Annotated in this window: 50 protein-coding genes and 1 pseudogene (1 of these 51 cut by a window edge); 34 read left to right on the top strand and 17 right to left on the bottom strand. The window is 71.3% G+C overall.

From position 1 onward, the window contains the following. Positions 1-408: the 3' portion of an imidazolonepropionase gene (gene hutI / locus ACIP89_RS15345; RefSeq protein ID WP_402115257.1), read on the top strand. The gene continues 780 nt to the left of window position 1, outside the view; the window shows 408 of its 1,188 coding nt (coding positions 781-1,188); the start codon falls outside the window, past its left edge; its stop codon occupies positions 406-408. A 133-nt stretch (positions 409-541) separates the two neighbouring features. Here hutI and ACIP89_RS15340 read toward each other — a convergent pair whose 3' ends face one another. Continuing rightward, positions 542-1,504, bottom strand: coding sequence for an RNA polymerase sigma factor SigF (locus ACIP89_RS15340; RefSeq protein ID WP_401927264.1), 963 nt, complete (start codon positions 1,502-1,504; stop codon positions 542-544). 283 nt (positions 1,505-1,787) lie between these two features. Here ACIP89_RS15340 and ACIP89_RS15335 point away from each other — a divergent pair, with 283 nt between their 5' ends. The 6 genes from ACIP89_RS15335 to ACIP89_RS15310 all read left to right on the top strand — a co-directional run bounded on the left by ACIP89_RS15335 (position 1,788) and on the right by ACIP89_RS15310 (position 7,499). Then, entirely contained in the window at positions 1,788-2,156 is a 369-nt protein-coding gene (locus ACIP89_RS15335; protein WP_401926607.1) for an STAS domain-containing protein, read from the top strand. 265 nt (positions 2,157-2,421) lie between these two features. Continuing rightward, positions 2,422-2,970 (top strand): ATP-binding protein, encoded by a 549-nt coding sequence (locus ACIP89_RS15330; RefSeq protein WP_401926604.1) that lies wholly within the window; start codon positions 2,422-2,424, stop codon positions 2,968-2,970. 273 nt (positions 2,971-3,243) lie between these two features. Next, on the top strand, positions 3,244-3,930 hold the full coding sequence (locus ACIP89_RS15325) for a peptidase (RefSeq protein ID WP_401926603.1): 687 nt from the start codon (positions 3,244-3,246) through the stop codon (positions 3,928-3,930). 43 nt (positions 3,931-3,973) lie between these two features. Continuing rightward, positions 3,974-4,981, top strand: coding sequence for a hypothetical protein (locus tag ACIP89_RS15320; protein WP_402115255.1), 1,008 nt, complete (start codon positions 3,974-3,976; stop codon positions 4,979-4,981). Continuing rightward, a complete protein-coding gene (locus ACIP89_RS15315) occupies positions 4,978-6,099 on the top strand; it encodes a hypothetical protein (protein WP_401926862.1) in 1,122 nt (373 codons plus the stop codon). Before ACIP89_RS15320 ends, ACIP89_RS15315 begins: the two co-directional genes overlap by 4 nt. Positions 6,100-6,137: 38 nt before the next feature. Beyond that, positions 6,138-7,499, top strand: coding sequence for a hypothetical protein (locus ACIP89_RS15310; RefSeq protein ID WP_402115531.1), 1,362 nt, complete (start codon positions 6,138-6,140; stop codon positions 7,497-7,499). Positions 7,500-7,580: 81 nt separating this feature from the next. Here the strand turns inward: ACIP89_RS15310 and ACIP89_RS15305 are convergent, their stop codons facing one another. Then, the gene (locus tag ACIP89_RS15305; protein WP_401926598.1) at positions 7,581-9,068 is read right to left on the bottom strand and encodes a peptide MFS transporter; all 1,488 of its coding nucleotides are present in this window, start codon (positions 9,066-9,068) and stop codon (positions 7,581-7,583) included. A gap of 420 nt (positions 9,069-9,488) precedes the next feature. Here ACIP89_RS15305 and ACIP89_RS15300 point away from each other — a divergent pair, with 420 nt between their 5' ends. Further along, positions 9,489-10,166, top strand: coding sequence for a response regulator transcription factor (locus ACIP89_RS15300; RefSeq protein ID WP_401926595.1), 678 nt, complete (start codon positions 9,489-9,491; stop codon positions 10,164-10,166). A 15-nt stretch (positions 10,167-10,181) separates the two neighbouring features. Next, entirely contained in the window at positions 10,182-11,447 is a 1,266-nt protein-coding gene (locus ACIP89_RS15295) for an ATP-binding protein (RefSeq protein WP_401926593.1), read from the top strand. A gap of 29 nt (positions 11,448-11,476) precedes the next feature. Here the strand turns inward: ACIP89_RS15295 and ACIP89_RS15290 are convergent, their stop codons facing one another. Beyond that, the gene (locus ACIP89_RS15290; RefSeq protein ID WP_401926591.1) at positions 11,477-12,022 is read right to left on the bottom strand and encodes a GtrA family protein; all 546 of its coding nucleotides are present in this window, start codon (positions 12,020-12,022) and stop codon (positions 11,477-11,479) included. A gap of 164 nt (positions 12,023-12,186) precedes the next feature. On the opposite strand from ACIP89_RS15290, the gene ACIP89_RS15285 reads away from it, so the two are divergent. Genes ACIP89_RS15285 through ACIP89_RS15275 form a run of 3 tightly spaced genes read left to right on the top strand, consistent with a single transcriptional unit; the run spans position 12,187 to position 15,116 of the window. Continuing rightward, complete coding sequence (locus tag ACIP89_RS15285; protein ID WP_401926588.1) at positions 12,187-13,380, top strand: 5-(carboxyamino)imidazole ribonucleotide synthase; 1,194 nt, start codon at positions 12,187-12,189, stop codon at positions 13,378-13,380. Next, positions 13,377-13,916 carry a 5-(carboxyamino)imidazole ribonucleotide mutase gene (gene purE / locus ACIP89_RS15280; RefSeq protein WP_402115254.1) on the top strand — a complete coding sequence of 180 codons (540 nt, stop codon included), beginning with the start codon at positions 13,377-13,379 and terminating at the stop codon, positions 13,914-13,916. Before ACIP89_RS15285 ends, purE begins: the two co-directional genes overlap by 4 nt. A 6-nt stretch (positions 13,917-13,922) precedes the next feature. Then, positions 13,923-15,116: a dipeptidase gene (locus ACIP89_RS15275; RefSeq protein ID WP_402115252.1), complete on the top strand. Its 1,194-nt coding sequence runs from the start codon at positions 13,923-13,925 to the stop codon at positions 15,114-15,116. Positions 15,117-15,134: 18 nt separating this feature from the next. Here ACIP89_RS15275 and ACIP89_RS15270 read toward each other — a convergent pair whose 3' ends face one another. Beyond that, a complete protein-coding gene (locus ACIP89_RS15270; RefSeq protein ID WP_402115250.1) occupies positions 15,135-15,494 on the bottom strand; it encodes a VOC family protein in 360 nt (119 codons plus the stop codon). Between the two features lie 131 nt (positions 15,495-15,625). Between ACIP89_RS15270 and ACIP89_RS15265 the strand changes: the two genes are divergently transcribed. Continuing rightward, complete coding sequence (locus ACIP89_RS15265; RefSeq protein ID WP_402115248.1) at positions 15,626-16,138, top strand: CGNR zinc finger domain-containing protein; 513 nt, start codon at positions 15,626-15,628, stop codon at positions 16,136-16,138. Positions 16,139-16,152: 14 nt separating this feature from the next. Here the strand turns inward: ACIP89_RS15265 and ACIP89_RS15260 are convergent, their stop codons facing one another. Beyond that, complete coding sequence (locus ACIP89_RS15260; protein WP_402115246.1) at positions 16,153-17,496, bottom strand: UDP-glucose dehydrogenase family protein; 1,344 nt, start codon at positions 17,494-17,496, stop codon at positions 16,153-16,155. A gap of 177 nt (positions 17,497-17,673) precedes the next feature. On the opposite strand from ACIP89_RS15260, the gene ACIP89_RS15255 reads away from it, so the two are divergent. From ACIP89_RS15255 to ACIP89_RS15235, 5 genes and pseudogenes are all read left to right on the top strand, one after another. After that, a complete protein-coding gene (locus ACIP89_RS15255; protein ID WP_371772830.1) occupies positions 17,674-18,831 on the top strand; it encodes an acyl-CoA dehydrogenase in 1,158 nt (385 codons plus the stop codon). A 685-nt stretch (positions 18,832-19,516) separates the two neighbouring features. After that, complete coding sequence (locus tag ACIP89_RS15250) at positions 19,517-20,230, top strand: hypothetical protein (RefSeq protein WP_402115245.1); 714 nt, start codon at positions 19,517-19,519, stop codon at positions 20,228-20,230. A 58-nt stretch (positions 20,231-20,288) separates the two neighbouring features. Further along, positions 20,289-21,110, top strand: coding sequence for a hypothetical protein (locus ACIP89_RS15245; protein WP_401926571.1), 822 nt, complete (start codon positions 20,289-20,291; stop codon positions 21,108-21,110). Between the two features lie 150 nt (positions 21,111-21,260). Next, positions 21,261-21,716 carry a hypothetical protein gene (locus ACIP89_RS15240; RefSeq protein WP_401926838.1) on the top strand — a complete coding sequence of 152 codons (456 nt, stop codon included), beginning with the start codon at positions 21,261-21,263 and terminating at the stop codon, positions 21,714-21,716. An 87-nt stretch (positions 21,717-21,803) separates the two neighbouring features. Beyond that, positions 21,804-22,037 (top strand): annotated as a pseudogene (locus tag ACIP89_RS15235) (GrpB family protein); the annotation flags it as partial. 50 nt (positions 22,038-22,087) lie between these two features. Here ACIP89_RS15235 and ACIP89_RS15230 read toward each other — a convergent pair. Beyond that, positions 22,088-23,248 carry an MFS transporter gene (locus ACIP89_RS15230; RefSeq protein WP_402115530.1) on the bottom strand — a complete coding sequence of 387 codons (1,161 nt, stop codon included), beginning with the start codon at positions 23,246-23,248 and terminating at the stop codon, positions 22,088-22,090. A 159-nt stretch (positions 23,249-23,407) separates the two neighbouring features. Here ACIP89_RS15230 and ACIP89_RS15225 point away from each other — a divergent pair, with 159 nt between their 5' ends. Both ACIP89_RS15225 and ACIP89_RS15220 read left to right on the top strand, forming a co-directional pair. Next, positions 23,408-23,902, top strand: coding sequence for a hypothetical protein (locus ACIP89_RS15225; RefSeq protein WP_402115244.1), 495 nt, complete (start codon positions 23,408-23,410; stop codon positions 23,900-23,902). Then, positions 23,899-24,705 (top strand): class I SAM-dependent methyltransferase, encoded by an 807-nt coding sequence (locus ACIP89_RS15220; RefSeq protein ID WP_402115243.1) that lies wholly within the window; start codon positions 23,899-23,901, stop codon positions 24,703-24,705. The genes ACIP89_RS15225 and ACIP89_RS15220 overlap by 4 nt, the downstream gene beginning before the upstream one ends. Before the next feature lie 129 nt (positions 24,706-24,834). On the opposite strand, the gene ACIP89_RS15215 is transcribed toward ACIP89_RS15220, so the two are convergent. Then, entirely contained in the window at positions 24,835-25,269 is a 435-nt protein-coding gene (locus ACIP89_RS15215) for a VOC family protein (protein WP_401926562.1), read from the bottom strand. Positions 25,270-25,359: 90 nt separating this feature from the next. After that, the gene (locus tag ACIP89_RS15210) at positions 25,360-26,658 is read right to left on the bottom strand and encodes an LCP family protein (RefSeq protein ID WP_402115242.1); all 1,299 of its coding nucleotides are present in this window, start codon (positions 26,656-26,658) and stop codon (positions 25,360-25,362) included. 119 nt (positions 26,659-26,777) lie between these two features. On the opposite strand from ACIP89_RS15210, the gene ACIP89_RS15205 reads away from it, so the two are divergent. Beyond that, positions 26,778-27,326, top strand: a complete 549-nt coding sequence (locus ACIP89_RS15205; protein ID WP_124284167.1) for an acyl-CoA thioesterase — start codon at positions 26,778-26,780, stop codon at positions 27,324-27,326. Between the two features lie 34 nt (positions 27,327-27,360). On the opposite strand, the gene ACIP89_RS15200 is transcribed toward ACIP89_RS15205, so the two are convergent. The 5 genes from ACIP89_RS15200 to ACIP89_RS15180 all read right to left on the bottom strand — a co-directional run bounded on the left by ACIP89_RS15200 (position 27,361) and on the right by ACIP89_RS15180 (position 35,281). After that, positions 27,361-28,725, bottom strand: coding sequence for an LCP family protein (locus tag ACIP89_RS15200; protein ID WP_401926558.1), 1,365 nt, complete (start codon positions 28,723-28,725; stop codon positions 27,361-27,363). A gap of 304 nt (positions 28,726-29,029) precedes the next feature. Beyond that, complete coding sequence (locus ACIP89_RS15195) at positions 29,030-30,745, bottom strand: LCP family protein (RefSeq protein WP_401926556.1); 1,716 nt, start codon at positions 30,743-30,745, stop codon at positions 29,030-29,032. Between the two features lie 48 nt (positions 30,746-30,793). Next, positions 30,794-32,584 (bottom strand): LCP family protein, encoded by a 1,791-nt coding sequence (locus tag ACIP89_RS15190; protein ID WP_402115241.1) that lies wholly within the window; start codon positions 32,582-32,584, stop codon positions 30,794-30,796. Between the two features lie 223 nt (positions 32,585-32,807). Continuing rightward, complete coding sequence (locus ACIP89_RS15185; RefSeq protein WP_402115240.1) at positions 32,808-34,334, bottom strand: LCP family protein; 1,527 nt, start codon at positions 34,332-34,334, stop codon at positions 32,808-32,810. A gap of 197 nt (positions 34,335-34,531) precedes the next feature. Then, complete coding sequence (locus ACIP89_RS15180; RefSeq protein WP_401926550.1) at positions 34,532-35,281, bottom strand: TIGR03089 family protein; 750 nt, start codon at positions 35,279-35,281, stop codon at positions 34,532-34,534. A 138-nt stretch (positions 35,282-35,419) separates the two neighbouring features. Between ACIP89_RS15180 and ACIP89_RS15175 the strand changes: the two genes are divergently transcribed. The 3 genes from ACIP89_RS15175 to ACIP89_RS15165 all read left to right on the top strand — a co-directional run bounded on the left by ACIP89_RS15175 (position 35,420) and on the right by ACIP89_RS15165 (position 39,211). Further along, the gene (locus tag ACIP89_RS15175; protein WP_402115238.1) at positions 35,420-36,754 is read left to right on the top strand and encodes an N-acetylmuramoyl-L-alanine amidase; all 1,335 of its coding nucleotides are present in this window, start codon (positions 35,420-35,422) and stop codon (positions 36,752-36,754) included. A gap of 296 nt (positions 36,755-37,050) precedes the next feature. Then, positions 37,051-38,142: a sugar phosphate nucleotidyltransferase gene (locus ACIP89_RS15170; protein WP_401926546.1), complete on the top strand. Its 1,092-nt coding sequence runs from the start codon at positions 37,051-37,053 to the stop codon at positions 38,140-38,142. A gap of 88 nt (positions 38,143-38,230) precedes the next feature. Continuing rightward, positions 38,231-39,211, top strand: a complete 981-nt coding sequence (locus ACIP89_RS15165; RefSeq protein WP_401926543.1) for a DNA-3-methyladenine glycosylase family protein — start codon at positions 38,231-38,233, stop codon at positions 39,209-39,211. A gap of 221 nt (positions 39,212-39,432) precedes the next feature. Here ACIP89_RS15165 and ACIP89_RS15160 read toward each other — a convergent pair whose 3' ends face one another. From ACIP89_RS15160 to ACIP89_RS15150, 3 genes are all read right to left on the bottom strand, one after another. Further along, the gene (locus ACIP89_RS15160; RefSeq protein ID WP_402115237.1) at positions 39,433-40,749 is read right to left on the bottom strand and encodes a coenzyme F420-0:L-glutamate ligase; all 1,317 of its coding nucleotides are present in this window, start codon (positions 40,747-40,749) and stop codon (positions 39,433-39,435) included. Further along, entirely contained in the window at positions 40,746-41,702 is a 957-nt protein-coding gene (gene cofD, locus ACIP89_RS15155; RefSeq protein ID WP_073738552.1) for a 2-phospho-L-lactate transferase, read from the bottom strand. The genes ACIP89_RS15160 and cofD overlap by 4 nt, the downstream gene beginning before the upstream one ends. 157 nt (positions 41,703-41,859) lie before the next feature. After that, positions 41,860-42,351 (bottom strand): cysteine dioxygenase, encoded by a 492-nt coding sequence (locus ACIP89_RS15150; RefSeq protein WP_401926539.1) that lies wholly within the window; start codon positions 42,349-42,351, stop codon positions 41,860-41,862. A 722-nt stretch (positions 42,352-43,073) separates the two neighbouring features. On the opposite strand from ACIP89_RS15150, the gene ACIP89_RS15145 reads away from it, so the two are divergent. The 3 genes from ACIP89_RS15145 to ACIP89_RS15135 all read left to right on the top strand — a co-directional run bounded on the left by ACIP89_RS15145 (position 43,074) and on the right by ACIP89_RS15135 (position 49,290). After that, on the top strand, positions 43,074-43,337 hold the full coding sequence (locus tag ACIP89_RS15145) for a WhiB family transcriptional regulator (protein ID WP_024494319.1): 264 nt from the start codon (positions 43,074-43,076) through the stop codon (positions 43,335-43,337). A 452-nt stretch (positions 43,338-43,789) separates the two neighbouring features. Then, positions 43,790-47,749, top strand: coding sequence for a glycosyltransferase (locus tag ACIP89_RS15140; RefSeq protein ID WP_402115235.1), 3,960 nt, complete (start codon positions 43,790-43,792; stop codon positions 47,747-47,749). Then, entirely contained in the window at positions 47,746-49,290 is a 1,545-nt protein-coding gene (locus tag ACIP89_RS15135; RefSeq protein WP_402115233.1) for a DUF5719 family protein, read from the top strand. The genes ACIP89_RS15140 and ACIP89_RS15135 overlap by 4 nt, the downstream gene beginning before the upstream one ends. Before the next feature lie 52 nt (positions 49,291-49,342). On the opposite strand, the gene ACIP89_RS15130 is transcribed toward ACIP89_RS15135, so the two are convergent. Beyond that, complete coding sequence (locus ACIP89_RS15130; RefSeq protein WP_401926532.1) at positions 49,343-49,771, bottom strand: metallopeptidase family protein; 429 nt, start codon at positions 49,769-49,771, stop codon at positions 49,343-49,345. A 322-nt stretch (positions 49,772-50,093) separates the two neighbouring features. Between ACIP89_RS15130 and ACIP89_RS15125 the strand changes: the two genes are divergently transcribed. The 7 genes from ACIP89_RS15125 to ACIP89_RS15095 form a co-directional block, all read left to right on the top strand. Beyond that, complete coding sequence (locus ACIP89_RS15125; RefSeq protein WP_401926806.1) at positions 50,094-50,474, top strand: DUF3499 domain-containing protein; 381 nt, start codon at positions 50,094-50,096, stop codon at positions 50,472-50,474. Between the two features lie 111 nt (positions 50,475-50,585). Further along, positions 50,586-51,953, top strand: coding sequence for a phosphomannomutase/phosphoglucomutase (locus ACIP89_RS15120; protein WP_401926527.1), 1,368 nt, complete (start codon positions 50,586-50,588; stop codon positions 51,951-51,953). Between the two features lie 353 nt (positions 51,954-52,306). Then, entirely contained in the window at positions 52,307-52,489 is a 183-nt protein-coding gene (locus tag ACIP89_RS15115; protein WP_073738559.1) for a Trm112 family protein, read from the top strand. Between the two features lie 51 nt (positions 52,490-52,540). Then, positions 52,541-53,677, top strand: a complete 1,137-nt coding sequence (locus ACIP89_RS15110) for an SIS domain-containing protein (RefSeq protein ID WP_401926524.1) — start codon at positions 52,541-52,543, stop codon at positions 53,675-53,677. Positions 53,678-53,918: 241 nt separating this feature from the next. Further along, complete coding sequence (gene manA, locus ACIP89_RS15105; RefSeq protein WP_401926799.1) at positions 53,919-55,115, top strand: mannose-6-phosphate isomerase, class I; 1,197 nt, start codon at positions 53,919-53,921, stop codon at positions 55,113-55,115. 89 nt (positions 55,116-55,204) lie between these two features. Then, complete coding sequence (locus ACIP89_RS15100) at positions 55,205-56,251, top strand: cation diffusion facilitator family transporter (RefSeq protein WP_401926520.1); 1,047 nt, start codon at positions 55,205-55,207, stop codon at positions 56,249-56,251. Between the two features lie 247 nt (positions 56,252-56,498). Continuing rightward, the coding region (locus tag ACIP89_RS15095) for an adenosylhomocysteinase (RefSeq protein WP_401926518.1) at positions 56,499-56,914 on the top strand (416 nt) is incomplete at its 3' end.

Here is a 56,914-nt window from a genome sequence, read left to right as displayed (position 1 = left end):
GACGCCCTGGCCCAGTCCGCCACCGTCGCCACGCTGCTCCCGGGCGCCGAGTTCTCCACCCGCGCCGCCTGGCCGGACGCCCGCCGCATCCTGGACGCGGGCGCCACCGTCGCGCTCTCCACGGACTGCAACCCGGGCTCCTCGTTCACCTCGTCCATGCCGTTCTGCGTCGCACTCGCCGTGCGCGACATGGGCATGACCCCCGACGAAGCGCTCTGGTCCGCCACCGCGGGCGGCGCAGCGGCCCTGCGGCGCACCGACATCGGACGCCTCGCCCCCGGCGCCCGCGCCGATCTGGTGGTCCTCGACGCACCCAGCCACGTCCACCTCGCCTACCGGCCCGGCGTACCGCTGGTGCACGAGGTCTGGCGGCGCGGCGAGCGCACCGGCCCGCGCCGCTCCGGCTGAGGACGAGCCAGTAGCCGGCGGGCCCATAACGGACAGGCCCGTCACCAGGAGGCCGTAACGCGGAAGGACCTGCCCCTCGGCGGGGCAGGTCCTTGGTCCGGCAGTCCTCGCGGGCGCGCCGCGAGGTGCCCGCTCACTCGTCCAGCGTCAGGCCCTTGCGGAGCTTGACCAGAGTCCGCGAGAGCAGCCTGGAGACGTGCATCTGCGAGATGCCGAGCTCCTCGCCGATCTCCGACTGCGTCATGTTGGCGACGAACCGGAGCGAGAGGATCGTCCGGTCGCGGCCGGGCAGCGAGGCGATCAGCGGCTTCAGGGACTCGATGTACTCGATGCCTTCGAGCCCGTGGTCCTCGTAGCCGAGCCGGTCGGCCAGCGCGCCGTCGTTCTCGTCCTCCTCCGGCTTGGCGTCCAGCGAACTCGCGGTGTACGCGTTGCTCGCGGCCATGCCTTCGACGACTTCTTCGTTGCTGATGCCCAGGCGGTCGGCGAGCTCGCCCACGGTGGGCGAGCGGTCCAGCTGCTGGGCGAGCTCGTCGCCCGCCTTGGCCAGGTCGAGCCGCAGCTCCTGCAGACGGCGCGGTACGCGGACGGACCAGCTGGTGTCGCGGAAGAAGCGCTTGATCTCACCGACGATGGTCGGCATCGCGAAGGTCGGGAACTCGACGCCCCGGCTGAGCTCGAAGCGGTCGATCGCCTTGATCAGGCCGATGGTGCCGACCTGGATGATGTCCTCCATCGGTTCGCTGCGGGAGCGGAACCTGGAGGCGGCGAACTTGACCAGGGCCATGTTCAGCTCGACGAGCGTGTTGCGCACGTAGGAGTACTCGTGGGTGCCCTCTTCGAGGCGTTCGAGCCGGGTGAAGAGCGTCTTGGAGAGCGCCCTGGCGTCCAGCGGCCCCATCTCGGAGGCGGGCGGGATCTCGGGAAGTTCCACGAGTCCGCCGGTGGTGCTTTCGGTATCGCCGTAATCACTGCTGGTGGTGCTTGAGCGCGTGCCGTCCAGGACGGTCGCGGCAGGGGAGTGTGATTCGGTCAGTCCCTGAGGACATGCTGACGCCGCGTTGTGGGTACGCGGTTCGTCGAGCCGGGGTGACATGGTCTCCTCCATCGTTCTCGGCATATGGCTGCCGATGCCTATACGTGTTCCTGCGGTGAAGCGGCGCCTCCAAAGCCGGCCATGTTTTGGGTGTCCCCCTACCCTTACCCGGTCCGGATGGCCGGATACAAGCTCCAATTACCGCTATATGTCCGGTTTGTTGAGGTCTTCGGCTACCGCGTGGCGCACTAAACGCGTACTCTTTCGACAACGTCAGCGACAGCTGCAACGCATCTGCACGCATGGTTGTGCAGACAGTGACGATCGGTGAAGAGGGACGGGCATGGACCGCGGGACGGTCGGCAGCACGAACCGGGGTCGGCTTCAGGTCGATGCCCGCACCGTGGGCCGTAGTGAGGTTGTGACGCCGGTCGGTGAGCTCGATCACCACACCGCCGACCTGCTGCGCGAACCCCTGGACAGTGCGGTCGAGCAAGGGCGTGTGCGCCTGGTGGTGGACTGCTCGCGACTCGAATTCTGTGATTCCACCGGGCTGAACGTGCTGCTCGGTGCCCGCCTCAAGTCGGAGGCGGCCGGGGGAGGGGTCCATTTGGCCGGAATGCTGCCGGTGGTGGCGCGGGTGTTCGAGATCACCGGAGCCGAAGCGGTTTTCACCGTTCACGACTCCCTCGAAGAGGCCCTGGAAGACTGACCGTGGCGCGTTTCGACACCCCGGGCGCCTCGTGTGTTGCTCGTGTCACGGGATCCGCGTAGCCGAAGTGGGTGTTGTCACGCATCCGCCGGGCAGGAGATCCCCTGGTGAGCCCTCTCGGTGAGCCGCACGCTCCGTATCCGACCGATGCCCGTACCGGCGTCCCTGCCCGTATTCGTATGTGTATGCGTGGCTCTATCTGTACCTGTATCTGTATCTGTATCTGTTCGATGGCGACATGGTGAATCGGTGAGGTGAAGCGCTGATGAGCACCACCCGGCAGCATCCGCCGGGCGACCTCGGCCGCGAGCCGGAGGGCGCGGGCGTGGGTGCACATGCCGACGCGGGCCCCGGCGCGGACGTGGGCCCCGGCGCTTCCTCCGACGGTCCGGCGGGTCCGGGCGAGCGGCAGTGGCGCACGCTGTCCCTGCGGGAGGTGAACGGCATCGTGCCGACGGCCCGTGATTTCGCGCGCACTGCGCTCCAGGACTGGGGCTGGCTGCCCGCCTCGACCGCCGACCGCCGGGCGGTCGCGGAGGACGTCCTGCTGGTCGTCTCCGAGCTGGTCACCAACGCGTGCCTGCACGCGGAGGGACCCGACGAGCTGCGTATCGGGCGTACGCCCAAGGCGCTGCGGGTCGAGGTCGTCGACGGTGGCGCGGGACAGCCCGCGCCGCGTACCCCGCACCGGGCCGGCCGGCCCGGCGGGCACGGCATGTTCATCGTGCAGCGGCTCTGCCTGGACTGGGGAGTCGTACGAGTGCCGGGCGAACCCGGCAAGACCGTCTGGGCGGAGCTGGCCGCCCCCGCATAGCCGGCCTCTCGTTTGGATCATGCCGGGCTCGCGGGGCCTGGCCTGATCCAGACCAAAGACCATGGACGGGTTTCCCTCCGCCCGGCTCCGAGCCCCTACCCCTCCGGGCCCCCGGGCCCCACGCACCTCTGAGAGCGCGCCGGATCGGCGCGCTCTTTGTCTTCCCTCCACAAGGCCCCGGGCGTACCTTGAGCGCCAAATCTGATGTGTCGTCAGCTATTTGGGCCGCACGGAAGCGGCGCACGGCGACTCCCGGCATGAGGGGAATTCGAGGTGTCGTACCAGAAGCGAACAGCTCTCGCGCTGGCGTCCGGGCTGGCGGGGGCGGTGGTGCTGATGGTCGCGCCCGCCGCCCACGCGACGGTCGTCGACGTCAACTACAAGTGCAAGACGCCGATCGGGGACAAGGCCGCCGTGTCGCCCATCGACATCAAGAGCGTCAAGAGCGGCGGCGGCTACAAACTCACGATGTCCTTCCAGAAGGGCGTCTCCTCCAGCCCGGTCGAGCTGGGCAAGGGCGCGATGAACCCCAGCGCGGTGATCAAGGTGGGCGGCGCCGACCCGGGCCAGGTCCAGGTGTCCGGAGCCGCCAACTCCGCCGCGATCCCCGCCAACAGCCCCATCAAGATCAGCGATCTGTCGGGGACGTACACCCCGAAGAAGAGCGGCAAGGTCGACTTCACCGCCGGCGTGCTCACCATCAAGGCACTCGGTACGACGACGACCTGCACCCCGTCCAACAACCCGGGCCCCTCGCTCTCCCTCGACGTCACGGCCGCGGGCGGCGGCGGAAGTGCGAGCGGCGGTGGGCAGAGCACGCCGGACGGCGGGTCCTCGCTGCCCAAGACCGGCCCGCTCGACTCGGCGGTCGCGCTCGGCACGCTCGGCGGGACGGTGCTGCTGTCCGGCGCGGCCGGAGTGCTGTGGCTGACCAGGCGCGGGCAGCGGGCCACCGGCTGACTCCCGCGAACCGCAGCCGCCGTCACGCACCAGGGAGCCGCCCATGCCGCCGTTGACCGGTCACCTCACCCGACTCGCCCTTGCCGCACCGCTGCTCGCCGCCCTGTGGTGGACCGCCGCCATGACCGCGGCGGCCGGTGCCACCGAGCACCCGGCCGCCCCGGCGTGGACGGCGCAGCCCGCGGCGAACGGTGCGGGCCGGGACGGCGGCAGACCGTACTTCTACCTGGAGGGCCTGCCCGGCAGCGTCCTCCAGGACCGGCTCTCGGTCACCAACCCGGGCCCGGACCCGCTGACCGTACGGCTGCGCGGCGCCGACGCGTACAACACCGCGGAGGGCGGCTTCGCGGTACGCGGCGCGCACGGCTCCACCGGTACCGGGGCCTGGCTGCGGACGGCCACGGAGAAGGTGACCGTGCCCGCCCGTACCCGCGCGGAGGTGCCCGTGTCCGTCACGGTGCCGGACGACGCGCTGCCCGGTGACCACCCGGGCGCGATCGTCGCGGAGAGCGGCGGCCGCTCGGTGGGCGTCCGGGTCCAGCTGCGGGTCGGCGGCCCGACGCTGGCCGCGCTCACGGTCGAGGACGTCGGGGTGGCCGGGGGCACCATCCACTACACGCTGGTCAACCGGGGCAACGCGGTCCTCGTGCCCCGGCTCGCCATCAGCGCCGACGGGGTGTTCGGCACGCTGCTGCGCCGCGAGGCGCGCCCGCTGCCCGTCGAGCTGCTGCCCGGACAGCGGGTCCGGCTCACCGAACCGTGGCGGGACACCCCAGCCCTCGACTCGGCCACCGTCCGGCTGCGCGTGAGCGCCGCGGGCGGCGCGCACAGCGAGGCGACGGCCTCCGCGCTCTTCGTCCCGTGGCTGCCGCTCTCCGGGGGCGCGCTGCTGCTCCTGGCCGGAGCCGCCGCGGGCACGTACGCACACCGGAGACGGCGAGCGGCACGGCGCGGCGGGCACGGCTCCGCCGGTACCGGGGCCGCCCCGTCCCCTGACCGGCAACAGCACTCCGACGAGAGGCACTTGGTGAAGGCGGGAGCGGAATCGTGACTGGACGGACCGGACCGGCGGCACTCCGGAGCGAAGGCCGCGGGCGGGCGGCCCTGCTGCTGGCCGCGATACTGCCCGTCCTGCTGCTGACCGCGACCGGCGCCCACGCCGCAGTCCCCGGCGCGGCGGACCCGAAACCGGCGGTCGCGCTCTCCGGGAAGCAGGCGGGCAAGGGCGGCGAGATCACCGTCAAGGGCACCGGCTGGCGGCCGGACACCCTGCTGATGATGCTGGTCTGCGGGCGGTCCAGCCCGGACCGGGGGGTGATCGGCGGCACCAACTCCTGCGCCAACGCGGACGGCAGGGCCGTCACCACCGACTCCAGGGGCGCGTTCAGCAAGAAGCTGCCGGTCGCGGAGCCGCCCGTACCGTGCCCCTGCGTGGTGCACGTGGCGACGGTCACCGGGGACCAGTCCGTGGCCGACGCCGCGTTCGTCGTCGCCGGACACCCGGTCGCCGCACTGCCCAAGGAGGACGGTGACGGGAAGCTCGCCGTCCTCGCCACCACCCGGCTGGAGGGCGACAGCGGCATTCTCACCTGGTTCGGCGCCCCGCCGTCCCGCCGGCTCGTCCTCACCGTGGGCAATCTGGGCTCCGCCCCGGTCAAGGACCCGGTCTTCCAGGTCGGCACCGCCCACGGCGTCTACGCCCCGCAGTGGGAGGAGCGGCAGTGGCGCGGCACCGTCGAGCCCGGCCGCAAGGCGCGGATCGAACTTCCCGTCGAGCTGACGGCGGGCGCCCACGGCGACTACCAGGTCTCGCTGAAGTACGGCACCAAGGTGCTGGCCGAACAGCCTTGGGGGGTCGGCCGCCCGTGGGGCGTGACGCTCTTCTGGATCCTGCTCTGCCTCGTCGTGCCCGCCGCCGTGTTCCGCATCGGCATGGCGGTCGTCGACAAGGTACGGCCGCGCTCCGCGCACGCGGCGGCCCGGCCGCGCCGGCGTACCGACCGGTTCACCGAGGCGACGGCCCGGCTGCCGAAGCTGCGGCGGACACCCGCGCCGTCCGAGGGCCCCGCGCCCGCGGCGGGCACGGGCACCACCACGGCCGCGCTGCCGTGGTTCACCCCTGATTCCGCACCGTCAGAGCACAGACCGACGACGAAGGGACATTCGTGAGTACGCAACGCAGGACGGTCGCGGCGGGAGTCGCGATGATGATCGGCGGGGCGGGCATGCTGCTGGCCGCGAGCCCTGCCCAGGCCGCCGACATCTCGTACAAGACGGAGTGCATACCCCCGGCCATCTCCGGACTGCCGCCCGTGCAGGGCACCACCCAGGTGCAGCTGACGGTACCCGCCCAGGCGAAGGTCGGGGACACCGTCGAGGTGGTGTGGAAGACGGTCGCGGCCGCCTCCAAGAACCCCGATGTCCTGGACCTGAGCAAGGACACGGTCCAGCCGACCGGCACCATCAAGCTGGGCGGCGCCGCCACCGGCGACCTGAAGATGGAGGGACCCCGGCAGAACCCGCCGATCCCCAAGAACTCCGCGATGCTCCTCTCGGACATGAAGGGATCGCTGAAGCTGGAGAAGGCGGGTGACCTGACGCTGACGCCGGACGCGTACAACATCAACGTCTCCAAGCCGATCTCCACGGACACCAAGTGCACCCCGAAGGAGACGGTGAAGCCGGGCGCGACGATCAAGGTCACCGACGGCGGCGGAACCGCGGCCGGCGGCACGACCGACGGCGGTACGGATGCCGGCGGCACGACCGACGGCGGGACCGACGCCGGGGGCACGACCGACGGCGGCACGGACGCGGGCGGCACCGATACCGGAGGTGCGGCCACCGGAGGCGACACCGGCGGTACGGACGCCGGGGGCGCCACCTCGGGTTCCGGCGGCACCGGCGGTGCCACCGACTTCCCGGGCAAGGAGGTCGCCGTCAACTTCGCCTGCAAGTCGCCGGGACCCGCCTCCATCGAGTCCAAGGTGACGGTCAGCGCCAAGAAGAACGGCGGCAGCTACGGGCTCACGGTCAAGACGGCCAAGGGCGTGATGGACAGCCCGGCCGACCTGCCCGCGGGTGCGCTGAAGCCGTCCATGCAGATCGTCGTGGGCGGCGCCGACAAGGGCTCCGTCGCCGTCACCGGACCGGGGAACCCCGATCCGCTGAAGACGGGCAAGCCGGTCGACCTGCCCGACATGACCGGCACGTACAAGCCGGGCGCCTCCGGCAAGTCCACCCTCACTCCGGGCACCCTGACGATCGACGTCACGCTCGGCGGCTCGAAGATCAACATCCCGTGCACGGTCAAGGGCGCGGTCAAGGCGTCGCTCGAACTCGACACCACCGCCCAGCAGGGCGGCGCGTCCGGCGGTGACACCGCCGGCTCCGGCGGAGCGGCGGCCGCGGCGGGCGGCGGTACGGCCTCCGGCGGCGGTCTCGCGGCCACCGGTGCGGAGGACAACGGCGCCCTGCGCGCACTCGGCCTGGTCGCCGGTACGGCGATCCTGCTGGGCGGCGCGGTGTTCACGTTCACCCCGTGGCGCAGGCTGCGCTCCGGCCGGTGAGCTGAAGCGCGTACGCGTACGGCAGGGGCCGCCGCACCGTTTCCCCGGTGCGGCGGCCCCTGGCCGGTGTGTGCGACGCGGTCAGCTCATGTGCTGGGTGACCTTCCTGCGGTACATCCAGATGCCGACACCGGCGATGACCGCGAGGACCGCCTCGAAGGCGACGGCGCCCGAGGTGTTCAGATCGACCCCGAGCTGCGGGGACGTCAGGAGACCGGTCACCGAGTCGCCCGCGGTGACCGCGAGGAACCAGACGCCCATCATCTGGGAGCTGTACTTCGCCGGAGCCATCTTCGTGGTGACCGACAGGCCGACCGGCGAGAGGCAGAGCTCCGCGACGGTCTGGATGAAGTAGATCGCCACCAGCCACATCGGGCTGACCCGGCCGCCGTTGGCGGCGGTGTCGATCAGCGGGATCAGGAAGACGACGAAGGAGACACCGATCAGCACGAGGCTGGAAGCGAACTTGACGGCGGTGCTGGGTTCCTTGCCGCGCTTGTTCAGCCACAGCCAGCCCGAGGCCATCACTGGGGCCGCCGCCATGACGAAGATCGGGTTCAGCGACTGGTACCAGGAGGTGGGGAAGTCGAAGCCGAGCAGGCTGTTCGTCGTCGAGTTCTCACCGAAGATCGACAGGGTCGAACCGTTCTGGTCGTAGATCATCCAGAAGACGGCGGCGACGACGAAGAACCAGATGTAGCCCGACAGCTTGGACTGCTCGGTCTTCGTCAGTTCCTTGTCGCGCTTCATGCGGACCAGGACGGCGACCGGGATGACCAGACCGGCGATGGTGATCGGCAGCACCGCCCAGTCGACGAAGTTGCCGGTGGCGGCGAGCAGACCGTAGAAGACGACCGCGACGATCAGCCAGATCAGGCCCTTGCGCAGGGCCGAGCGCTTCTGCTCCTCCGTCGCCGGGGTGGCGACGACATTGCTCTCCGGGCTCAGGTGGCGGGTGCCCAGCATGAACTGGGCGAGGCCCAGCGCCATACCGGCCGCGGCGAGCGCGAAGCCGAAGTGCCAGTTGACGTTCTCACCGACGGTGCCGATGGTCAGCGGGGCGAGGAAGGCGCCGACGTTGATGCCGATGTAGAAGAGCGTGAAGCCACCGTCACGGCGTGGATCCTCCGGGCCCTTGTAGAGGTGGCCGACCATCGTGGAGATGTTCGCCTTCAGCAGCCCGGAGCCGAGCGCGACGAGGGCGAGGCCCGCGAAGAACGTCGCGGAGTTCGGCACGGCGAGCGTGATGTGGCCGAGGATGACGACACCGCCGCCGATGGCGACCGTCTTGCGCGGCCCCCAGAAGCGGTCGGCGAGCCAGCCGCCCGGCATGGTGAGCAGGTAGACCATCGCCATGTAGGCGGAGTAGATCGTCGTCGCGGTGGCGGCGTTCATGTGCAGGCCGCCGGGCGCGATCAGGTACAGCGGGAGCAGTGCCTTCATGCCGTAGAAGCTGTACCGCTCCCACATCTCGGTCATGAAGAGCGTGGCCAGGCCGCGGGGGTGGCCGAAGAAGGTCTTCTCCGCGCCGGGGGGGCTGGCAGGGTCCTTCGTCAGGCTGGACGCCATGGTCGATCCTTGCTTGCTCGGGACGCGGCGCCTCGTGAAGCGGTACGCGCCCGGTGGGGGGAGGCCGGCACCGACGCGGGTACGCCCACCGCGACGGGATCCACGCCCGGTGCCTTCATTGGCGTTCCGGGCCCGGCCCACAGGTCATTCACTGAAACTTCCGGGCCGGCGGGTACCGACCCCGCACACAAAAGAGACCCTGGGTGCTTATAGCTCCCCAAAGGTCTTTGAGTAGTGCAACAGGCGTTGAGACACCATACGACACGACAGAAGTGGATATGAAAGGACTTGAGACATGGAACACAGGTGGGAGTGCAACCACACTCCCACATTCGAAGGTCTGGACCTGAACCGGGCGCAGACCCGCAGGGCTTTTGGATCACCTCACTCCTTGTCCGCCGCGCGGACTACCATCACTCCATGACCCGTGTACTGCTCGCCGAGGACGACGCATCCATCTCGGAGCCATTGGCCCGCGCCCTGCGTCGGGAGGGTTACGAGGTCGAGGTCCGCGAAGACGGTCCGACCGCTCTCGACGCCGGCCTCCAGGGCGGCGTCGACCTGGTCGTACTCGACCTGGGGCTGCCCGGGATGGACGGCCTCGAAGTCGCCCGCAGGCTCCGCGCCGAGGGCCACACCGTGCCGGTGCTCGTGCTGACCGCCCGTGCCGACGAGGTCGACACGGTCGTCGGCCTCGACGCCGGCGCCGACGACTACGTCACCAAGCCCTTCCGGCTGGCCGAGCTCCTGGCCCGGGTCCGGGCGCTGTTGCGCCGCGGGGCCACCGAGCCCGCCGCGCAGCCCGCCACCCACGGCGTCAGGATCGACGTCGAGTCCCACCGGGCCTGGATGGGCGACGAGGAACTCCAGCTCACCGCCAAGGAATTCGACCTGCTGCGGGTCCTGGTCCGCGACGCGGGCCGGGTCGTCACCCGCGACCAGCTGATGCGCGAGGTCTGGGACACCACCTGGTGGTCGTCCACCAAGACCCTCGACATGCACATCTCCTGGCTCCGCAAGAAGCTCGGGGACGACGCGGCCAATCCGCGCTACATCGCCACGGTCCGGGGCGTCGGCTTCCGCTTCGAGAAGAGCTGACGTACAGAAGCACTCATGCGCCGAAGACTGATCAACTCCACCCTCGCAGTGGTGCTCGTGGTGATCGCCGTCTTCGGCGTCTCCCTCGTCATCGTCGAGGCCCGCACCATCAGCAGCAGCGCCCAGGAGAGCGTCGACTCCGAGGCGCTGCGCGTGATCAGTGTCATCGAGAGCCGGCTCCTGGGCTCCGAGCGGATCAACCCCGGAGTGCTGGCCGAACAGGTCGACGACAAGCGCTACGCCCTGGTGAAGATGGTCGGCCGCGAACCGATCGAGGTGGGGGAGCGCCCCGGCGGCAGTGTGATCAGCGCCACCGAGGTGGGCGAGCACGGCGAGCGGGTCACCATCGAGGAGTCCCGCTCAGCCGTCACCCGCGAGGTCGGCCGCACCCTGTTGATCATCGGCGCGGTGGCGCTGCTGGCCATCGTCTCCGCCGTCCTGCTCGCGGTGCGCCAGGCCAACAAGCTCGCCTCGCCGCTCACCGATCTGGCCGAGACCGCGGAGCGCCTCGGCTCCGGCGACCCCCGCCCGCGCCACAAGCGGTACGGGGTGCCGGAGCTGGACCGGGTCGCCGATGTGCTCGACTCCTCCGCCGAACGGATCGCCCGGATGCTGACCGCGGAGCGCCGGCTGGCCGCCGACGCCTCCCACCAGCTCCGTACGCCGCTGACCGCGCTCTCCATGCGGATCGAGGAGATCTCGGTCACCGACGACCCGGAGACGGTCAAGGAGGAGGCGAACATCGCCCTCACCCAGGTCGAGCGCCTCACGGACGTGGTCCAGCGGCTGCTGACCAACGCCCGCGACCCGCGGACCGGCTCGGCCGTCGTCTTCGACCTCGACGAGGTGGTCAAGCAGCAGATCGAGGAGTGGCGCCCGGCCTACCGGGGCGAGGGCCGCGCCATCGTCCGCTCCGGCAAACAGGGGCTGCGGGCCGTCGGCACCCCGGGCGCGGTCGCGCAGGTGCTGGCCGCGCTGATCGAGAACTCGCTGATGCACGGTGGCGGCACGGTCGCCCTGCGGACCCGGGTCACCGGCAACCAGGCGGTCATCGAGGTGACGGACGAGGGCACCGGAGTCCCCGCGGACCTGGGCGCGCGGATCTTCGAGCGGACCATCAGCGGCCGCAACTCCACGGGGATCGGCCTCGCGGTCGCCCGGGACCTGGCGGAGGCGGACGGCGGCCGCCTCGAACTGCTCCAGCAGCAGCCCCCGGTCTTCGCGCTGTTCCTCAGCCGGGTGGCCCTGAACAGAAAAGAACCGGAACGCCCGGTGAGGTAACCGGAGCGCTCTCGGACGTGCCCGGAGGGCTACCGCCGGGCCGTATCCGCCTCGACCCGCACCACGGGCGCGGCCGCCGGCGCGGGCACGGAAACCGCGGGCGGCACCGGCGCCCCCGCCTCACTCAGCACGCCCTCTTTGTCAGGCAGCGCCTTGAACACCCAGCTCCGGTACGACCAGAAGCGGAACAGCGTCGCGACACCGATCCCGACGATCTTGAAGACATTGCTCTGGACCGGGCTGTTCCAGCCGAACCCGTACGTCGCGGCGTACAGCACCCCGGTCTCGATGACCGCTCCCACCGCGCTGAACAGCAGGAACAGCGTGAGTTCCCGCGTCCGTCCGCTCTTGTCGCGGTCCCGGTACGTCCAGTACCGGAAGCCGACGTAGTTGCAGAGGATGGCGACGAACGTGGCGAGCAGCCCCGCCCGGACCGTCGGGATGTCCGTGTAGCGCCACAGCAGGTTGGATACCGCGATATTGACGACCAGACCGACCGCGCCGACCACGCCGAACTTGGCGATCTCCCGGGCCAGCAGATCCAGCCGGGCCCGCAGTGCGCCCCGTTCACTCATGGTGATTGCTCAGCCCGTCTGTCGGTTCGTCTTCAGGTTCCGTCAACCCGGCCATGCTAACCAGCCCGCCCGTCGGCCGCCCGTGAGCAGGGGTACGGGTGTGGCGAGCCGGGCACCCCGGGCCGTCGTCGGGAGCCCCCGGGGCGTGCGGATACCCTGGAGGAGTGACGTTCCCGGTAGTCGGCATGGTCGGTGGCGGTCAGCTCGCCCGTATGACCCACGAGGCGGGCATCCCCCTCGGCATCAAGTTCAAGCTCCTCAGCGACACCGCTCAGGACTCGGCGGCCCAGGTCGTGAATGAAGTCGTCGTGGGCGACTATCGCGACCTGGACACGCTGCGTGCCTTCGCACGCGGCTGCGACGTGATCACCTTCGATCACGAGCACGTGCCGACCGAGCACCTGCGGGCCCTGGAGGCGGACGGCATCCCCGTGCGCCCCGGCCCCGACGCGCTGGTGCACGCCCAGGACAAGGGGGTGATGCGCGCGAAGCTCACCGAGATCGGCGCGCCCTGCCCCCGCCACCGCATCGTGGCGGACCCGGCCGACGCCGCGGCCTTCGCGCACGAAATCAGCGGAGGCGGCGCGCAGCGCCCCGGTGAGGGGCGGTGGCCGGGCGACGGGTCGGGAGGCTTCCCCGTCATCCTCAAGACCGTGCGCGGCGGCTACGACGGCAAGGGCGTCTGGGTGGTCCGCTCGGAGGCGGACGCGGCCGAACCCTTCCGGGCCGGTGTCCCGGTCCTCGCGGAGGAGAAGGTCGACTTCGTACGGGAGCTGGCGGCCAACATCGTCCGCTCGCCGCACGGCCAGGCGGTCGCCTACCCGGTCGTCGAGTCGATCCAGGTCAACGGTGTCTGCGACACGGTGATCGCCCCCGCCCCCGAGCTGGACGAGCGGCTCGCCGGCGAGGCCCAGCAGCTGGCACTGCGGATCGCGGCCGAGCTGGGCGTGGTCGGACACCTCGCGGTCGAACTCTTCGAGACCCGCGACGGGCACATCCTCGTCAACGAGCTGGCGATGCGCCCGCACAACTCCGGGCACTGGACGCAGGACGGCGCGATCACCTCGCAGTTCGCCAACCACGTCCGGGCGGTCCTGGACCTCCCGCTGGGGGACCCGCGCCCGCGCGCCACCTGGACGGTCATGAGCAACGTCCTGGGCGGCGACTACCCGGACATGTATCAGGCGTACCTGCACTGCATGGCCCGCGACCCGCAGCTCAAGATCCACATGTACGGAAAGGACGTGAAGCCCGGCCGCAAGGTCGGCCACGTCAACACCTACGGCGACGATCTGGCGGACGTGCGGGAGCGCGCCCGGCACGCGGCCGACTACCTGCGAGGAACGATCACCGAATGACTTCCCCCGCCTCCGCCGCACCGGTCATCGGCATCGTCATGGGCTCGGACTCCGACTGGCCCGTCATGGAAGCGGCGGCCAAGGCCCTCGAGGAGTTCGAGATCCCCTACGAGGTCGACGTCGTCTCCGCCCACCGCATGCCGCGCGAGATGATCGCGTACGGCGAGAACGCCGCGGGCCGCGGACTGAAGGCGATCATCGCCGGGGCGGGCGGCGCCGCCCACCTGCCCGGCATGCTCGCCTCCGTCACCCCGCTGCCGGTCATCGGCGTACCGGTGCCGCTGAAGTACCTGGACGGCATGGACAGCCTGCTCTCCATCGTGCAGATGCCCGCCGGGGTGCCCGTCGCCACCGTCTCGGTCGCCGGCGCGCGCAACGCGGGCCTGCTGGCGGCCCGCATCCTCGCCTCCCACGACAGCGAGCTCCGGGCCCGCATGGTCGAATTCCAGAAGGAGCTCAACGACCAGGCCACCGAGAAGGGCAAGCGGCTGCGCACCAAGGTGCGCGGCGCGGACTCCTTCGGCTTCGGAAAGTAGGCAGCGATGGACCAGCTGGAGAGGGCCGGGGAACTCCTCGCGGAGTACCCCGTGGTCGACGGGCACAACGACCTGCCGTGGGCGCTGCGCGAGCAGGTCAACTACGACCTGGACGCCCGGGACATCGCCACCGACCAGTCGGCCCATCTGCACACCGACATCCCCCGGCTGCGCGCGGGCGGCGTCGGGGCCCAGTTCTGGTCCGTCTACGTCCGGTCCGACATGGCGGGCGAGGACGCCGTCAGCGCCACCCTGGAGCAGATCGACGCGGTCACCGAGCTGCTGGCCCGGCACCCCGCGGACCTGCGCCGCGCGCTGACCGCCGACGACATGGAGGCGGCCCGCGCCGAGGGCCGCATCGCCTCCCTGATGGGCGCCGAGGGCGGCCACTCCATCAACAACTCGCTGGGCACCCTGCGCGCCCTGCACACCCTCGGCGTCCGCTACATGACGCTGACCCACAACGACAACATCGCCTGGGCGGACTCAGCGACCGACGAGCCGGGCGTCGGCGGCCTCTCCCCGTTCGGCCACGAGGTCGTACGGGAGATGAACCGCACCGGGATGCTGGTCGACCTCTCGCACGTGGCGGCCACGACGATGCGCGACGCCCTGCGCACGTCCACCGCGCCGGTGATGTTCTCGCACTCCTCGGCGCGGGCGATCTGCGACCACCCGCGCAACATCCCCGACGACGTCCTGGCGCAGCTCCCGGCCAACGGCGGCATCGCCATGGCGACCTTCGTGCCGAAGTTCGTCCTGCCGGCGGCCGTCGCCTGGACGAAGGCCGCCGACGAGAACATGCGCGCCCAGGGCCTGCACCACCTGGACACCACCGAGCGGGGCATGAAGGTCCACGCCGCGTTCGAGGCGGCGAACCCCCGCCCGATGGCGACCGTGGCGACGATCGCGGACCACCTCGACCACATGCGCGAGGCCGCCGGGATCGACCACATCGGGATCGGCGGCGACTACGACGGCACCGCGTTCCTCCCGGAGGGCCTGGAGGACGTCGCGGGGTACCCGAACCTGATCGCGGAGCTGCTCGGCCGGGGCTGGTCCACCGCAGACCTGGCGAAGCTCACCTGGCAGAACGCGGTAAGGGTGCTGCGCGCGGCACAGGACGTGTCGCGCGAGCTGTCCGCCCGCCGCGGCCCGTCGCACGCCACGATCGAACAGCTGGACGCCCCGGCGGCCTGAGCAGGCGCGCTCCGTCGTCTAGCAGGCGCAGAGGCAGAACGGGTGCCCCGCCGGATCGGCGTACACCCGGAAGGTCCGCTCGCGGTCGTCCGCTTCGAGCACCGTCGCCCCCAGCGCCAGCACCTCGCGCTCCGCCGCGTCCAGATCCTGCACGGTCAGATCGAGGTGGAACTGCTGCGAACCCTGCGACCCCGGCCACTGCGGCGGTACGAAGCCGGGCACGGCCTGGAAGGCGAGCGGAGTGCCGGTGATCCCCGTGAGATCCACCCAGTCCTCCTGCTGCTCGACCTTCCCGCCGAGCAGCGCGGCGTAGAAATTGGCCAGGGCGATGGGATCCGGACAGCCCAGGACGACGGCACCCAGTGCGGCTACAGCCATGACGTTCCTCCTTGGGCAGATGTAGGCAAATGCGGTCAGCTACGGGCAGCTACATACCGCTGGTTACCGTTGAGGCGCCTCAACCGGTAACTGTTACTGCATGCTGCCGCAATGGGGGTAACGTCGCAACCATGAATGAGAGGAACTCCGCGCCCGGCGGACTCGCGCTGATCGAAGCCCTGGTCAACACCCTGGACGTGGAGACCGGCGCGGACACCCTCGACACGGCGGAGGGGCGCGCCGGACTCGACCTGGCCGCCCCGGACGTCCCGGCGGCCCGCACGCTCCGCGAGGCCCTGCGCGCCGTCTGCCTGGCCCACGCGGGCCACCGCCCGCCCGAGGACGGCACGGTGTCCCTGCTGGACCGGCTGCTGGCCGACGCGCCCCTGCGGGTCCGCGTGGACGAGGCGGGTGCGGCGGTGCTGTGCGCGGCGGAGGAGCCGCCCGGACTCACCGCCCGGGTCGCGACGGCCATCGCCGCCGCCTCCGCGGACGGGACCTGGGACCGGCTCAAGGTGTGCGAGGCGGCGGACTGCCGCTGGGCCTATTACGACCGCAGCCCGGCGGGGCGCCGCCGCTGGTGCTCGATGTCGGTGTGCGGCGCCCGCGCCAAGATGCGCGCGTACCGCGCCAGGCAGGGCTGAGCAGGCTCAGGTGTTCAGGCCTTCGGCCGTCCCATCGCCCGGAACGTCCACCCGGCCTCGCGCCACACCGCGGGGTCCAGTGCGTTGCGCCCGTCCAGGATGAGCTTGCGCCCCGCGGCCTCGCCCAGCGTCACCGGGTCCAGCTCGCGGAACTCGCTCCACTCCGTCAGGTGCAGCACCACATCGGCGCCGCGCACCGCGTCCAGGGCGGTGTCCGCGTAGCCGAGGGTGGGGAAGAGGCGGCGGGCGTTGTCCATGCCCTTCGGGTCGAAGACGGTGACCTGGCCGCCCTGGAGGTGGATCTGCCCGGCGACGTTCAGGGCGGGCGAGTCGCGTACGTCGTCCGAGTCCGGCTTGAAGGTGGCGCCCAGGACGCCCACCCGCTTGCCCAGGAACGAGTCGCCGCCGACGGCCTCCCTGGCCAGCTCCACCATGTGGCCGCGGCGCCGCATGTTGATGGAGTCGACCTCGCGGAGGAAGGTCAGCGCCTGGTCGGCGCCCAGTTCACCGGCGCGCGCCATGAAGGCCCGGATGTCCTTGGGCAGGCAGCCGCCGCCGAACCCGATCCCGGCCCGCAGGAACTTCTTCCCGATCCGCTCGTCGTGGCCGATCGCCTCCGCCAGCTTCACGACATCGCCGTCGGCGGCCTCGCAGACCTCGGCCATGGCGTTGATGAAGGAGATCTTGGTGGCCAGGAAGGAGTTGGCCGAGGTCTTCACCAGTTCGGCGGTCGGGAAGTCCGTCACCACGAACGGCGAGCCCTCCGCGACCGGTGTGGCGTACACCTCGCGGAGCAGCTTCTCGGCCCGCTCGCTCTCCACGCCGACGACGATCCGGTCCGGGTGCAGCGTGTCGTTGACGGCGAAGCCCTCGCGGAGGAACTCCGGGTTCCACGCCAGCTCCGCGGCGTCGCCCGCGGGCGCCAGCCCGGTGAGCCGGGCGGCGAGCCGGGCCGCGGAGCCGACCGGCACGGTGGACTTGCCGACGACCAGGGCGGGCCTGGTCAGAAGCGGTGCGAGCGATTCGAAGGCGCTGTCCACGTAGCTCATGTCGCAGGCGTACTCGCCGTGCTTCTGCGGGGTGTTCACGCAGACGAAGTGGACGTCACCGAATTCCGCCACCTCTTCCCACGAGGTGGTGAAGCGCAGCCGGCCGCTGGCGCCCTCGATGCCCGCGACGTGCTTCTTCAGGATCTCTTCCAGCCCCGGCTCGTACATCGGGACCCGGCCGGCCGAGAGCAGCTCGATCTTCTCGGGCACGACGTCGAGCCCCAGCACTTCGAAGCCCAGCTCCGCCATGGCCGCGGCGTGGGTGGCGCCGAGGTAGCCGGTGCCGATCACAGTGATCCTGAGGGCCATGTAGTGCTCCTGGGAGATGCGGACAGACGTGCGGTGAACGAGCATAGTCGTGCCCCTGAAACGCTCCATTCCGGCTGTCGCGAAGCTCACGGCCCCAGCTCGTATGCCATTGCGGGGGCGGGCGCCTAAAATTAGGTTACTTAACGGTAGTTAGCTGCATCCTGGGGAGTGAGAGTCTTGGCGGGTTCGACCGATTTCGACCTGTACCGTCCGGCCGAGGAGCACGAGATGCTCCGTGAGACGGTGCGTGCCCTCGCCGAGGCGAAGATCGCCCCGCACGCGGCCGCGGTCGACGAGGAGGCCCGCTTCCCGCAGGAGGCGCTGGACGCCCTCACCGCTGCCGACCTGCACGCCGTCCACGTACCGGAGGAGTACGGCGGCGCCGGCGCCGACGCGCTCGCCACGGTCATCGTGATCGAGGAGGTGGCCCGCGCCTGCGTCTCCTCCTCTCTCATCCCGGCCGTGAACAAGCTCGGCTCGCTCCCGGTGATCCTGTCCGGCTCCGAGGACCTGAAGAAGAAGTACCTGGGCCCGCTCGCCAAGGGCGACGCGATGTTCTCGTACGCCCTCTCCGAGCCGGACGCGGGCTCCGACGCCGCCGGCATGAAGACCAAGGCCGTCCGCGACGGCGACTTCTGGGTCCTCAACGGCGTGAAGCGCTGGATCACCAACGCGGGCGTCTCCGAGTACTACACGGTCATGGCGGTCACCGACCCGACCAAGCGCTCCAAGGGCATCTCGGCGTTCGTCGTCGAGAAGTCGGACGAGGGCGTCTCCTTCGGCGCCCCGGAGAAGAAGCTCGGCATCAAGGGCTCCCCGACCCGCGAGGTCTACTTCGACAACGTCCGCATCCCCGCCGACCGCATGATCGGCGAGGAGGGCACCGGCTTCGCCACCGCGATGAAGACCCTCGACCACACCCGCATCACGATCGCCGCCCAGGCCCTCGGCGTCGCCCAGGGCGCGCTGGACTACGCCAAGGGCTACGTCCAGGAGCGCAAGCAGTTCGGCAAGCCGATCGGCGACTTCCAGGGCATCCAGTTCATGCTCGCGGACATGGCCATGAAGCTTGAGGCGGCCCGCCAGCTCACCTACTCGGCCGCCGCCAAGTCCGAGCGCCTCGACGGCGACCTCACCTTCTTCGGCGCCGCGGCCAAGTGCTTCGCCTCCGACGTCGCGATGGAGGTCACCACGGACGCGGTCCAGCTCCTGGGCGGCTACGGCTACACGCGGGACTACCCCGTGGAGCGGATGATGCGCGACGCCAAGATCACCCAGATCTACGAGGGCACGAACCAGGTCCAGCGGATCGTGATGGCGCGGAACCTGCCGTAGCCGCCGCGCGACCGGCAGCAGACGCATAGCACGGCGCCCCGCAACCCGATCGTCCCGGGTGCGGGGCGCTTCGCGGTTCCGCGGGTCCATTTCTCGCTGACCAGAGCGGGGCTCCGGCATTGCCGCGGCATCGCGGAGGCCGATGCCTGTCTGGGGCAGCTGTTGCTGCTGCTCGTGGGGCCCGACGGTTCGGGCAAGAGCAACTTCCTGGACGCGCCGCGTCTGCTCTCCGAGGCGCCGCGGACCTCGCTCGACCAGGCGCCGCGAAGCCGTGGGGCACAGACGCCACCTTGAGGCTCGGCCTCGGGACGGGTCGCCGTCCGTCACGACGCTTCCGAGGACGGGGTCCGCCGCTACGTCATGGGGCGTCATGGGCTGGAGCGCGGACCCCTGGGGTGATCCCGGCGTGGCTGTCCTCCCGCCCGCCGCTGACCAGCGGCTTCAGGATGAAACGACCCCAGTGGGGGGATCCGCCGGACGGCGGCAGCGAACCAGGGCTGAGATGCCGGGCGATCCGGTTCCCGGCAAAGAACCCGGAACCGCATTCATTGCTGCGTCCAGGTGCTAGCTTTCAGCTTCCACAGACCGTATGAAGTACCGAACTCCCGGCAAAATAGGCATCGTTCACGGCCTTGGCTGCGCATTTCATGCTCCTCCTCCGATGACTCAGATACGGGGATCCCATATGCCCAGAACTTGGCTGGCCGCCGGAGCTCTGTTCGCCTGCCTGTTGCCCGTCGCGGCCTGCGGCTCGACGCAGGAGCCGGCCGACAGCGCGGACAGCACGCCGGAGTCGTCGTCCACCGTGGGCGGGGCCACGCCTGCCGCTCCACCGGTGTCACCTTCGCCCCCGACGCCGTCCGAGTCACCGGTCCCGGCCACCGGGCGGAAGCTGGTCCTGAACATCACGAACCATGACGGCTACCAGGCGACGCTCAAGGTGACCATCGCGCCGCACGTCATCTACGAGGCCGGTGTCACTCCGCCGGGCATGGAGGAGCGGTGCGCCGCCTACATACCGGGTGACAGTGTGGAACGTGCCCTGGTGGGGATCACCACTGAGCTGATCCCCAGAACGGTCAAGGGCTTCACCTGGCCGGAGGCCTCCCAGCAGACCGTGTCCGTCGAGGCGGACGACATGAGCCTTTGCGACGGAAACCAGGAGTCCGTCGCCAGGTACGTGCACAGCGACCCGAAGGGACCGATCACCACGCAGGGCCTGTTCGAAACAGAGATCACTCCGAACAGCCCCGACGGATTCGGCGACTCCGGGCCGTGGAAGTCCATCAGCGTGACGGTCGACAACGTCGGGTGCGATGTCGTCAGCAAGGACCCCGCCTTCGAGCCGGCCTCGACCCTGTACGACAAGGACTGCGCCTACACCGTCGAAGCGGAGTAGCAGTCCGGGCTTCAACGTGCCACCGGCGTCATCTCGATCACTGGCGGAAGGACAACACATGGGCATGGAAGTCGTGGTCGGAATGCTGATCGCGTGGGCAGCGGGAAAGGCGCGAAGAGCAGGGAGGGGGCTCAACGGGGTCACGGACCGCGCGCTGGAGCTGACCACACAGCGGCTGTGGGATGTCGTGGAAGCCAAGCTGGGCACGGACCCGGCAATCCAGCGGCTGGTGTCCGAGTCGCAGCAGAACGGTGAGCCCACCCCTTCGGCGCGTACGCGTGCCGAGACCGCTCTCCAGGACGCGGCAGACCATGACCCCCGGTTCGCGGCGGCCCTGGAGGCCATTGTCTCGTCGCAGACGGGCGGCGACGGCACCACCGCGGCAGCCAATGGGCCGTCAAGTAGCGTTCAGGCTGGTGGAGCCGCCATTACGGGCCCCACCTTCGGCAACATCAAAGCCAATACCAAGATAATCAACAAGGTCGTGCAGAATCCGCTGATCTCGGTCATCACGATCGTCGTGGTGCTCGGCGCAGCCTTCTTCGGCATCCGGGCGCTCACCGCTTCGTCCGGCGGCGAAGAGAAGTCCGGCTCGGCGGCCATGGTCGGCAACTGGAAGACGTCCGGCTCCTCCAGCCCCAAGGTCTTCGGCGAGGACGGCAGATGTTCGGGCTTCTACTACGACAACGGTGCCCCGCTGGACATCGGCGGCCCGATGACCTGCACCATGTCCAGTACCCCGGACGCCGATGACCGCTACACACTCGTAGTGACCCAGAGTCCGAACGAAGCCACCTACAAGGTCGCTTTCGACACCGCCGACCACGCACAGGTCTACTCGTCCACGGGCCAGAAGATCTACGAGATCGACCGCTTCTGACGGTACAGAAGTGCCTCCTCGCAGGCCCGCCACTCCGCGGTGCCGGGGAGCGGCGCCGCGGAGGCGGGTGGTGGCGGCTCCTGCCCCTGAGGGGGTCCGGGTGCGGCCGGACTTCGCGCCGTACGTCCCCGCTGAGGCATGATCGACGGCATGGGACAGCCACACCTGCCGACCACAGAGGCCGCCGTCGCCGCGATCCGCGAGGTCGCGCGCGCGTACGGCCTGGAGATGACGGTGACCGACGACATCGGTGCCGACCAGACCTCCCGGCGCACCTCGGCGGGCGCCTTCGCCGTTCTCGACGCGGACGGGGCGCTGCCGCACGAGGCGTTCGTCGAACTGGGCGGTACGCCCGTGGTCACCGTTCAGGTGTTTCCCGAGGACGACGCGAAGATCACCGTCGAGGGGGTGGAGTTCAACGACATCCCCCGCGACTCCGTACCCGCGTTCCTGCGCTCCGTGTACGGCGGGACGGCCCACGTGAAGGTCAAGCGCTTCCCGGCCGGCTGCTGGCTTGTCGTGGCGCTGCCCGGGGACGAGACGTACAAGGAGCTCATCGCGCGCACCATGCTCAGCCCCTGGCTCGTCCGCAGCACGCGCGGCTGAGGCGGGGGCTCACGGCGAGCGGTCTCCTGGACTCGGCCGGATGACCCCCGACACGGCCTCCGAACGCCCCGTACTCGCCCCGCCGACCCTGCCTGGGAGCACCGGGGCCGCGCCCTGGCCGACGAACTGCGTTCCTTAGTGGGCCCGTTGGCCCTACGCATCGAGCACATCGGCTCCATCGCCATCCCCGGCATGGCCGCCACACCCGTCTTCGGCCTCCAGGCGGGCGTCGAGGACCTCGCGGCGGCGGCCCTCGCCTTCGAGCAGCCGCCGGCCGGGCTCGGCTTCGGGCGTTCGCCGTACGCCGGCCGGCCGCCGTAGGGCCTGTCGCCAGCCCCCGTCCGCCGCGCGACACCGGGCATCCGGGCCGGTCACGGCGTCGGCCGTGCCTTGTCCCCGCCCCCGGGACGTGACCTCCCGGCAGCGCCCCGGGGCAGCAGCCGTTCGCCCAGCAGGACCGCGCAGGCCGCGACCGTCAGGAGGCCGCCGATGAGGAAGGTGCCCCGTACGCCGGCATGCGTCAGGACCAGTCCGCCGAGCGCGGCGCCCGAGGCGATACCGGCGTTGTAGCCACCGGAGTTGGCCGCCAGAGCCAGGTCCGTACGGCCGGGCGCGCAGTGCAGCATCTCGTTCTGGGTGGCCATGAACACCGGCCCGAGCGCGGCGCCCGTCAGGGCCAGGAACACCGCCGCCGCCACCGGACTGCCACCGGTCGTGTACAGGCCGAGCATGCCCACCGCCTGGGTGGCGACGGCGGCGGCCAGCACGGACCGCGGGAAGCGGTCCAGCAGCACCCCGGTGACGCTCACCCCGGCCAGGCACGCGACGCCGAACGCCACGAGCAGGGCGTTGACCGCGCTCCCGGAGAACCCGCCCACGTCGCCCAGGAACCTTACGACGTACGTGTATCCCGCGAACGCCCCGGTGGCGGACAGGACGCCCGCCGCCAGCACCGTGCCGAACCTGCGTGCGTCGGGCGCGCTCCCGTACGCCGCGTGCCCCTCGTCCGGGCGGGAGGTCGGCAGCAGGACGGCGATCGTCACCAGGGAGACGGACCCCAGGGCCGCCACCACCGCGACCGGCACCTGCCAGCCGCTCTGCCGGCCCAGCCACGTCCCGGCGGGCACGCCGAGCACCAGGGCCAGCGAACCGGCCACGGACAGCGCCCCGACCACCCGCCCCCGGACCCCGGGCCGGAACAGGCCCACCGCGACCGGCCCCATCACCGCCCAGAACAGCGCCTGGGCGAGTGCCGTCAACAGCCGGGCCGCGAGCAGCGGTCCGTACGAACCGGCCACCGCCGCGACCAGGCTGGACACCACGAGCGCGGCCAGCAGCGCCGTGAGCACCTGGCGCCGGGGCAGCGTCCGCGTGAAGTGGGCCAGCGGCAGGGACGCGACGGCGACCGTCGCGCCGTAACCGGTGACCAGGTACCCGACCGACGGCAGGGACACGTGCAGGTCCTCGGCGATGAGCTCCAGGAGGCCGATCGGCAGGTTCTCCGCCGTGTTGAACGTGAACGCGGCAAGCATCAGGGCAGCGAGCACCGCCGGCCCCCGCTGTCTCCTGGCGGCCTGGACGATCACTCGAACAGTGTGGCAGACAAGGCGAACGCGGCCCGGTCCGAACGTAAGACCCCGGGGCAGGTGCGGTTCCGCCGCCCCGGGGCCGGTGGCGTACCTTCCCTACCCATGACGGACATCGACGAGCCGCCCGAACCGGCCGAGCTGATCGGCCTGTTCGAGGCGCTGGGTGCCGACGACGCGGTGGGCTGGGCGGAGTCGGAGGCCGAGGAGAACATTCCCCAGCTGGCCCGGTTCCGGTTCCTGCGCATGGTCTGGCAGGACATCGACGCCTGGAGCGCGGCGGCGCCCGGCTGGGTCGAGGCCTACCGGGAGGACGGGCCCGCGGCGTCGGCCGTCAGGAGGGCGCTGCGGCTCGGGCTGACCCCGGACGAACTGGGCGAGATGGCCCGGGAGATCGCGAAGGACACCGCGTTCGGTCTGCTCCAGGGGCTGGCCGGGCCGGCCGACGGGGATCTGCCGCCCGGGACCGAGGCCCGGCTGCCCGGCTGGTGCCTGGCCGAACTGTCGCCGGAGGGGCGGCGCACGGGGCGGGTTCTGGACGCGCTCCACGAGGATCTGGACGAAGTGGAGCCGCAAGGCCCGGCAGGAGGTATCGCATGACCGCGTTCGACGTGAGTGAGCGGCGGATCTGGGACGGGCGGGCCGAGAGCTACGCCCGGACCTTCGCCCGGCTCTGCGCCCGTACGGTGCCCGCCCTGCTGGACGCCGCCGCCGTGGGGTCCGGGACCCGGCTGCTCGACGTGGGGTGCGGCAGCGGCACGGTGACGGTCGCCGCCGCCGGCCGGGGCGCGGTCGTACGGGCCGTGGACGCCGAACCCGGCATGGTCGCGGTCACCCGGAAGGCGGCGCCCGGGGTGGAGGTGCGCAACGGGTCGCTGCCCCAGCTCCCGTACCCCGACGGTGAGTTCGACGCGGTGGTGGCGAACTTCGTGCTCAACCACGTGGGCCGGCCGATGGACGCGCTCGTCGAGCTGCGCCGGATCACCCGCCCCGGAGGCAGGGTCGCCGTCACCATCTGGCAGGTGCCCGGGGGCTCCGGGCAGCGGCTGATCGGGCGGGCCGCGGAGGCGGCCGGACTGGTGCGGCCCGACTGGCTGGCCACGGTCGACGAGGAGCACAACTTCCCGCGCACCGCACCCGGCCTGGCGGCCCTGCTCACGGCTGCCGGGCTCAGGGACGCACGGAGCGAGCCGCTGTCCTGGGACCACCGCGCGGACGCGGAGGAGTGGTGGGAGGGCCCCGCCGCCGGAGTCGCCGCGATCGGGCAGCTGGTCAACAGCCGGGGCCCGGAGGGCGTGGCGGCGGCGAAGCGCGAGTACGACGTGCTGAGCAAGGAGTTCGCCGTGGAGGGCGGCGAATTGGTGCTGCCGCACCTCGCCCTGCTGGCCCAGGGGAGGGCGTAGCGCCGGGCCGCTTCAGCCCGTCCGGCGTCCGAGGACGGAACCGGTGGCGGGGTGGCCGGTGCGGAAGCGCGCGGGCCGCGTCCGGTGGCCGCTTGTCCCCAATCGCCGGGCGGGCTGGATACGGCCGGGTCAGTCGAGGCAGAACTCGTTGCCCTCGACGTCCTGCATCGGCTGGCACGACTCGTTCTCGCCGTCGGCCCGCAGGAGCTGCCCGCGGACCGCGCCGAGCGCGACCAGGCGTACGCACTCGGCCTCAAGCGCCGCGAGGCGCTCCTCGCCGACCAGTCCGGTGCCGACCCGTACATCGAGATGCACCCGGTTCTTGACGGCCTTGCCCTCGGGGACGCGCTGGAAGTAGAGCCGCGGCCCCACCCCCGAGGGGTCGGAACAGGCGAACCACGCGCCCCGGCTCTCGGCCGGCTGCGTGCTGTTGAAGTCGTCCCACGTGGCGAACCCCTCCGGTGGCGACGGGGCGACGTAACCCAGCACCTCGCACCAGAAACGGGCGACGCGCTCGGGGTCCGCGCAGTCGAAGGTGACCTGGAACTGCTTGATCGTTGACATCGGCTCACCCTAGAGGCTGCCCGGCGGAACGACGAACGGTCCCGCCCGGCAGGGCGGGACCGTCAGGTGTGGCGTCGGGGCGCGACCGTCTCAGTTGTCCGAGACCGTGACCTTCTCGTCGTTGTTGAGCTGTTCGACCAGCTGCTTGACCTTGGCCTTGTCCCAGACCAGGTTGCCGCCCGTGGAGCCGGAGATCGGCATGTTCATCGACTTGCCGTCGCCGCCCGTGACGCCCTTCATGGCGAAGAACATCTGGCCCAGGTCCCAGAGGGACATGTCCTTGTCGACGATCAGGGTGTCCAGACCCGCGCCCATCGTCGGGTAGAGCTTGAACGGGTTGAGGATCGTCGACGGCGTCGCCGTCTGGTTCGCCAGCGCCGCGAGGAACTTCTGCTGGTTCTTCGTACGGTCCAGGTCGCTGGCCGCGAAGGCGTACCGGGTGCGGACGAAGGCGAGGGACTGCTCGCCGTTCAGCGTCTGCTTGCCCGCCTTGAAGTCGGCGCCGGAGTTCTTGTCCTTGAAGGCCTTGGGGATGTCGAGCTCGACCCCGCCGATCGCGTCCACGATCTGGGCGAAGCCGCCGAAGCCGATCTCGACGTAGTGGTCGATGTGCAGGCCGGTGTTGAACTCGACGGTACGGACCAGCAGTTCGGGCCCGTCCTCGGCGTACGCGGCGTTCAGCTTGGTCGTACGGCCCTTGCCCTCGTACTTCTTGCCGGACTCGGAGCCGACGAACGACGGGATCTCGACGTTCGAGTCACGCGGCAGCGAGACCAGCGTCGGGCCGTCCCCGCCGTCGTGCAGGATCATCATCGAGTCGGTCCGCTTGCCCTCGGCGGAGCCGGTGTGGAGCTTCTTCTTGTCCTCGGCCGTCATGCCCTCGCGGCTGTCGGAACCGACGATCAGGTAGTTCGTGCCGTCGCCGGCCTTCGGCCGCTCGATGACCTTGGAGAGGTCGACGTCGCGCTTCAGCTTGGAGTCGGCCCAGAAGTACGTGCCGATGGACACACCGAGCACCACGACCACCAGGACCAGCGCGCCGATCTTGATCCGGCGCCGCCAGTCCGGCGCGGCCGCCGGCCGGCCCTGGACGTATCCGCCGTCGCCGGGTCCGCCGCCCTGGCCGCCGTTGCCGCCGCCGTAGACCTGGCCCGTGTTGTAGCCGCTGTCGTACTGCGGCCCTTCGTCGTAGCCGCCGGGCTGCTGCGGTACCTGCCGCTGCCTCGGCGGGGCGGGGTGCCGCTGCGAGGGAGCGGGCTGCTGGGGCGGGACGGGGCGCTGGACGTGCGGCATCGCGCGGGCGCCCTCGGGCCGGTCGCTCGCGCTTCCCTGCCCGTAGCGGTTGCCGCCGCGGTTGTCGTCGTTCCAGCCCTCGGGCCAATCGTTCATGCGGTCCAGTGTGCAGGCCGGGCCCACTGCTATTACAGGGTGTAAGGGAAATCGGACCCGGGCTGTTGCGAAGCTGATGCATTGCGACGGGCTCGAAGCCCCCGCATAAGGTGGAGGGCATGACAGATCAGGCCCCGCGCCCGGAGGGCGACATTCCGGGCAAGCCGACCGCGGCCTCCCGGACCACCCTCAGCCACATCATGACCGGCAGCGACACGAATCTGCTGGGTACGGTGCATGGCGGCGTGATCATGAAGCTGGTCGACGACGCGGCGGGCGCCGTGGCGGGCCGGCACTCCGGCGGCCCCGCCGTGACGGCCTCGATGGACGAGATGGTCTTCCTGGAGCCGGTCCGCGTCGGTGATCTCGTTCACGTCCGCGCCCAGGTGAACTGGACCGGCCGCTCCTCGATGGAGGTCGGCGTCCGCGTCATGGCCGAGCGGTGGAACGAGTCGACCCCGGCGCAGCAGGTCGGCAGCGCCTACCTGGTGTTCGCGGCGGTCGACGCGGACGGCCGCCCCCGCGCCGTACCGCCGGTCATCCCGGAGACCGAGCGGGACAACCGGCGCTACCAGGAGGCACAGATCCGCCGTACGCACCGGCTGGCCCGGCGCCGCGCGATCAGGGAACTGCGCGAGAAGCGCGCCGCCGACGGCATCGAGGACTGAGGACCGGCAACCGGAAGCCGTTACGTCCGGGCCGTCACGGGCACGTCACCTCGTCGCCCGTGACGGCCCCGAACCTGCCCGGATCGGACTCCTCGGCCCGGACCCGCTCCACCTTGGCGTAGTCCGTGCCCGCGGTCACCTTCATCGTGGGGCCCTGGCCCGTCACCGGCCTCAGCTCCGCCCCCGGCAGCGCCGCCGCCAGCGACCTCGCGGACCGGTCCCAGCGCGGGTCGTAGGTGACCAGGGTGTGCTTGAGATCGCGCTGCTCCCCGTTGAGCGGGGCCCGGGTGGTGTCGAAGCCGGTGCGGTGCAGCGCGGCGTCGACCGTGGAGCCGAGGCCGTCCTTCGGGGTCCCGTTGTAGACCTGCACCCGGATCTGCTGCGGCGGCACGTCCACCTTCTTCGCCGGCGCCTGCTCGGGCCGCTTCACGGTGAGCGGCTTGTCCTCGCGCAGCGCCTGGAACAGCTGCTTCGACTTCTCCGGGTCCCATTTCACCGTCGAGCCGATGCCCTTGACCGGGTAGGCGACATCGCTCATCGGCACCGAGGTGAACTCCGACGAGGCGGCGGAGAAGCCCTGCATCGCCTGGCCGAGGTCCAGCATCTGCTGCGTACCGAATCCCTTGTCGGCCCGTACCGACTTCAGCATCGTCGAGGCGACCTCGCGGAACTTCACCGGGTTCAGCAGCACCCCGCTGCTGGTCGCCTGCTTGATCAGTGAGGCCATGAACTTCTGCTGGCGCTGCATCCGGCCCAGGTCGGCGGCGGCGTCGATGTGCCGGGAGCGTACGTACTGGAGCGCCTGGCCACCGTCCAGCTCATGGGTGCCCGCCGCGAGATCGAGACCCGTGTAGGAGTCCTTCATCGGCCGGGTGGTGCAGATCCGCACCCCGCCCAGGGTGTCGACCGTCGTCATGAAGCTGGTGAAGTCGACCTCCAGGTAGTGGTCGACCTTGACGCCCGTCATGTGCTCGACGGTCCGCACGGTCAGATTGGGCCCGCCCTCGGCGTAGGCGGCGTTCAGTTTCACCGGGTGGGCCGCGTGCTCCTCGCCGGTGTTCTGGTCCCGGTGCTCGGGGATCTCGGCGTAGCTGTCGCGTGGCAGGCTGACGATGCTGGCCCGCTTCTTGTCCGCCGACAGGTGCACCAGCATGACCGTGTCCGTGCAGTGGCAGGGCGCACCGCCCAGCCGGTACTTCGCCTTCTCCTCCTTGGTGATCTTGTCGCGGCCGTCGGTGCCGACCAGCAGCAGGTTCATGCCGTGACCGCCCGAGGGCCGGTTCTTCATGTCCTTGAACGGGTCGATCCGGTCGATCCCGCTCTCCAGGTTGGTCACGACGGCATGGCCGATGCCACCGGCCCCGAGGACCAGCACGGAGAGCCCGGTCGCCATCCGCATGCCCCAGCGTGGCCTCTCGTCCTGCTTTCTGGGCCGTCCGCGCCGCGGGGGAGCGGCGCGGGGCCGGGGCGGACGGGGGGAGCGGTGCGGCGTGGGCACGGGGGGACACCTCCGCGGTGCAAGGGGGACCTGTCGCACGGTAGGCCCATACGATCTGCATCCCGGCCCGCAACCCGGCGGCGCGCTCCGGGTTCCCCCATTCGCGGTAACGCGGCGGCCGGAAGTTGCCGCCCATGAGGCCGGAGCCCCCGGCGCCGGGGACTGTTCCGGCCCCCGGCGCCTCCACGCGTGTCCCGCGCGTCCGTTACATCTGGCGGTACGGCCAGTACACGTCCATGCACTCGTCCGACTTGGCGCCGTTGACCGACTCGGTGTCCTCCAGCGGATCGCTGTCGTCCGCCGCGGCCTTCGGGAACGTGGAGCCCGTCCGCCAGTCCGAGCCGACCGTGAGCGTCAGGCCGGACCCGTCCGGGCTCTCCTTCACCGCGCTCGTCGGCATCGACAGCGCCTTGGCGAGCGACAGCGCGTCCGACCTGCCCTGGGCGCCCGAGCTCTTCGGGTAGGCGACCTCGGTCGTCCGCGCGGAGGCGGGATCGGGCGAGGTGCCCGCCTCGGTGAAGCCCTTGGCCTTCAGCAGGTTCTGGACCTCCGCGGCACGGCCCTGGGTGGGGGCCTGGCCGTCGCCGGAGGTGCCGTTCACGACCGTCACCCCGAGGGAGGCGGGAGCGGCGGCCTTCGGTCCGGCCGGCGTCTTCTTCTTCGCCTTGGCGCGGTCCTTGGGGTCGAGCGACTCGTCGTCCCGGATCAGCGCCCAGAGCTTCTCCGCGGCACCCGGCTTCGGCAGCACATGGGCGTCGGGGTCCTCGGGGTCCTGGATCCGCGGCATCGTCAGCATGTTCATCTTGTCCAGCGGCACGTTCTTCAGCTGCATGCCGAGGTCGAACAGCTTCTTCACCGTGCCGATCTCGTCGGAGACCTGGAGCGAGCCGACGGCGGTCTCGGCGAGGTTCACCAGCCGGCCGGAGTCGGTGAACGCGTCCTGGCTCTTCAGCTCCCGCAGGACCGAGTTCAGGTACATGTGCTGCGCCTGGGACCGGCCGATGTCGCTCGCGAAGGCGTGCCGGGTGCGCAGCCACTTCAGCGCGTCCTCGCCCTTGATCTTGTGCTTGCCGGCCGTCAGCCGCAGATGGGAGCCGCCGGGCACCCCGGGCTTGGGCACGTCGTTGACGTTCTGTTTGACGCACACCCAGGCGCCGCCCACGGCGTCCGCCATGTCCACCACACCCGCGAAGTCGACCATCATCCAGTGGTCGATGTAGACCCCGGTGAGCTTCTCCCAGGTGTCCAGGGTGCAGCCGGGGCCGCCGCGCAGGGTCTCGTTGATGATGCCGTTGGTGGCGGCGTACTTCTCGCCGGTGTCGGGGTTCTTGCACGCCGGGATGTCGACGCGGGTGTCGCGCGGGATGCTGACGACCGAGGCGTTCTTCCGGTCGGCCGAGACGTGGAGCAGCATCTGCACATCGGCCAGCGGCGTGCCGCCCACGCTCTCCTTCGAGCCGCCGAGCTTGAGGTTCTCCGCGCTGTTGCGGCTGTCGGAGCCGATCATCAGGATGTTCAGCGGGGTCTGGCCCGCGGCGTTCGGCGCGGTCTTCTTCGCCGCGCTGTTGCCGGCGCTGCGCGCCCCCTTGCGGATTTTTCCGTTGAGGTGCTCGTACCACAGGTAACCGGCCGCGCCGGTGCCGAGTATGACGAAGGCGAGGGAGAAGGCGATCCAGCGCAGTATCCGCCGCTTCTTCGTCCGGCCGGCGCGGCGGGGCCGGCCCCGCCGCCCGCCGGGGCCGGCGGCGCGGTCGCCGCCCCCGCCTCCTGCGGAGCGACCGCTGCCTGCCTCGTCCCCGCTCCCGTCGGGAATCGGGGCCTGGTCCTTCCCGTCCTCGTAGAGGCCGTCGTCCCAGCCGAGTTGACCGGCATGCCGGACCCGTGGTCGGGTGCCCTCCCCTGGCGTGCTGCTTCGTCCCACCGGTTCCCCCTGCTGCTCAGACTCGCGATATCGCGCAGTGACCCGGTGTCACTTGGCGCACTCTGCCTTGTCGGCACTGGCCTTCGGAATGTCGATCTTGGCCGGCCCGGTGATCGGGGTGCCCGCACCCTTGAAGTCCCTCCCCAGGGTCAGGACCATCGCCTGGAGCCCTTCCGCATCGGTGGTGCCCTTCTTGAGCGCCGATCCGGGGAGCCCCATCATCGCGGCGAGCGCCCGTGCCTGGTCCGCCTGGTTCGGGGCGTACTCAAGCGTCGTCTTGGCGGCCTTCGCCGGGGCGTTGGCCTTGTTCGTGGACTTCAGGACGCCCTTCTCGTTCTGCAGCCAGGTCACGGTCTGCTGAGCGGCTCCGGAGATCTCGCCGCCGTTGTAGACGTCGACGCGTACGTCGCCGGCCGCCGCCTTGGTGCCCTTGAGGAGGGCGTCCTGCTTGCCCTTGGCCGCCTTCTTCTGCGCGGCCACCTCGGTCAGCGAGGTGTCCGCCTGCATCATCGAGAACAGCTGCGGTGCCTTCACCGGGTCCACGACGACCGTGATCGGCTTCGGCTCGGCCGGGTTGTCGATCACCGGAAGCGTGACGAACGTGATGTTCTTCGTGTCGATCTTGGTGAGTTCCTTGGCGAGCTTGGTCAGCTTCGGCACCGAACCGATGGCCTTGTCGACCGTCAGGGCCCTGGTCGCCGAGTCCGCCAGCTTGAAGAGCTTCGTCGGACTGGTCAGGGTGTCGTCCGACTTCATCTGCCGGATCATCGAGCCGATGAACTGCTGCTGGACCTTGATCCGGTCCAGGTCGCTCCCGTTGGCGAAGCTGTGCCGGGTCCGTACGAACGCCAGCGCGTCCTCGCCCTGGATCTTGTGCGGGCCCGCCGACAGGTCGAGGTGGGAGTCCGCGTCCTTGATCGGCCTCGCGAGGCAGACGTTCACACCGCCGACCGCCGTGGACAGCTCCTTGACCGCGTTGAAGTCGACCATCATGAAGTGGTCGACCTTGAGGCCGGTGAGCTCCTTGACGGTCTCCATCGTGCAGCCCGGGTCGCGGCCCGACTGGCCGAGGCTGACGTTGAACCGGATGTTCTCCGTGCCCGGGATGACCTTGTCGGTCCCGTCGGGCTGCCTTGACTTGCACTCCGGGATGTTGGTGATGAGGTCGCGCGGGATGCTCAGCGCGGTGGCGTTGGTGCGGTCCTCGGAGACGTGGAACAGGATGTTGGTGTCGGCATGGCCGGTACTGCCCTTGTCTCCGTAGCCCTCGTTGCCCTTGCCGGTCCGCTTGTCGGTGCCGATGACCAATATGTTGAGGGGCGCGTCGGCCGTGACGACGTCCTTGTTGCCGGCGTCGCCGATGTCCACGGAGTTCAGGTTGCCGTTGAAGTGCTGGTACAGCGCGTAACCGCCGACCGAGGCACCGACGAGCAGGAAGGCCACCACGCCGCCGGTCCAGATCAGCGCCTTCTTGCGGCGGGCCTTGGGCGCCTTGCGCTTTCGGCGGCCGGCGCTGTTCTCCTTCGAGGACGCACCCGGACCCTCCTTGGCGCGGGTCTCCTGGTCGCGGGCCGAGCGGCGACCGCCCTGCCTGGGGACTTCGCGGCCGGGCCCGGCGCCACGCGCTCCGGCGTCGCGCGGGGAGCTCCGCCGCCGGCCGGTGTTCTCACCGCCGGTGTCCGGGCGCCGGCTGCCGCGAGGCGCCGAAGGAGCCCGGCCGCCGCCCGAATCCCCTCCGGATTGGTTCAGTCGCAGTTCGTAGTCGCCGGTGTCCGGGTTGAGGACCCATTGGTCTGCGGGATCCATGTCTTCCGCCCGCCCACGGCCTTGTGCATCCACGGTTGCTTGAGTCCTCCGTCGGTGCCACGCGAGGCGCCTCCCCCGAAAGGCGCTCAATCTTTCGCTCCGGAACTGCTCGGCCCCAGGGGCCGGAGCAACCGGATCGCGTCACACTATCCGTCCGGTTCGGCGCCGAGCGATGGGCGTGACGTATTCCACGGCCCTTACAACCGGGCATTCTTCCCATTGCGCGCCGAACGTTGATGGCTGCTTGGTAATTGCTTTACTGCTTGCACAGGTCGGTCGCGGCGTTGTTACCCGAATAGGTGGGTGTGGGACTGGGTCCCGGGGCGCCTGTCGCACCCGATTCCCCATCCGTGGGCTCACCGGACCGGCTGCCGCTGCCTTCATTCTGTGAATGTTCCGAACCCCCACCGTCGTCGGTGCTCCTGCCGTCGTCACCATTGAGCTGATCTGCGGGAACCACCGTGAGCGGCTTGTCGTCGCGCAGTCGCTTGAAGAGCCTGTCCGCATCGGGTTGCACCAGTTCGTCCCGATTCCGGTTGGCGGCGTACGGCTGCCGGGGAACGGTCAGGAACTGAACCTTGTCGGTCGGTACGTCGCGCATGCCGCGCACCAGGTCGTACAGGTCCTTCAGGGTGTCCAGTCCCGGGTCCGTGGTCAGCGCCTTCGTCGCCGCGTCCAGGACCGGGTAGAGCCTGGTCGGGTTGAGAAGTACGCCGTTGCTCTGCACCTTGTTGACGAGCGCGCCCAGGAACTGCTGCTGGCGGTCCATCCGTTCGGTGTCGCTGCCGTTGCCGATCGACTTGCGGACCCTTACGTACCCCAGCGCCTGCTCGCCGTTGAGCTTCTTGCGGCCCGCCGGGAGCTTGAGGTGGGCCGCGCTGTCGTTGATCGGTTCCTTGAGACAGATCTCCACGCCGTCCACCGCGTCGACCATGTCCTTGAAGCCGTTGAAGTCGACGACCATGTAGTGGTCGATGCGGACGCCTGTCATCTTTTCGACGGTGCGGATGGTGCAGGCGGTTCCACCGAACTCGAAAGCCCAGTTGAACTGGGCGAATTGCGGTCTGCTGGCAGTTTTGTCCGCCTTGTGGCAGGCCGGGATGTTCGCCATCAGGTCGCGCGGGATGGACATCGCGGTGGCGCTTTTCCGGTTCGCGGCCAGGTGCAGCAGGATCGTGGTGTCGGAGCGCTGGCTGCCGCCGTCGTCGCGGCCGTACTCGCGGTTGTCCCCGGCCCGGCTGTCGGAGCCGATGAGCAGGATGTTCTCCGCGTTGTGGACGACGGAGGGCGGGCGCTCCTTCTCGTACGCCTTGAGCTCGGCGGCCGCGGAGGTGTCCGTCTTGATGTTGCCGTCGAGCTTCTTGTACAGCCACCAGCCGGCGCCCGCCGCGACCAGCACGACGAACGAGGCCCCGAGCGCCGTCCAGCGCAGCCAGTGCCGCTTGCGCTTGACGGTGATGTCGAGGGTCGGACCGGGGGCGGGGCCCCCGGGCGGCGGTCTGTCCGAGGCACCGCCGCCCGGCCCGCTGCCGGAGCCGCTCCGGGTCTCGCCGCCCGGGGTGCTCGCGGAGGCGTCCTCCGAGACGTTCTCCGAGGCGCTTCCGGGACTGCTTTCCGAGGTGGTTCCCGAAGCGGTTCCCGGGGTGTTCCCGGAGGCGTTCTCAGCGGCGTTCTCCGGCGCGGGCTTCTCGCCGGGCTCCGTGCCGGACGAACCGTCCGGCGTCTGGTCCTCGCCCGCGGCCGAGTCGTCGGGGTCGGCCGGAGTGCCGGCGCTTTCGGTCACGTCTGCGTCCATCCTTCACGTTCGGCGGCGCGATGGGCCGCCGGTTGCAGAAGTAGACGGCTGAACCTCACGCTTGGTTGTGCCTTGAGTGGTCTGTACCGCAGATCATGTACCGGAGTTGACGAATCACCCGGGGGGCTCGGCCCACGATGGGCCGGACGGGTGGTCCTCGGACCGCTTGTCGTACCGGGCCGCTGTCACACGGTCCGGGTGACCCGCTCGCTCTCGACGCGCTGTGCCAGTCCGTCCCCGCCGAGCTCTCCGAGATGCCGGCACAGCACCACGGAACCCCCGGTCGCCAGCGGCGCGAACAGTCCGGCGCTCAGGCCGTCCCAGGTGTCGTACGTACGCCCCGAGAGCAGCCGCGAACCGGCGCCCAGGCCCAGCGCCGCACCGTCCGCGCGGGCCCGCGCGACCAGCTCCGCCGAGCTGAGCGCGACATCGCCCACGGTCAGCGCCGGCGCGTCCGGGTCCACCGGGGCGAACGGAGCGAACCGGTCGCCCTGGCCCGGCACCTCCACCGCGTAGTCCGCGAAGCCCTCCGGCGGCTGCGGGAACCGGCCGCCCATCGGACGCAGCGCCAGCGCGATCCGCTCACCGCGGCAGGCCCGCGCGGCCTCCAGCGTGTCCGGTCCGGTGACGACCAGATCGGCGGCGGAGGGATCGCCCCCCACCTCCGCGACGACGCCGACCGAGGAACAGGCGAGCAGCCAGACCGCGGACTGCCAGTGCGCGGGGAGCAGCAGGGCGAGCCGGTCACCGGGCTCCGCGGCGAGGTCGCCCTGGAGCAGGTTGGCGGTCTTGGCCACCCAATTGGCGAAGGTGGCCACCGACAGTTCGACGCGTTCTCCGGTGGCGTCGTCGTAGAAAGTGACCATGGGGCGGGCGGGGTCCGCGGCGAGCGCGGAACGCAGCAGGTCGGCAGGGGTGCGGTCGCTGGCATTCATCCGCGCAAGAGTACGTGGCGGCGGCCGGCCGGGCCGGGTGCCTCGGGTGACCCGTACACCGGTTCGGCAGACGGGCCGTCAACTGCCGGGGGAAACACCGGTCGCCGGACTTGTCTGCTTGTGCCCAGGATTATCTGTATGCGTGCCTTCATTGCATCCTCCCTTGGTGTCACCTGCGCGGCAGCCCTCGCGCTGCCGCTCGCCGCGCCCGCGGGCGCCGCTTCCGACACCCACGCCCACCCGGCCACCGCGGGCTCCGTGCCCGCCGAGGCGTCCGAACCCGCCGCGCTGCCCGGCTCGACGCAGTCGCTGGCCCTGTCCCCCCTGTCCACAGCCTCCGCGCGGGCCCCCGGTGAACGCGCTCCAGCCGCCGGACAGGGGCTGGCCGAGCGCGATGTCCACCCGTTCTCCATGGTCGGCGTCGTCTGGGACGACGCGAACACCGAACTCCACGGCACCGCCCAGGTCCGTACCCGCTCCACCGGCACCGGCCGCTGGTCCGGCTGGCAGGACCTGGAGACGCACAACGCCGAGCACGCCGCGGACCCCGGCACCGCCGAACGCGAGTCGAGCGCCGTGCGGGGCTCCACCGCCCCGCTCTGGGTCGGCGCGTCCGACGGCGTAGAGGTCCGGGTGGACCCCGAGGCCCCCGGCAGCTCCGTCACCCGCGACGCGTCCGCCACCCCCGTACCGCTGCCGGCCGGGCTGCACCTCGAACTCGTCGACCCCGGCGAGGACCCGCAGGAGCCGCCCGCCACCGGAGCGGCCGGCGCCGACCGTGCCGCGGCTCGGAGCGCCACCGCGCTGCCCGCCCTGAGCAGGTCCGCGACCGAGGCGGCCGCCGGTTACGCCCCGGGCGCCAAGCCGTACATCGGGCCCCGCCCGCGCATCATCACCCGCAAGGGCTGGGGCGCCGACGAGAAGATCCGCGAGAAGGCCTTCGCGTACACCAAGACCGTCAAGGCGGCCTTCGTCCACCACAGCGCCACCGGCAACAACTACACCTGCTCCCAGGCGCCCTCGGTGCTGCGCGGCATCTACCGCTACCACGTCAAGAGCAACGGCTGGCGCGACATCGGCTACAACTTCGCCGTCGACAAGTGCGGAAACATCTACGAGGGCCGGGCCGGCGGCGTGACGAAGGCCGTCATGGGCGCGCACACCCTCGGCTTCAACACCAACACCATGGGCGTCGTGGTGCTCGGGACCTTCAGCGGCACCAACCCGCCCGCCGCCTCCGTCAACGCCGTCGCCAAGCTCACCGCCTGGAAGCTCGGCCTCTTCAAGGCCAACCCGAAGGGCAAGGTGACCCTGGTGTCGGGCGGAAGCAACAAGTACAAGAAGGGCAAGAAGGTCAAACTCAACGTCATCTCCGGTCACCGGGACGGTTTCGCAACCGAATGCCCCGGAGCACGTCTCTACAAGAAGCTCGGCACGACCCGGACCAGCTCGGCCAAGCTCCAGGGCCGCTGACCCGGCAGGAGCCGAAGGGCGCCGCCCGCCCGGGTCCTGCCGCGGGCTGCTGACCGAGGACACCCCCTCCGGTCTGCATACACTGGCCAGCCCAAGAAGCTGCTGTCCGATCTCCACTGGCCGCGGGGCGCCCGGCGCGGCCGCTCGCGGCGCTGCCGGAGTGTCCGAATGGCTCCGCCATGAGGACACTCCGGCGCCTTGCGATCGGCCGCGCCGGGCGCCCCGCGCTGATCCAGCGGAGATCGGACAACAGCTTCTTACCAGGCCCGGCCCCAGCAGGAAGCAGAGACAGTGCTGTGACAGAGGCAAAAGAAGCGATCCTCCTGGTCGGCGGCAAGGGAACCCGGCTGCGCCCGCTCACGGTGCACACCCCGAAGCCCATGGTTCCGGCGGCGGGCGTCCCCTTCCTCACGCACCAGCTGGCCCGTGCGCGTGCCGCCGGGGTCGAGCACATCGTCCTCGCGACGTCCTACCTGGCCGAGGTCTTCGAGCCGTACTTCGGCGACGGCTCGGAGCTCGGCCTGCACATCGAGTACGTCACCGAACGCGAACCGCTCGGCACCGGCGGCGCCATCCGCAACGTCGCCGCACGGCTCACCTCGGGACCGGAGGAACCGGTCCTCATCTTCAACGGCGACATCCTCACCGGCCTCGACATCCGGGCTCTGGTCACCTCGCACGCCGACTCCGGGGCGGATGTCTCGCTCCACCTCACCCGGGTCGAGGACCCGCGCGCCTTCGGCCTCGTACCGACGGACGACACCGGCCGGGTCACCGCGTTCCTGGAGAAGCCGCAGACCCCGGAGGAGATCGTCACCGACCAGGTGAACGCGGGCGCGTACATCTTCCGCCGCTCCGTCATCGACACCATCCCGGCCGGCCGGCCGGTCTCCGTGGAGCGCGAGACCTTCCCCGGACTCCTCGCCTCCGGCGCCCATCTCCAGGGCATGGTCGACTCCACGTACTGGCTGGATCTCGGCACTCCGCAGGCCTTCATACGTGGCTCCGCCGACCTGGTGCTGGGCCGCGCGCCGTCCCCGGCCGTCCCCGGCCGCTGCGGCGACCGGCTCGTGCTGCCGACCGCCTCGGTCGCCCCGGACGCCAAACTCACCGGCGGTACGGTCATCGGCGCCGACGCCGTCATCGGCGCGGGCGCCAGGATCGAGGGCTCCGCCGTGCTGGCGGGCGCGGTCGTCGAACCGGGCGCGGTGATCACGGACTCCCTGGTCGGAGCGGGTGCCAGGGTCGGCAGCCGCACGGTGCTGGCCGGCGCGGTCATCGGGGACGGGGCCAAGGTCGGCGCCGACAACGAACTGCGCGACGGCGTCCGGATTTGGTGCGGGGCACACCTGCCCGCCGCGTCGGTGCGCTTCTCCTCGGACGAATGAGCGGGCGAGCCGCTCCCCGCAGCAGACCATGACTGGCCGAAAACAGCCGTACCCTCGACAGGCACCCCGACTACCGAGGACCTCACCCGTGGCAGGACGATTCGCTCCCCGCAGCGCCCCGCACGCTGCCGTGCCGCGCCAGGTGACGACGCCGGAACCGGCGGCGCTGACCCGCGACTGGACCCCGCCGGGCCCGTTCGACCTGCGGCTCGTCCTCGGCCCGCTGCGCCGGGGCCCCGCCGACCCCACCTTCCGGATGTCCGCCGACGGCTCCGTCCGCCGCGCCAGCCGCACCCCCGCGGGCCCCGGCACCCTCCATGTCGTCGCCCGCGAGGGGCGGATCGAGGCGGCCGCCTGGGGGCCCGGTGCCGCCTGGCTGCTGGATCAGCTGCCGACGCTGCTGGGCGCCTCGGACGAACCGGAGGCCTTCACTCCGCGCCACCGGCTGCTCGCCGTGACCCATCACCGGCGGCCGGGACTGCGGCTGCTGCGCACCGGCCTGGTGATGGAGTCCCTGATCCCGTCGGTCCTGGAACAGAAGGTCACCACGGACGAGGCGTACCGTGCCTGGCGCCTCCTGGTCCGCAAGTACGGCGAGCCGGCGCCGGGCCCGCAGGAGTACGGCCTGTACGTCATGCCGGACGCCCGCACCTGGTCGCTGATCCCGTCCTGGGAGTGGCACCGCGCGGGCGTGGACAGCAAGCGGTCCGCGACGATCCTGCGCGCGGTCCGGGTGGCCCGCCGCATGGAGGAGGCCGCCACCATGGGGCTGACCGAGGCGATGGCCCGCCTCCAGGTGATCCCGGGCATCGGCCCCTGGACGGCCGCGGAGACCCTGCAACGCTCCAACGGCGAGCCGGACGCGGTGACGGTCGGGGACCTCCACCTGCCCGGCATCGTCGGCCACGCGCTGGCCGGCAACCGGAACGCCGACGACGAGGAGATGCTGACCCTGCTCTCCCCGTACGAGGGCCAGCGCCACCGGGCGACCCGACTGATCATGCTCTCGGGCAACACCCCGCCCCGCCACGCGCCCCGGATGACCCGGGGCGACATCGCCAGGCTGTAGCCGGGGCCTCCGTTCCGGCCCGTCCGGCCACCTCAGGCCCGTCGATCGGATCAGATCAGATCAGAGCCGTCCGATCGCCCCAAGCCCGCTGATCGCCTCAGGGCCGTCCGGTCACTTCAAGCCCGTCGGTCACGTCAGGGCCCTCCGGTCGCCTCAAGCCCGTCCGGGGATCGCGGACCGGGGTCCGGGGGCGGAGCTCCGAAACACCGGCCCGCGCCGGCTCACCGCACCGCGACGAAGTCCTCCGCGTCGCGCCGGGCCCGAGGCGCCGCCGTTTCCACCGGCCGTCCCACGGCCACCGCCCCCAGCGGATCCCAGGAGGACGGCAACGCCAGCACCTCCCGCACGACCTCGCGGCAGAACATCGTCGAGGACACCCACGCGGACCCCAGCCGCTCGCCCGCCAGCGACACCAGGAAGTTCTGGATCCCGGCGCCCGCGGCGACCACGAACATCTCGCGCTCCGCCGTGTCCCGCCGGGTGTCCCCGTACGTGTGCGAGCCGTCCATCACCATGCACGGGACCACCAGATAGGGCGCCCGGCGCAGCACCTCGCCGCGCCGCACCCGCTTGGCGACCGACTCCTCGCTCTTCCCGTCCCGCCGCAGATCCGCGATCCACGCGTCCCGCATCGCGTCCAGCAGCCGGGTCCGCGACTCGGGCGACTCCAGCAGCACGAACCGCCACGGCGTCGTGTGATGCGGCGCGGGCGCCGTCAGCGCCGCGGCCACGGCCCGCCGCACCGCGCCCGGGTCCACCGGGTCGTCGGTGAACTCGCGCACCGTGCGCCGCTGGGTCATCGCCTCCCGTACCGCCTCGGAGGTGCCCAGCCGGAACATGTCATCGGCCGCGCCCCGAACCATCGCCCGCGCGCCCTCGGCGGACGCCGGGTCCACGACGTGGCCGAGCCCGCGCACCACCGCCACCGGCAGCCCGTTCGCCTTGCCCTTGACCAGGTCACCGGCAGAGGCCAGCTCGTCGGCGGTGGCGACCACGGTCGCGCTCAGCGGATTGCCGTACGCGTCGGTCCCGCCCCGCAGATCGTCCAGCACCCGCACGCCGGCCGCGCCGATCGCGACATCGGTCAGCCCGCTGCGCCAGGGGCGCCCGAAGGTGTCCGTGACGACGACGCCGACCTCGACGCCGAGCGTGTCCCGTACCCCGTCCCGGATCGCCCGCGCCGAGGCGTCGGCGTCCTCGGGCAGCAGCAGGACCGTCCCGGCGGGGGTGTTGGAGGCGTCGACCCCGGCGGCGGCCATGACCAGGCCCTGCCGGTTCTCGACGATCCGCAGGGTGCCGCGCCGCGCCACCACCCGTACCGTCTCGGCGTCGATCGCCGCCTCCCGGTCGGCGGCCTCGACGATCCGGCCCTCCGCCTTGGAGACGATCTTCGAGGTGACGATCAGGACGTCACCGTCGAGGAGGCCGGGCCCGGTGGCGGCGATCAGCTTCGCGAGATCGTCACCGGCCCGCACCTCGGGCATCCCGGGCAGCGCCCACACCCGGAAGGAGGGCGAGGGGTCCGAAGCCGTGCTCATGCCCGTACCTCTTCCGCCAGAACGAGCGCCTGCCGGGCCATCTCGGCGGTGGCGGCGACATCGGTCATCATCAGCGGGACGGAGCGGCAGCGGATGCCCGCGGACTCCACCTCGTCCACCGTGCCCGCGTCCACGGTGTCGACGAGCCAGCCGTCGAGCAGCCCGGAGCCGTAGTGCTGGGCGACCGCAGCGGCCGTCGACTCGACGCCCACCGCGGCGAGCACCTTGTCGGCCATCCCGCGCACCGGTGCGTCGCCGACGATGGGGGAGAGGCCGACGACCGGCACTCCGGCCTCGGCGATGGCCTCCCGGATACCGGGCACGGCGAGGATGGTCCCGATGGACACGACGGGGTTCGACGGCGGGAACAGGATGACGTCGGCCGAGGCGATCGCCTCCAGGACGCCCGGCGCCGGCTTGGACTGCTCGGCGCCGACGGGCACGATCGCCCGCGCCGGGACGGAGGCGCGCAGCTTCACCCAGTACTCCTGGAAGTGAATGGCCTTGCTCTCGCCGTCGGCGTCGACCGCCACGTGGGTCTCGATCCGGTCGTCGGACATCGGCAGCAGCCGGACCCCCGGCTTCCAGCGCGCGCAGAGCGCCTCCGTGACGGCGCTCAGCGGATAGCCCGCGCCGAGCATCTGGGTGCGGACGATATGGGTCGCGAAGTCGCGGTCACCGAGGCCGAACCACTCGGGTCCCACGCCGTAGGCCGCGAGTTCCTCCTTGACGTGGAAACTCTCGTCGGTACGGCCCCAGCCCTGGTCCTCGTTGATGCCACCGCCGAGGGTGTACATGACGGTGTCGAGGTCGGGGCAGACCTTGAGCCCGAACAGATGGATGTCGTCACCGGTGTTGCCGATCACCGTGATGTCCGCGTCGGGCGCGGCCTCCTTGAGGCCACGCAGAAAACGAGCACCACCGATACCGCCGGCCAGAACCACAATGCGCATGGAAACAGTCTGTCAGGCGAAGCCTGATCCTTGTCGGGGTGGTGGCGGGCGACGGGTGGGACTGTCAGGCGAAGCCTGGTCCTTGTTGGGGTGGTGCGGGCGGCGGGTGGGACTGTCAGGCGAAGCCTGGTCGTTGTCGGGGTGGTGGCGGGACTGTTCAGACGGTGGCGGCGGCCGCGGCGCACTGCGCGGCGTGCATGGGCATGTCGGTCAGGCCCGGGTAGTAGATGTGCAGGCTGACGGCCGGTTCGAGGGAGTCGTTGACCACCTCGTGGGCGTAGCCGGGGGCGAACACGCGCTGGGCGCCGGAACCGAGCGTCCGCTTCCCGCGGTCCGTACGCTCCGTCAGCTCGCCGTCCAGCACGGTCAGTACGCCGGAGGACGGGCCGTGGTCGTGCATCCCGCTGCCCTGGCCCGGGATCCAGCTGAGCAGCCAGACGTCGTACCCGGGGAGGCTCAGCATCCGGTGGTACCAGCGGGTGGTGGCGTCGTACTGGACGAGCGGGGCCCAGCGGGAGCGGTCGTCGGCGATGGAACGGGCGAGCCCGGCGAACTCCGCCACCGTGGCGGGGTGCTCACGGGCGGGGCGCAGGAGGTGCTGGACCTCAAGGAGGTCGCCGGCGATCTGGAGGTCGCTGTCGCTGTTCATGGGTGCGGTGGTTCCTCGGCAGGAGTGCACGGGAGTGCGGGTGCGGTGGGGGTGCAGGGGTGTCGCGAGGGCCGTGGGGACCGGGTGACCACGGGCCGTGAAGGCCGCGGGAGAGGGTCCGGGGGTCCGGGATGAGCTGTGTCGGGCTGGAGCGCGGGGGCTTCAACAGCTGAGACAGCTGGAACAGCAACAGCGAGCCTGGACAGCGCTACGGAACCCACGGGTGTGGGTGACGCGCACGGCTGAGGTCACTGGCATGACATCAAGGAGAGCCGGAGAACCTCTGGACTGTCAACCCAATGCCCGATTTGAGGTTAATGTTTCACCTCATCCGGTTGCTCCGAGCGGAGAAAGGTTTGTGCAGCGCTTGCGGCGGAGACATGGCGCAGCGGAGGTGTCCGTAAACGTGTTTGTGAGCCGTGACCCGACTGTGATCTTGATCGCTTCGGTGATCGAATCGCAACGTGCCCACCCCCGGGGGAGTTCCTCTCCGTGACGGGCGATTGCGTGCCGGGCGTGCGAGAGGCCCATGGCATATGTCAGGTTTTTGGCTATTTGAACACTTACCGCATAGGCTTGGTGCCGCAGAGTGAATACCGGGCCCAATAGCAGATCTGCGCTTGACTGGCACGAAGCTACACACTTGTAATTTCACTCGTGTCGTTCGGCCGATTCGATAACGGCCGCATCACGGGGACGCAAGAGACAGACGAGGGGCGCACATGACCGAGCTGTTCCAGCAACTGCTGGTCGAGGACGCGGACGAGGAGCTCGGCTGGCAGGAGCGCGCACTGTGCGCCCAGACCGACCCTGAGTCCTTTTTTCCTGAGAAGGGCGGATCCACCCGCGAGGCGAAGAAGGTCTGCCTCGCCTGTGAAGTCCGGTCCGAATGCCTTGAGTACGCGCTCTCCAAGGACGAGCGGTTCGGCATCTGGGGCGGTCTCTCCGAGCGCGAGCGGCGGCGTCTCAAGAAGGCCGCGATCTAACGCCGCGATCCGAGACCGCGATCCGATGCGCGCCGACCGGGGCGCCCGAAGGAAGACCCCAGCCGAAGCGCCTGACCCGAAGCGTCTGACCCGAAGCGTCTGACCCGAAGCGCTTGGCCCGAAAGCGCCTGGTTCGAAGACCCTGAGCCTGGCCGGGAGACGCCGGACTCCGGGGAGCGGACCGCTCCCCGGCCCTGCCCCCGACCCGGCCCGCCCATGGCCCGCCGCCTGCACCCTGCCCGCAGGCGGCGGGCCATCGCCGTGCCCGGCGCACCGCCCCCGGCCCCGTACCGTCGCTCTCGTTCAACCGCTCCGCGCCACCCCGGTTATCCGTACCGTTAGTGTGGGGCCCCGTCCGAGACGCGCCAACGACCCGACAGGGCGCGCGTGTACACCGATGCAGCCCCCGGGGGTACGTTCCCCCCGGACCCGGCCGGAGGGCCCGTACCTCGATGTCCGTGCACAGCCATTCGACGGCGCCGTACGCGGCCGCCGCCGCCCCAGAGTTCCCCCGGCATGTCGTCACCGCCGTGCTCGTCTCCCACGACGGCGCACGCTGGCTGCCCGACGCACTCGCCGGGCTGCTCGGGCAGGAACGCCCCGTACAGAGCCTCGTCGCCGCCGACACCGGCAGCGCCGACGACTCCGCGCGGCTGGTCACAGAGGCGCTCGGCGCCGACCGCGTCCTGCACCTCGCGCGACGTACGAGCTTCGGCACCGCAGTCGACGAGGCGAGCCGCACCGCCGGGGTACTCACCCCGGACGACCTGCCGTACCTGAAGCGCCCCAGCGGCTGGGACCCGGTCACCCGGTCCTGGCACGACGACAATTACGACCTGCCCGAACTACCGCACGGCGAACCGGTGCAGTGGCTCTGGCTGCTCCACGACGACTGCGCGCCCGAGCCCGACGCGCTCGCCGAGATGCTGCGCGTCGTCGACAACGACCCGCACGCGGCGATCGTCGGCCCCAAACTCCGCGGCTGGTACGACCGCAGGCAGCTCCTCGAAGTCGGCGTCTCCATCGCCAACAGCGGCCGCCGCTGGACCGGTCTCGACCGGCGCGAGCAGGACCAGGGCCAGCACGACCAGGTCCGTACCGTGCTCTCCGTCTCCAGCGCCGGCATGCTCATCCGCCGTGACGTGTGGGAGGAGCTCGGCGGCTTCGACCGCAGGCTCCCCCTGATGCGTGACGACGTCGATCTGTGCTGGCGCGCCCACATGGCCGGACACCGGGTGCTGATCGCCCCCGACGCCGTCCTGCGGCACGCCGAGGCGTCCGCCCGTGAACGGCGCCCCATCGACTGCGCCGGGCGTTCCGTCTCCAGCCCGCACCGCGTCGACAAGGCCGGCGCCGTCTACACGATGCTCGCCAACGCCCGCGGCAAGATGCTGCCCTGGGCGCTGCTCCGGCTGGTGCTCGGCACCCTGCTGCGTACGCTCGCCTACCTCGTCGGCAAGGTGCCGGGACAGGCGGTCGACGAGGTCACCGGACTCCTCGGCACCCTGCTGCGGCCCGGCCGCATCCTCGCGGCCCGCCGCCGGCGCGGCAAGGGCGTCATCGACCCGGCCGAGCTGCGCGGGCTCTTCCCCGCACCCGGCGCCACCGTCCGCGCCACCGTGGAACAGGTCGCCGGGAACTTCGGCGGCTCCACGGAGGCCGAGTCCGGCGGCTCGCGGCACGGCGCCGTCGAGTCCGGACCGGGCGGCGACGACGCCGACTTCCTGGAGATCGACCAGTTCGCCAAGTTGAAGCGGGTCGGCCGCAAGCCGGGACCGGTGCTCTTCGCCGTCCTGCTCCTGGTCTCGCTCGTCGCCTGCCGCAGCCTCATCGGCGGCGGCGCACTGGCCGGCGGCGCCCTGCTGCCCGCACCCGGCGACGTCTCCGAGCTGTGGGGCCGGTACGCGGACGCCTGGCACACCGTCGGCACCGGCGGCACCCAGACCGCACCGCCCTACCTGGCCATGATCTCCGCGCTGTCCGGGCTGTTCCTCGGCTCCACCGGCTTCGCGCTGACCCTGCTGCTGGTCTGCTCGGTCCCGCTCGCCGGACTCACCGCGTACTTCGTCTCCCGTCCGCTGATCCCCTCGCGGCTGCTGCGGGCCTGGGCGAGCGTCGCGTACGCCTTCCTGCCCGCCGCGACCGGAGCCCTGGCGACCGGCAGGCTCGGCACCGCCGTCCTGCTCGTCCTGCTGCCCCTGATCGCCCGCGCGGCGGTCTCGGCCCACGGGATGCGCGGCAGCGGTGACAGCCGGGGAAGCTGGCGCGCGACCTGGGCGTACACCCTGCTCCTCACCCTCACGATGGCGTTCACCCCCATCGTGTGGCCGCTCGCCGTGGTTCTCGGCATCGGCGTCCTCGCGCTGCGCCGCAACGACATCACGGCCTACGGACTCCGCTTCCTCGCCGCCGTCGGCACCCCGCTGCTGGTCCTGGCGCCCTGGTCGCTCTCCCTGCTGACCAGCCCCTCGTCCTTCCTGAAGGAAGCGGGTCTGGAGGCCGGTACGGGATCGGCCTCCGCCCTCGATCTGCTCGGCATCAGCCCCGGCGGGCCCAAGGCGGCGGGCGGCGTACTGCTGCTCGGCATCGTGCTCGCGGCGCTGGCCGCGCTGCTGCGCGGGGAGCGGCAGTTCGCGGTCCGGACCGCCTGGGCCGTGGCCCTGGTCGGCCTGGCCTTCGCCGGGCTCGCCAACGGCTCCGGCTGGGCGGGACCGGCCACCCTCGTCTACGGCGCCGCGCTCATCGCCGCCGCGCTGGTCGGTGCGGACGGTGCACGCATCCGCGTCGCGGAACTCAGCTTCGGCTGGCGCCAGCCGGTCGCCGTCCTGATCGCGCTCGCCGCGGGCATCGCCCCCGTGCTGGCCGCCGCCGGCTGGATGATCGGCGGTGCCGCGGGCCCGCTGGAGCGGCGCGACCCGGTGCAGGTGCCGGCGTTCGTCGCGGAGGAGAGCGGCACCCGTGACCAGCCGCGCACCCTGGTGCTCGACGGCACATCGCCCTCCTCCGTCGCGTACACCCTGGTCCGCGGCTCCGGCGCCCGCCTGGGTGACGGCGAGCTGGCCGCGGCGGGTGGCGGCAACAGCCACCTCGACAAGGTCGTCGCCAACCTGGTCGCGGGCTCCGGCGCCGACCAGGGCAGCCAGCTCAGCGGCTTCGCGATCCGTTACGTCCTCGTGCGGGACGGGGCGCCGAAGCAGATGAGCCGGGTGCTCGACGCGACGCCCGGCCTCAGCCGGCTCAGCCAGCTGGACGGCAGCGCGCTCTGGCGCGTCGACCGGCAGGTCGCCCGGATCATGATCGTCCCGTCCGACGCCGACGCCGAGCCGCTGCCGGTCGGCTCCAGTCCGGTCGAGGCGCACACCGAGATCCCGCCGGGCGGCGCGGGCCGGGTGCTGCGGATCGCCGATGCCGCCGACCCGGGCTGGCAGGCCACGCTCGACGGCCGGCCGCTGACCCGCAAGACCGTCGACGGCTGGGCCCAGGGCTTCGAGCTCCCCACCGGCGGCGGCTCGCTGAACCTCACGTACGAGGCGTCGATCACGCACTCCGCGTGGATCTGGGCGCAGGCCGCGCTCGGCGTGGTCCTGCTGGTCCTGGCCCTTCCGGGCCGCCGCCGGGAGATCGACGACGACCTGCCGGAGGAGACCGCGCAGGTCCCCGCCGAGCCGGTCGCGGGCGAGGGCCGCCGGGCACGCAGGCTGCGCGCGGCCGCCCAGGCGGAGGGCGAGGACGGCGAGGAGCCCGGCGACGAGGGGGAGCGGACGGAGTACGCCCCGCCCCAGCAGCCCGCAGCCGAACCGCAACCGCAAGCCGCCGACGGCCAGGACGTCTTCGTACCGCAGCAGGCGGACGGCGAGACCGGTGAGTACGCGGCCGTGCCCCAGCCGGCGGACGGCGACACGGGCCAGTACGCGGCGGTGCCGCAGCAGCAGTACGGGGAGTGGGACGGCCAGCAGTACCAGGGCGCCGACTACCAGCCGTACCAGGAAGACCAGTACCAGGACGGCCAGTACCAGGAAGGCCAGTACGGAGCGGGGCAGCAGCAGAACGCCTCCGGCGCGTACGACCAGTACGGCTATCCGCAGCAGCAGGGCGACTACACCGCGTACGGCCAGGGGCAGTACACCAACGCCCCGTACGACCCGGCCAACCCGCAGTACGACCCCAACGCCCAGTACGGCACGGGCGACCAGTACGGCAACGCCCCGTACGACCCCAACGCGCAGTACGACTCCAACGCCCAGTACGGCGCGGGCCAGTACGGCGACCAGCAGCCGTACGACACCCAGGGCCAGGACCAGGGCCACGACCAGGACCAGAACCGGGATCAGAACCAGAATCCCGACGAGAACCCCGCCCCGGGCCAGAACCCGTGGCCGACCGGTAACGCATCGCGAGGCGAGTCCGAGTGAAGTCCACCAGCCTTTCCCTCATCGCGGGGGCCGTCGCCCTCGCCGCAGTCACCGGATTCGCCGCGCTCAACGTGCCGGGGGACGCCGGTGCCACGGAGGCCGGGGCGCCCTCCCGGCTGCCCGTGGAGCGGTCCAGCCTGCTCTGCCCGGCACCCGGCCTCTCGGATCTCGCGGAGACGGCGTACACGTCCTTCACCCCGCCCGCGAACGGCGACGGCGAAGCCGGCACGGCCGAACTGAAGTCACCCGCGGCCGGCAAGAAGAAGGACGAGAAGGACAAGTCGGAGGACAAGTCCAAGGACAAATCGAAGGACAAGAGCAAGGACAAGGCGGCCGATTCGGACAAGCTTGTCGTCGCTCTGAAGGAGCCCGGCAAGCCGGTCACCGCCGATGTGTCGGGTTCGGACGCCCCCGCTCTCGTCGGCACCGCCACCGGCCGGCTCGCGCCCGGCTGGAGCACTCAGCAGACCACCACCGTCGAGGCCGGCGACGGACGGGGCGTGCTCGGGGTCAGCTGCACGGCACCCGACACCGACTTCTGGTTCCCGGCCGCGAGCACCGCGAAGACCCGTGAGGACTACGTCAACCTCACCAACCCGGACGACACCGCCGCGGTGGCCGACATCGAGCTGTACGGCCCGGACGGCACGCTCAAGTCCGATGTCGGCGAGGGCATCACGGTCCCCGCCGGATCCGGTGTCCGGGTGCTGATCTCGACGCTGACCAGCAAGGCGGCCGACGATGTGACCGTCCACGTCACCACCCGCACCGGGCGGGTCGGCGCGGTCGTCAGGACGGCGGACAGCAAGACCGGCAGCGACTGGCTCACGGCCTCCGCCGCCCCGGCCGGCACCCTGGTGCTGCCCGGTATCCCCGCGGACGCGACCTCGGTCCGGCTGGTGGCCTTCGCCCCCGGCGAGGACGACGCGGACCTCACCGTGCGGCTGCTCGGCAAGACCGGGCCGTTCGCCCCCGTGGGCAACGAGGATCTCCACGTCAAGTCGCGGATGACGGCCGGGGTCGACCTGAAGAACCTCACCCGGGGCGAGGCGGGATCCCTGCTGCTGACCCCCACCCAGAAGGACAGGGCCACCCCCGTGGTGGCCGCTCTGCGGGTGGTCCGGGGCAAGGGTGACAAGCAGGAGGTCGGCTACATCCCGGCGACCGGACCGGTGGGCGCGCAGGCCACCGTGGCCGACAACCGGTCGAAGGGCTCGACCCTCTCGCTCACCGCGCCGGGCGCCGCCGGCACCGTGGAGGTCACGGCGTCCGCGGGCAGCAAGGCAGGCACCCCGGTCAGCAAGACGTACAAGGTCGCCGCGGGCACGACGCTCGCGGTCACCCCGCCGGTCCCGTCCGGCCTCAAGGGCACGTACGCGCTGACGGTACGGACGCAGTCGGGCGGCCCGGTCCACGCCGCCCGTACGCTCGCACTTCCGCAGGACGGCATCCCGATGTTCACGGTGCAGACCCTCTCGGACGACGGCGGAACGGTCGAGGTACCGGTGGCCGAACAGGACCTGTCGGTCCTGGACGACTGAGCACGCCGGGCGCGGGGGCCGGGCGGAACGAACCCGCCCGGCCCCCTTCCCGCTACTCCTGCCCGTAGCGCGGGTCGACCGACTCCGGGGCGAGGCCGAGCAGTTCCGCGACCTGCTCCACCACGACCTCGTGCACCAGCAGTGCGCGCTCGTCGCGGTTCTTGGTACGGATCTCGACGGGACGCCGGTAGATGACGATCTGCGCCGGCTGCCCCTTCTCCGCGGACAGCGCGTTCCCCAGCGGAACGGTCTCCTCCCCGGTGCTCGGCACGTCGAGGACCACGAAGTCGACCTCGGCCAGCTGCGGCCAGCGCCGCTCCAGCCGTTCGACCGAGTCCTGGACGAGATCACGGAAGCTGTCCGCCCGGCTGACCGAGAGCGGCACCTGGGGCGGTGCGACGGGCCCGCGCATGCCTCGGCCGTGCCGGTCTCGGCGCCGAGGTCGCGGCTCGGAAGGGTGCGGCGGTACGGGACTGTCCATCACCGACGCAGCGTAACGCTCCGCGCGACGAGTGGACGGTGGCTGCGCGGGGACGAAACCGGCCTGTCCGCTCCTGAACAATCCGGCCACGGGGAGCCCGGTTCCGGCCCCGCTTCGTGGCTTTCCTCCTCTTGTCCCACGACCGGTTTCGCGGTGAGCGGCGACCGGAATCGTTGCCGTCATGACCTGCGCTCCTCCGTTTCCGCGCAGGTCAGGAGAGTTGTCCGGGGGCGGCCGTACCGCGGGTCACAGGGCGACACGGTGGGGTGAGCCGGGGGAGAGTCGTCGCAGCCCGCTCAAGAGTGCGGTAGCGTCCAACATCGTGAGCCCTGTACGTCGCTGTTCGCGCACCGCGTGCGGCCGCCCTGCCGTCGCGACACTGACGTACGTCTATGCCGATTCGACTGCGGTCCTCGGCCCGCTCGCCACCTACGCCGAGCCCCACTGTTACGACCTCTGTGCCGAGCACAGCGAGCGGCTGACCGCGCCACGCGGCTGGGAGGTCGTCCGGCTCTCCGACCCCTCCGCGCCCGTGCGCCCCAGCGGTGACGACCTCGAAGCGCTCGCCAACGCCGTACGGGAAGCGGCGCGTCCGCAGGACCGGGGCGACGGACCCAGTGGCGGCGGCGGCCGTCGCACCGCGGATCCGGCGGAGGTCGCCCGCCGGGGCCACCTCCGGGTGCTGCGCTCGCCCGAGTCCTGAGCGGTCGCCGGTAGCCGAGTCCTGAACGGTCGCCGGTGCGCCCGGCGCGCGGGGGGTCTCCGGCCGCCGGGTAGTTTGGCGGTCCGAAGAAACCCTCAGGAGGACCGGCCCGTGACTGCAGACCTGTCGCAGCTCGTGAAGGCGTACGACGTGCGCGGAGTCGTGCCCGACCAGTGGGACGAGGCCCTGTCCGAGCGGTTCGGAGCGGCGTTCGTCGAGGTGACGGCCGCGGCCGCGATCGTGGTCGGCCACGACATGCGCCCCACGTCACCGGCCCTCTCCGGCGCCTTCGCCCGTGGTGCGGCCGCCCGGGGCGCGGACGTCACGATGATCGGCCTGTGCTCGACGGACCAGCTGTACTACGCCTCGGGGGCGCTGGACCTGCCGGGCGCGATGTTCACGGCCTCGCACAACCCGGCTCGGTACAACGGCATCAAGATGTGCCGCGCGGGCGCCGCCCCGGTCGGCCAGGACACCGGCCTGGCCGAGATCCGCACCCTGGTCGAGCAGTGGTCCGCGGCAGGCGCCCCGCAGCCGGCCGCCACCCCCGGCACGGTCACCGAACGGGACACGCTCACCGACTACGCCGCGTACCTGCTGTCGCTGGTGGACCTGTCCGCGATCCGCCCGCTGAAGGTGGTCGTGGACGCGGGCAACGGCATGGGCGGCCACACGGTCCCCACGGTCTTCGCGGACCTGCCCGTCGAGCTGGTCCCGATGTACTTCGAGCTGGACGGCACGTTCCCCAACCACGAGGCCAACCCCCTGGATCCGAAGAACATCGTCGACCTCCAGGCCCGCGTGGTGGCCGAGGGCGCCGATCTGGGCCTGGCCTTCGACGGTGACGCGGACCGCTGCTTCGTGGTGGACGAGCGGGGCGAGGGAGTCTCCCCGTCGGCGATCACCGCCCTGGTCGCCGCCCGGGAGCTGGCCCGCAACGGCGGCAGCGGCACGGTCATCCACAACCTGATCACCTCCCACTCGGTCCCGGAGGTCGTGCGGGAGAACGGCGGCACCCCGGTCCGCACCAGGGTCGGCCACTCCTTCATCAAGGCGGAGATGGCCGCACACGGGGCGATCTTCGGCGGTGAGCACTCGGCCCACTACTACTTCCGCGACTTCTGGAACGCGGATACGGGCATGCTCGCCGCCCTCCACGTCCTGGCCGCCCTGGGCGGCCAGGAGGAGCCCCTCTCGGCCCTGCTGGCCCAGTACGACCGCTACACCGGCTCCGGCGAGATCAACTCCACGGTCGACGACCAGCCGGCCCGCACGGCGGCCGTCCGGGCCGCGTTCGCGGACCGCGAGGGCGTGAGCACCGACGAGCTGGACGGCCTGACCGTCACGGCCCCGGACTGGTGGTTCAACCTCCGCGCCTCCAACACGGAACCGCTGCTGCGCCTGAACGTCGAGGCCCGGGACGAGAAGACGATGGCAGCGGTACGCGACGAGGCCCTGACAGTAATCCGCAGGCCCTGAGCCACTGCCCCACTTCCCGCCCTGAAGTCCGGCCTCCTGAAATCCAGCCCCTCCGGCGTCTGAGGAGCGGGGTCCGGTGCGGAACCACGGTTACGGGAAGGGGCGGGCTGGGGAACAGGCCCGCCGCACGCGCGCCCGTTCCCCAGCCCGCACCCCGTCAACGCACCCGCACTGCCCCGCCACCACCGCCCCCACACCACCGTCCCGCGCTGCCCCTCCACCACGGCCCCACACCACATCCCCACCCCCCGCACCCCGGCCGGACCGCGTCCCCGCCACCCCGGCGGTAGGCTGACGTCGCCCGGTCCATGACCAAGAACACGCACTCGTGCCCGCCCGAAGGGACCCACCCCATGCCGCTCGAAGCCGGCCTCCTGGAGATCCTGGCCTGCCCGGCCTGTCACGCCCCCCTGGATGACCGATCGGCGGCCGACAGCCCCGAACTGGTCTGCACGGGCAAGGGCTGCGGACTGGCCTACCCGGTACGGGACGGCATCCCCGTCCTCCTCGTCGACGAGGCCCGCCGCCCCGCGTAACCGGGCCCACACCCCGCACGGTGATCAGCGTGTGATCGGAGGACCGTCCCCATGCTCGACGAGTCGTTGCTCGACGCCCCGGAAGCCCTGGCCCGAGCCGACCGCCGCGGCCTGCTGCGCGGCGCCGCCGAGGCCGGGGCCAGGGTCCGTACCGCCGCCCGGCACGCGACGGAGGCCGGCATCCCCGAGCTGAACCCGGAGGGCCGCCCGCGCGCCGTCCTGGTCGCCGGCTCCGGCACCGCCGCATCCGGCGTCGCGGACCTGATCGCCGCCCTCGCCGGAGCCTCCGCGCCGGTCACGCGCGTCCAGCCGACCGGCGTCGCCCCCGCCGCGGGCGCGATGCGCTGGACGCTGCCCGGCTGGGCCGGCTCCCTCGACCTGCTGCTCATCGTCACCGCGGACGGCTCGGAGCCCGGTCTGGCACTCGTCGCGGAACAGGCGTACCGCCGAGGCTGCAGCGTCGTCGCCGTCACCCCCAGGCAGTCGCCGCTGCGGGAGGCGGTGGACGGCGTGCACGGCCTCGTCGTACCGATGGCCTCCGCCCCGCACGGCGAGTACGACGCCGAGACGTCGGCCGCGGGACCCGGCACCCTGTGGGCGCTGTTCACCCCGCTGCTCGCGCTGCTCGACCGCGTCGGCCTGGTCACCGCGCCCCCGGAGACGCTGCAGAGCGTGGCCGACCGCCTCGACCGCACGGCGGAACGCTGTGGACCGGCCATCGCCACGTACAGCAATCCGGCCAAGACCCTGGCCGCCGAACTCGCGGACAGCCTTCCGCTCGTCTGGACCGAGGGCGAGGCCGCGGCCCCGGTCGGGCGCCGCTTCGCCGCGGTCCTGGCCGAGCTCTCGGGCCGCCCGGCCCTCGCGGCCGAACTCCCTGAGGCGCTCCCCGTCCACGGGGGCCTGCTGGCCGGGGCCTTCGCCGCCGGAGCTGACCCGGACGAGTTCTTCCGCGACCGGGTCGACGAGCCGGAGGCCCTGCGCGCCCGGGTCGTCCTGCTCAGGGACCGGCCCACCGGCGGCCTGAGCGCGGCCCCGGCGGCCCGCGAGCTCGCCCTGGGCCACGAGACGCCGATCAGCGAACTCGAACCGGAGGAGGGCAGCCAACTCGAAGCCCTCGCCGAACTCCTCGCTGTCACCGACTTCGCCGCCGTCTACCTGGCCCTGGCCTCGGAAGCCCGCGCCTGAACCACCACGCGGCAACCAGCGCCCCAGCCCAGCCCAGCCCAGCCCAGCCCACGCAGCACCACGCCCAACGCATCCGCACAGCACCAACCCATCCGTGCGGCACCAACCCATCCGCACAGCACCAATCCATCCGTGCGGCACCAACGCATCCGCACAGCACCAACGCATCCGCACAGCACCAACCCATCCGTGCGGCACCAAGATCCACGCACGCATCCGACACAGCACGAGGACGAACTCCATGGACCGGCTCTCCAATACCGTGCGCCCGTACGCCTGGGGCTCCACCACAGCCATCCCCGCCCTGCTGGGTGTCGCCCCGACCGGCGAGCCCCAGGCCGAGATGTGGATGGGCGCCCACCCCGGAGCCCCCTCCCGGATAACCCGCACCGGCCCCGCCATCGCCCCCGGCACCCCGCAGCCCCCCACCGAGCAGCCCCTCACCGACGTCATCGCCGCCGACCCGGTGGGCGAGCTCGGACCGGCCGCCGTCGAGAAGTTCGGCCCCCGGCTCCCCTTCCTCCTCAAGCTGCTCGCCGCCGGAGCACCGCTCTCCCTCCAGGTCCACCCCGACCTCGCCCAGGCACAGCAGGGTTACGCGGACGAGGAGCGCCGGTCCGTCCCGATCGACGCCGCCCACCGCACGTACAAGGACGCCAACCACAAGCCCGAACTGATCTGCGCGCTCACCCCTTTCGACGGCCTGTGCGGCTTCCGCCGGCCCATCGAGGCGGCCGAGGCGATGGAGGCGCTGGGCGTCGACTCCCTGAAGCCCTACGCCGACCTGCTGCGCGCGCACCCCGAGGAGGACGCCCTGCGCGAGGTCCTCACGGCGATCCTCACCGCGGACCCGGCACAGATGGCGGAGACGGTGACCGCCGCGGCCGCCGCCGCGGAACGGCTCGGCGGCGCGTACGCCCCGTACGCGCGGATCGCGCACCACTTCCCGGGCGACGCGGGCGTCATCGCGGCCATGCTGCTGAACTACGTGCGACTCCAGCCCGGCGAGGCCCTGTTCCTCGGCGCCGGAGTCCCGCACGCCTACCTCGACGGCCTCGGCGTCGAGATCATGGCCAACTCGGACAACGTGCTGCGCTGCGGACTGACGCCCAAGCACATCGACGTACCCGAACTCCTGCGCATCGTCCGCTTCGAGGCCACCGACCCCGGAATCCTGCGCCCCGAGGCGTCCCCGTCGGGCGAGGAGCTGTACGAGACCCCGGTCGACGAGTTCCGGCTCTCCCGCTTCGACCTCTCACCGGGCGGCGACCCCGTCGACCTGACCGCGGCCACGCCTCAGATCCTGCTCTGCACCGCGGGCGCCCCGCGGACCGGCGACCTCGGTCTCGTACCGGGCGACTCGGTCTTCGTACCGGCCGGCGAGAAGGCCGAAGTGTCCGGTACGGGCACGCTCTTCCGAGCCACTGTGGTGGCCTGACGTACCGTCCGCGCCGTGGACTGCAACAATGTCCGGCCGTACCGCGGCCGCCGGAGCCGCAGCACCGAACGAAAGGACACCAGGCACCCATGAGTGCGTCAGGCGGAACCAAGGCGATCGTGGCGGCGCTCGGCGCCAACCTCGCGATCGCAGTGGCCAAATTCGTGGCGTTCCTGTTCAGTGGCTCCTCTTCGATGCTCGCGGAGAGCGTGCACTCGCTCGCCGACTCGGGCAATCAGGGGCTGCTGCTGCTCGGCGGCAAGAAGGCCAAGCGCGAGGCCACCCCCCAGCACCCCTTCGGGTACGGGCGCGAGCGCTACATCTACGCCTTCCTCGTCTCCATCGTGCTGTTCTCGGTCGGTGGCATGTTCGCGGTGTACGAGGGCTACGAGAAGATCAAGCACCCGCACGAGATCGAGGCCTGGTACTGGCCGGTCGGCGTGCTGGTCTTCGCGATCATCGCGGAGGGCTTCTCCTTCCGGACGGCCATCAAGGAGTCCAACGAGACCCGCGGCGCGCTGTCCTGGCCCGACTTCATCCGCCGTGCGAAGGCCCCCGAGCTCCCCGTCGTCCTCCTGGAGGACTTCGGTGCCCTCATCGGTCTCGTCCTCGCCCTCGCAGGCGTCGGCCTGGCCATCGGCACCGGCGACGGTGTGTGGGACGGCATCGGAACCCTGTGCATCGGCATCCTGCTGATCGCGATCGCGATCGTCCTGGCCGCCGAGACCAAGTCGCTGCTGCTCGGCGAGGCCGCCGGCACCGACCAGGTCGAGAAGATCAAGGCCGCGGTCGTGGACGGTGACACCGTCACCGGCATCATCCACATGCGCACGCTCCACCTCGGCCCGGAAGAACTGCTGGTCGCCGCCAAGATCGCGGTCCAGCACGACGACACGGCCACCGAGGTCGCGAACGCGATCAACGCCGCCGAGTCCCGCATCCGCGAGGCCGTCCCGATCGCCCGGGTCATCTACCTGGAACCGGACATCTACAACGAGGCCGCGGCCCGGTCCGGCACCAACCCGGCGAAGGACGCCGCCCAGGGCGTCATGGATCCCGCCAAGGACGCCCTGGATCCCGCCGAGGGAGCCCCGGACGCCAAGGGCCCCTCCGACCCGACCGGAACCAGCCACTGAACGCGCCGTCCTCGCCTTCGCAGCCGCCCCCGGACCAGTGGGCTGGGAGCGGCTGGGCCGTTCGGTGTAGATTCGACGGCAGTGCCAGACGTCGCTGCTGATGGCGGTCGATCGGTCCGTAGCCACGGACCGGCCGAGGGAGAGAGGGCCTCCGACGGACTGCGCTGCGAGCCGCTCGGGCATTCGTGTGCCCGAGGCCGCAGAGCGCCGCCCATCCACCCTCGAACCAACTGAGGAGCAGCCCGTTATGACGACGGTCGCCAATCGACAGGACTTCAAGGTCGCTGACCTTTCTCTCGCGGCTTTCGGCCGTAAGGAGATCACTCTGGCCGAGCACGAGATGCCCGGTCTGATGTCGATCCGTAAGGAGTACGCCGCCGCGCAGCCGCTGGCGGGTGCCCGTATCACCGGTTCGCTGCATATGACTGTGCAGACGGCGGTGCTGATCGAGACCCTGGTCGCGCTGGGTGCCGAGGTGCGCTGGGCCTCCTGCAACATCTTCTCGACCCAGGACCACGCGGCCGCGGCGATCGCGGTCGGTCCGGCCGGTACCCCGGAGGCCCCCGCGGGTGTTCCGGTCTTCGCGTGGAAGGGTGAGTCGCTGGAGGAGTACTGGTGGTGCACGGAGCAGGCGTTGACCTGGCCGAACACTCCCACCGGCGG

This window comes from Streptomyces sp. NPDC088730, assembly GCF_044751215.1.
Taxonomy (GTDB): Bacteria; Actinomycetota; Actinomycetes; order Streptomycetales; family Streptomycetaceae; genus Streptomyces.
The sequence above is the reverse complement of the archived record's forward strand: the minus strand, read 5'-3'. Positions and strand labels throughout refer to the sequence as shown.

What these genes read in the sequence shown, in the direction of transcription:
- ACIP89_RS15205 (WP_124284167.1), top strand. Translation starts at nt 26,778, where the DNA reads ATGACAGATCAGGCCCCGCGCCCGGAGGGCGACATTCCGGGCAAGCCG.
- ACIP89_RS15160 (WP_402115237.1), bottom strand. Translation starts at nt 40,749, where the DNA reads ATGAGCACGGCTTCGGACCCCTCGCCCTCCTTCCGGGTGTGGGCGCTG.
- ACIP89_RS15150 (WP_401926539.1), bottom strand. Translation starts at nt 42,351, where the DNA reads ATGAACAGCGACAGCGACCTCCAGATCGCCGGCGACCTCCTTGAGGTC.
- ACIP89_RS15130 (WP_401926532.1), bottom strand. Translation starts at nt 49,771, where the DNA reads ATGGACAGTCCCGTACCGCCGCACCCTTCCGAGCCGCGACCTCGGCGC.
- ACIP89_RS15275 (WP_402115252.1), top strand. Translation starts at nt 13,923, where the DNA reads ATGGACCAGCTGGAGAGGGCCGGGGAACTCCTCGCGGAGTACCCCGTG.
- ACIP89_RS15225 (WP_402115244.1), top strand. Translation starts at nt 23,408, where the DNA reads ATGACGGACATCGACGAGCCGCCCGAACCGGCCGAGCTGATCGGCCTG.
- ACIP89_RS15145 (WP_024494319.1), top strand. Translation starts at nt 43,074, where the DNA reads ATGACCGAGCTGTTCCAGCAACTGCTGGTCGAGGACGCGGACGAGGAG.
- purE (WP_402115254.1), top strand. Translation starts at nt 13,377, where the DNA reads ATGACTTCCCCCGCCTCCGCCGCACCGGTCATCGGCATCGTCATGGGC.
- ACIP89_RS15335 (WP_401926607.1), top strand. Translation starts at nt 1,788, where the DNA reads ATGGACCGCGGGACGGTCGGCAGCACGAACCGGGGTCGGCTTCAGGTC.
- ACIP89_RS15140 (WP_402115235.1), top strand. Translation starts at nt 43,790, where the DNA reads ATGTCCGTGCACAGCCATTCGACGGCGCCGTACGCGGCCGCCGCCGCC.
- ACIP89_RS15180 (WP_401926550.1), bottom strand. Translation starts at nt 35,281, where the DNA reads ATGAATGCCAGCGACCGCACCCCTGCCGACCTGCTGCGTTCCGCGCTC.
- manA (WP_401926799.1), top strand. Translation starts at nt 53,919, where the DNA reads ATGGACCGGCTCTCCAATACCGTGCGCCCGTACGCCTGGGGCTCCACC.
- ACIP89_RS15110 (WP_401926524.1), top strand. Translation starts at nt 52,541, where the DNA reads ATGCTCGACGAGTCGTTGCTCGACGCCCCGGAAGCCCTGGCCCGAGCC.
- ACIP89_RS15245 (WP_401926571.1), top strand. Translation starts at nt 20,289, where the DNA reads ATGGGCATGGAAGTCGTGGTCGGAATGCTGATCGCGTGGGCAGCGGGA.
- cofD (WP_073738552.1), bottom strand. Translation starts at nt 41,702, where the DNA reads ATGCGCATTGTGGTTCTGGCCGGCGGTATCGGTGGTGCTCGTTTTCTG.
- ACIP89_RS15340 (WP_401927264.1), bottom strand. Translation starts at nt 1,504, where the DNA reads ATGTCACCCCGGCTCGACGAACCGCGTACCCACAACGCGGCGTCAGCA.
- ACIP89_RS15260 (WP_402115246.1), bottom strand. Translation starts at nt 17,496, where the DNA reads ATGGCCCTCAGGATCACTGTGATCGGCACCGGCTACCTCGGCGCCACC.
- ACIP89_RS15220 (WP_402115243.1), top strand. Translation starts at nt 23,899, where the DNA reads ATGACCGCGTTCGACGTGAGTGAGCGGCGGATCTGGGACGGGCGGGCC.
- ACIP89_RS15115 (WP_073738559.1), top strand. Translation starts at nt 52,307, where the DNA reads ATGCCGCTCGAAGCCGGCCTCCTGGAGATCCTGGCCTGCCCGGCCTGT.
- ACIP89_RS15215 (WP_401926562.1), bottom strand. Translation starts at nt 25,269, where the DNA reads ATGTCAACGATCAAGCAGTTCCAGGTCACCTTCGACTGCGCGGACCCC.
- ACIP89_RS15250 (WP_402115245.1), top strand. Translation starts at nt 19,517, where the DNA reads ATGCCCAGAACTTGGCTGGCCGCCGGAGCTCTGTTCGCCTGCCTGTTG.
- ACIP89_RS15210 (WP_402115242.1), bottom strand. Translation starts at nt 26,658, where the DNA reads ATGAACGATTGGCCCGAGGGCTGGAACGACGACAACCGCGGCGGCAAC.
- ACIP89_RS15310 (WP_402115531.1), top strand. Translation starts at nt 6,138, where the DNA reads ATGATCGGCGGGGCGGGCATGCTGCTGGCCGCGAGCCCTGCCCAGGCC.
- ACIP89_RS15100 (WP_401926520.1), top strand. Translation starts at nt 55,205, where the DNA reads ATGAGTGCGTCAGGCGGAACCAAGGCGATCGTGGCGGCGCTCGGCGCC.
- ACIP89_RS15290 (WP_401926591.1), bottom strand. Translation starts at nt 12,022, where the DNA reads ATGAGTGAACGGGGCGCACTGCGGGCCCGGCTGGATCTGCTGGCCCGG.
- ACIP89_RS15305 (WP_401926598.1), bottom strand. Translation starts at nt 9,068, where the DNA reads ATGGCGTCCAGCCTGACGAAGGACCCTGCCAGCCCCCCCGGCGCGGAG.
- ACIP89_RS15200 (WP_401926558.1), bottom strand. Translation starts at nt 28,725, where the DNA reads ATGCGGATGGCGACCGGGCTCTCCGTGCTGGTCCTCGGGGCCGGTGGC.
- ACIP89_RS15320 (WP_402115255.1), top strand. Translation starts at nt 3,974, where the DNA reads ATGCCGCCGTTGACCGGTCACCTCACCCGACTCGCCCTTGCCGCACCG.
- ACIP89_RS15230 (WP_402115530.1), bottom strand. Translation starts at nt 23,248, where the DNA reads ATGCTTGCCGCGTTCACGTTCAACACGGCGGAGAACCTGCCGATCGGC.
- ACIP89_RS15240 (WP_401926838.1), top strand. Translation starts at nt 21,261, where the DNA reads ATGGGACAGCCACACCTGCCGACCACAGAGGCCGCCGTCGCCGCGATC.
- ACIP89_RS15330 (WP_401926604.1), top strand. Translation starts at nt 2,422, where the DNA reads ATGAGCACCACCCGGCAGCATCCGCCGGGCGACCTCGGCCGCGAGCCG.
- ACIP89_RS15295 (WP_401926593.1), top strand. Translation starts at nt 10,182, where the DNA reads ATGCGCCGAAGACTGATCAACTCCACCCTCGCAGTGGTGCTCGTGGTG.
- ACIP89_RS15300 (WP_401926595.1), top strand. Translation starts at nt 9,489, where the DNA reads ATGACCCGTGTACTGCTCGCCGAGGACGACGCATCCATCTCGGAGCCA.
- ACIP89_RS15265 (WP_402115248.1), top strand. Translation starts at nt 15,626, where the DNA reads ATGAATGAGAGGAACTCCGCGCCCGGCGGACTCGCGCTGATCGAAGCC.
- ACIP89_RS15175 (WP_402115238.1), top strand. Translation starts at nt 35,420, where the DNA reads ATGCGTGCCTTCATTGCATCCTCCCTTGGTGTCACCTGCGCGGCAGCC.
- ACIP89_RS15270 (WP_402115250.1), bottom strand. Translation starts at nt 15,494, where the DNA reads ATGGCTGTAGCCGCACTGGGTGCCGTCGTCCTGGGCTGTCCGGATCCC.